37 protein-coding genes (2 of these 37 running past the window's edge) are annotated in these 57,671 nt (G+C 43.1%); 17 read left to right on the forward strand and 20 right to left on the reverse strand.

What is annotated here, in order from left to right; translation table 11 throughout:
• The 11 genes from nqrE to EAG18_RS03095 all read right to left on the reverse strand — a co-directional run.
• A protein-coding gene (nqrE, locus tag EAG18_RS03045; RefSeq protein WP_088529916.1) for an NADH:ubiquinone reductase (Na(+)-transporting) subunit E crosses the window boundary here: on the reverse strand, positions 1–155 show its start. It extends 454 nt beyond the left edge of the window; the window shows 155 of its 609 coding nt (coding positions 1–155); the start codon lies at positions 153–155; its stop codon lies off the left edge, out of view.
• Between the two features lie 10 nt (positions 156–165).
• Positions 166–798 carry an NADH:ubiquinone reductase (Na(+)-transporting) subunit D gene (locus tag EAG18_RS03050; RefSeq protein ID WP_125250928.1) on the reverse strand — a complete coding sequence of 211 codons (633 nt, stop codon included), beginning with the start codon at positions 796–798 and terminating at the stop codon, positions 166–168.
• Positions 798–1,547 (reverse strand): Na(+)-translocating NADH-quinone reductase subunit C, encoded by a 750-nt coding sequence (locus EAG18_RS03055; protein ID WP_125250929.1) that lies wholly within the window; start codon positions 1,545–1,547, stop codon positions 798–800. Before EAG18_RS03055 ends, EAG18_RS03050 begins: the two co-directional genes overlap by 1 nt.
• Positions 1,537–2,739, reverse strand: a complete 1,203-nt coding sequence (locus tag EAG18_RS03060) for an NADH:ubiquinone reductase (Na(+)-transporting) subunit B (RefSeq protein WP_125250930.1) — start codon at positions 2,737–2,739, stop codon at positions 1,537–1,539. The genes EAG18_RS03055 and EAG18_RS03060 overlap by 11 nt, the downstream gene beginning before the upstream one ends.
• A 3-nt stretch (positions 2,740–2,742) precedes the next feature.
• Positions 2,743–4,086: a Na(+)-translocating NADH-quinone reductase subunit A gene (locus EAG18_RS03065; protein WP_125250931.1), complete on the reverse strand. Its 1,344-nt coding sequence runs from the start codon at positions 4,084–4,086 to the stop codon at positions 2,743–2,745.
• A 494-nt stretch (positions 4,087–4,580) separates the two neighbouring features.
• Entirely contained in the window at positions 4,581–5,588 is a 1,008-nt protein-coding gene (locus EAG18_RS03070; RefSeq protein WP_125250932.1) for a fatty acid desaturase, read from the reverse strand.
• 93 nt (positions 5,589–5,681) lie between these two features.
• On the reverse strand, positions 5,682–9,818 hold the full coding sequence (locus EAG18_RS03075) for a non-ribosomal peptide synthetase (protein ID WP_125250933.1): 4,137 nt from the start codon (positions 9,816–9,818) through the stop codon (positions 5,682–5,684).
• A complete protein-coding gene (locus EAG18_RS03080; RefSeq protein WP_275557217.1) occupies positions 9,818–14,122 on the reverse strand; it encodes an SDR family NAD(P)-dependent oxidoreductase in 4,305 nt (1,434 codons plus the stop codon). The genes EAG18_RS03075 and EAG18_RS03080 overlap by 1 nt, the downstream gene beginning before the upstream one ends.
• Before the next feature lie 9 nt (positions 14,123–14,131).
• Complete coding sequence (locus tag EAG18_RS03085; RefSeq protein ID WP_125250935.1) at positions 14,132–19,591, reverse strand: type I polyketide synthase; 5,460 nt, start codon at positions 19,589–19,591, stop codon at positions 14,132–14,134.
• Between the two features lie 2 nt (positions 19,592–19,593).
• Positions 19,594–24,045 (reverse strand): SDR family NAD(P)-dependent oxidoreductase, encoded by a 4,452-nt coding sequence (locus EAG18_RS03090; RefSeq protein WP_125250936.1) that lies wholly within the window; start codon positions 24,043–24,045, stop codon positions 19,594–19,596.
• A gap of 59 nt (positions 24,046–24,104) precedes the next feature.
• Positions 24,105–27,872, reverse strand: coding sequence for an AMP-binding protein (locus EAG18_RS03095; protein WP_125250937.1), 3,768 nt, complete (start codon positions 27,870–27,872; stop codon positions 24,105–24,107).
• 591 nt (positions 27,873–28,463) lie between these two features.
• Between EAG18_RS03095 and EAG18_RS03100 the strand changes: the two genes are divergently transcribed.
• The 6 genes from EAG18_RS03100 (at position 28,464) to leuD (ending at position 35,410) form a co-directional block, all read left to right on the forward strand.
• A complete protein-coding gene (locus EAG18_RS03100; RefSeq protein WP_125250938.1) occupies positions 28,464–30,005 on the forward strand; it encodes a 2-isopropylmalate synthase in 1,542 nt (513 codons plus the stop codon).
• 80 nt (positions 30,006–30,085) lie between these two features.
• Entirely contained in the window at positions 30,086–31,483 is a 1,398-nt protein-coding gene (leuC, locus tag EAG18_RS03105; protein ID WP_275557218.1) for a 3-isopropylmalate dehydratase large subunit, read from the forward strand.
• Positions 31,484–31,511: 28 nt separating this feature from the next.
• A complete protein-coding gene (locus EAG18_RS03110) occupies positions 31,512–32,144 on the forward strand; it encodes a 2OG-Fe dioxygenase family protein (protein ID WP_125250940.1) in 633 nt (210 codons plus the stop codon).
• A 136-nt stretch (positions 32,145–32,280) separates the two neighbouring features.
• Positions 32,281–33,381, forward strand: coding sequence for a 3-isopropylmalate dehydrogenase (gene leuB / locus EAG18_RS03115; protein WP_125250941.1), 1,101 nt, complete (start codon positions 32,281–32,283; stop codon positions 33,379–33,381).
• Between the two features lie 2 nt (positions 33,382–33,383).
• The gene (gene leuC / locus EAG18_RS03120) at positions 33,384–34,787 is read left to right on the forward strand and encodes a 3-isopropylmalate dehydratase large subunit (RefSeq protein WP_125250942.1); all 1,404 of its coding nucleotides are present in this window, start codon (positions 33,384–33,386) and stop codon (positions 34,785–34,787) included.
• Between the two features lie 2 nt (positions 34,788–34,789).
• Complete coding sequence (leuD, locus tag EAG18_RS03125; protein WP_125250943.1) at positions 34,790–35,410, forward strand: 3-isopropylmalate dehydratase small subunit; 621 nt, start codon at positions 34,790–34,792, stop codon at positions 35,408–35,410.
• Between the two features lie 66 nt (positions 35,411–35,476).
• Here the strand turns inward: leuD and fabV are convergent, their stop codons facing one another.
• The 3 genes from fabV to EAG18_RS03140 all read right to left on the reverse strand — a co-directional run bounded on the left by fabV (position 35,477) and on the right by EAG18_RS03140 (position 37,728).
• Entirely contained in the window at positions 35,477–36,667 is a 1,191-nt protein-coding gene (gene fabV, locus EAG18_RS03130) for an enoyl-ACP reductase FabV (RefSeq protein WP_125250944.1), read from the reverse strand.
• Between the two features lie 107 nt (positions 36,668–36,774).
• The gene (locus tag EAG18_RS03135) at positions 36,775–37,089 is read right to left on the reverse strand and encodes a BolA family protein (RefSeq protein WP_125250945.1); all 315 of its coding nucleotides are present in this window, start codon (positions 37,087–37,089) and stop codon (positions 36,775–36,777) included.
• A 45-nt stretch (positions 37,090–37,134) separates the two neighbouring features.
• Positions 37,135–37,728 carry an alpha-ketoglutarate-dependent dioxygenase AlkB gene (locus tag EAG18_RS03140; protein WP_125250946.1) on the reverse strand — a complete coding sequence of 198 codons (594 nt, stop codon included), beginning with the start codon at positions 37,726–37,728 and terminating at the stop codon, positions 37,135–37,137.
• Positions 37,729–37,766: 38 nt separating this feature from the next.
• On the opposite strand from EAG18_RS03140, the gene EAG18_RS03145 reads away from it, so the two are divergent.
• The 4 genes from EAG18_RS03145 to EAG18_RS03160 are packed head-to-tail and all read left to right on the forward strand — an operon-like array spanning position 37,767 to position 41,471.
• Positions 37,767–38,897 (forward strand): methyltransferase, encoded by a 1,131-nt coding sequence (locus tag EAG18_RS03145; RefSeq protein WP_125250947.1) that lies wholly within the window; start codon positions 37,767–37,769, stop codon positions 38,895–38,897.
• A 4-nt stretch (positions 38,898–38,901) separates the two neighbouring features.
• Positions 38,902–39,459: a YajG family lipoprotein gene (locus EAG18_RS03150; protein ID WP_125250948.1), complete on the forward strand. Its 558-nt coding sequence runs from the start codon at positions 38,902–38,904 to the stop codon at positions 39,457–39,459.
• Positions 39,459–40,076 (forward strand): peptidylprolyl isomerase, encoded by a 618-nt coding sequence (locus EAG18_RS03155; RefSeq protein WP_125250949.1) that lies wholly within the window; start codon positions 39,459–39,461, stop codon positions 40,074–40,076. The genes EAG18_RS03150 and EAG18_RS03155 overlap by 1 nt, the downstream gene beginning before the upstream one ends.
• 9 nt (positions 40,077–40,085) lie before the next feature.
• Complete coding sequence (locus EAG18_RS03160; protein WP_125250950.1) at positions 40,086–41,471, forward strand: MFS transporter; 1,386 nt, start codon at positions 40,086–40,088, stop codon at positions 41,469–41,471.
• A 42-nt stretch (positions 41,472–41,513) separates the two neighbouring features.
• Here EAG18_RS03160 and EAG18_RS03165 read toward each other — a convergent pair whose 3' ends face one another.
• Entirely contained in the window at positions 41,514–41,756 is a 243-nt protein-coding gene (locus EAG18_RS03165) for a helix-turn-helix transcriptional regulator (protein ID WP_125250951.1), read from the reverse strand.
• 732 nt (positions 41,757–42,488) lie between these two features.
• A complete protein-coding gene (gene erpA, locus EAG18_RS03170; protein WP_088529908.1) occupies positions 42,489–42,827 on the reverse strand; it encodes an iron-sulfur cluster insertion protein ErpA in 339 nt (112 codons plus the stop codon).
• A 190-nt stretch (positions 42,828–43,017) separates the two neighbouring features.
• Between erpA and EAG18_RS03175 the strand changes: the two genes are divergently transcribed.
• From EAG18_RS03175 to EAG18_RS03195, 5 genes are all read left to right on the forward strand, one after another.
• Positions 43,018–44,700 carry a chloride channel protein gene (locus EAG18_RS03175; protein WP_125250952.1) on the forward strand — a complete coding sequence of 561 codons (1,683 nt, stop codon included), beginning with the start codon at positions 43,018–43,020 and terminating at the stop codon, positions 44,698–44,700.
• 36 nt (positions 44,701–44,736) lie between these two features.
• Positions 44,737–45,171 (forward strand): CopD family protein, encoded by a 435-nt coding sequence (locus EAG18_RS03180; RefSeq protein ID WP_125250953.1) that lies wholly within the window; start codon positions 44,737–44,739, stop codon positions 45,169–45,171.
• A gap of 123 nt (positions 45,172–45,294) precedes the next feature.
• Positions 45,295–46,311 (forward strand): aspartate carbamoyltransferase, encoded by a 1,017-nt coding sequence (locus EAG18_RS03185; RefSeq protein WP_125250954.1) that lies wholly within the window; start codon positions 45,295–45,297, stop codon positions 46,309–46,311.
• Between the two features lie 12 nt (positions 46,312–46,323).
• Positions 46,324–47,604 carry a glutamate-1-semialdehyde 2,1-aminomutase gene (gene hemL / locus EAG18_RS03190; RefSeq protein WP_125250955.1) on the forward strand — a complete coding sequence of 427 codons (1,281 nt, stop codon included), beginning with the start codon at positions 46,324–46,326 and terminating at the stop codon, positions 47,602–47,604.
• Positions 47,605–47,736: 132 nt separating this feature from the next.
• Entirely contained in the window at positions 47,737–49,578 is a 1,842-nt protein-coding gene (locus EAG18_RS03195; RefSeq protein WP_125250956.1) for a methyl-accepting chemotaxis protein, read from the forward strand.
• A 127-nt stretch (positions 49,579–49,705) separates the two neighbouring features.
• On the opposite strand, the gene mrcB is transcribed toward EAG18_RS03195, so the two are convergent.
• From mrcB to EAG18_RS03215, 4 genes are all read right to left on the reverse strand, one after another.
• Positions 49,706–52,027: a penicillin-binding protein 1B gene (gene mrcB / locus EAG18_RS03200; RefSeq protein ID WP_125250957.1), complete on the reverse strand. Its 2,322-nt coding sequence runs from the start codon at positions 52,025–52,027 to the stop codon at positions 49,706–49,708.
• 233 nt (positions 52,028–52,260) lie between these two features.
• Complete coding sequence (locus tag EAG18_RS03205; RefSeq protein ID WP_125250958.1) at positions 52,261–53,490, reverse strand: ammonium transporter; 1,230 nt, start codon at positions 53,488–53,490, stop codon at positions 52,261–52,263.
• A 13-nt stretch (positions 53,491–53,503) separates the two neighbouring features.
• A complete protein-coding gene (locus EAG18_RS03210; protein ID WP_125250959.1) occupies positions 53,504–53,842 on the reverse strand; it encodes a P-II family nitrogen regulator in 339 nt (112 codons plus the stop codon).
• A gap of 188 nt (positions 53,843–54,030) precedes the next feature.
• Positions 54,031–55,260 carry a diguanylate cyclase gene (locus tag EAG18_RS03215; RefSeq protein WP_125250960.1) on the reverse strand — a complete coding sequence of 410 codons (1,230 nt, stop codon included), beginning with the start codon at positions 55,258–55,260 and terminating at the stop codon, positions 54,031–54,033.
• A gap of 274 nt (positions 55,261–55,534) precedes the next feature.
• On the opposite strand from EAG18_RS03215, the gene EAG18_RS03220 reads away from it, so the two are divergent.
• Together EAG18_RS03220 and EAG18_RS03225 are read left to right on the forward strand one after the other, a co-directional pair.
• The gene (locus EAG18_RS03220; protein ID WP_125250961.1) at positions 55,535–57,046 is read left to right on the forward strand and encodes a carboxypeptidase; all 1,512 of its coding nucleotides are present in this window, start codon (positions 55,535–55,537) and stop codon (positions 57,044–57,046) included.
• A gap of 193 nt (positions 57,047–57,239) precedes the next feature.
• A protein-coding gene (locus tag EAG18_RS03225; RefSeq protein ID WP_125250962.1) for a hypothetical protein crosses the window boundary here: on the forward strand, positions 57,240–57,671 show its 5' portion. Its footprint extends 102 nt past the window's final position; 432 of the gene's 534 nt are visible here — the first part of the coding sequence; its start codon is at positions 57,240–57,242; the stop codon falls past the right edge of the window.

Genomic DNA, 57,671 nt, shown 5'->3' on the forward strand with positions numbered 1-57,671 from the left:
GAAATACCAAGTACAACGATTACCGCGATGCCTAAGCCTAGTGACGTCGTTACTTTCTTAGATACCGCCAAGAAAGTACACATACCTAAGAAGAAAGATAAAGCTAAGTTTTCAATGAAAACCGCTTTTATGAATAAGTTGATATATTGTTCCATCTCTCTCCCCTTATGCCTTTGCTTCTACTTGCTCTTTCTTCCAAGTACGTAGTGCCCAAATGAAAGCACCTACGATGAAGAATGAGCTGAATGGCATAACTAGTAGACCCATAGGCTGGTACCAACCACCTTCAGAGATAAGTGGTAGGATTTCTACACCGAATAACGTACCAGAACCGAATAGTTCACGAATGAAGCCTACAGTTAATAGTACAACAGAGTAGCCTAAACCATTACCGATGCCGTCAAGGAATGACATAGCCGGAGGTGACTTCATTGCATAAGCTTCTGCACGACCCATTACGATACAGTTAGTAATGATAAGGCCGATGAAGGTCGATAGCTCTTTTGCTGTGGTATACACAACCGCTTGTAGTACTTGGTCTACTACAATTACTAGCGATGCAATGATCGTCATTTGTACAATGATACGCACACTCGAAGGAATGTGATTACGGATCATCGAGATGAATAAACTTGAGAATGCACAAACTAATGTCAATGCAATTGACATGATAAGCGCATTTTTGAGGCTTGATGTAACTGCTAGTGCAGAACAAATACCCAAAACTTGCAGAGCAATCGGGTTGTTTGCAAAAACAGGACCAAACAAGACTTCCTTCATTTCTTTTGCATTAGCCATTAGTTCAATGCTCCATTACGTACTTTCGCAAGGAATGGACCAAACGCTTTGTCGCTCGTCCAAAAATCAACAGTATTATCAACACCGTTCGACGTTAGTGTCGCACCAGATAAACCATCTATCTTGTGCTCATTACCGCCAGCACTACCTTTCACTACATCGATAGGAAGCTCTTTATCATCCCAAAGTGCTGTCCACTTAGGATTTTGGATTTCCGCACCTAGGCCTGGAGTTTCCATATGCTTGTAGAAGTTAATAGACTTGATTGTCTCGCCATTCGGTTCTAAAGCTAAGAAACCATACATAATCCCCCACAGACCGTAGCCTTGGATTGGAAGAATAATAGTAGATAGCTGACCTTGGTCGTCTTTTGCAAAGTAAACTGGTGAGTTATAAGTAATACGTTGAATACCTGCAACGTCTTCTTCTTTAGACAGCTTGTAGCTGCGCTTAGCGTCAAACTTGGTCGCTTCAAAGTCGAAAGACTCAGGTTGTACGTCTTCAACAAACTCACCGCTTTCAAGGTTAACAACACGTGCTTCGATGTTCTGATTAAATACTTCAGAAACATCTTTCACTTTGTCAAAACCTGCAACAGCAAGTATGTTACGCTGAATATCTTCGTTTTTGTTAGCTTGCTGCATAGGGCGAAGCTGCACAGAAGCAAAAGATACGACGATTGCACACACTAGACATAAGCCAACAACTACGCCGAGCGTTTTGCCCATTGATTCATTATTAGTTGACACGTGCCAATCTCCTCTTCACATTAGATTGAACTACGAAGTGGTCGAACAGAGGCGCAAATAAGTTAGCGAATAGAATAGCTAACATCATGCCTTCTGGGTATGCAGGGTTAACAACACGGATAAGTACAACCATTACACCAATAAGTGCACCGTATAACCACTTACCTTTGTCTGTAAATGACGCAGATACTGGGTCTGTTGCCATAAAGAACATACCAAATGCAAAACCACCAAGTACAAGGTGCCAATGCCAAGGCATTGCAAATGCAGCGTTAGTTTCAGAACCAATTGCATTAAGAAGGAATGACATCACAACCATACCGATGAATGTGCCCAGAACGATACGCCATGACGCGATACGAACATAGATCAAGAACAAACCACCGATCATAATTGCAAGTGTAGATGTCTCACCCATTGAACCTTGAATGAAGCCATAAAACGCGTTCCACCAAAGTTCCATGTTACTGTAATCTAGCGAACCAGCTACTGCTTGGCCTAAGTATGTTGCGCCAGAGAACGAGTCAACTGCTGTCCATACAGTGTCACCTGAAATGTCTGCTGGATATGCAAAGAACAAGAAAGCACGACCTGCAAGCGCTGGGTTTAAGAAGTTACGACCCGTGCCACCAAAGATTTCTTTTGCAACTACAACACCAAATGTAATACCTAGTGCAGCTTGCCACAACGGAATCGTAGCTGGCAGGATAAGTGCAAATAAAACAGATGTAACGAAGAAACCTTCGTTAACTTCGTGCTTACGAACCGATGCAAATAGGATCTCCCAAAAAGCACCGACAGCAAAGACAGTACCATATATAGGTAGGAAGAAACATGCACCATAAAACATCTTGGCACCCCAACCTGCATCAGCAGTGAGTACACCGCCAAGTGATTGGAAAATAGTAACTTGCCATGTATTTGCAAGTTCAAAACCGTTACCTAGCGCTACTGCTGCTTGATGACCGATGTTAAACATACCAAAGAACATCGCTGGGAATGTCGCCATCCACACTAAAATCATAATACGTTTTAGGTCGATGTTATCACGGACGTGAGTTCCGCCTTTGTTTACGTAACCTGGCGTATAGAAAATTGTTGCCACCGCTTCATACAGGGCATACCACTTTTCGTGTTTACCACCAGGTTCAAAGTGAGGTTCAATGTCTTCTAAAAATTTCTTTAAGGCCATTTTTTAACCTTCCTTCTCGATAGTAGTAAGGCAATCACGCAGGATTGAACCGTACTCATATTTGCCCGGACATACAAATGTACATAGCGCTAAATCTTCTTCATCTAGCTCTAATGCACCTAATGCAATCGCGCCATCTAAATCACGTGCAACCAAGTCACGTAGCAATAGTGTTGGCAAAATATCGAGTGGCATAATACGCTCATAGTTACCGATTGGTACCATCGCACGCTTAGAGCCACCTGTAGACGTTGTCATTTTAAACAAACGGCTAGGCGCCAAATGCGCGATGAAAGTACGTGTTACAGAGAACTTGTTACTGCCTGGAGCAATCCAGCCAAATAGTTCCTTTTCACGACCTTCAAGTAGTACCGATACTTGGTTATGATAGCGGCCAAGGTAAGCATGAGGGCCGGTTGCTGTTTTACCAGCTAACACAGAGCCAGAAATGACTCGGTTATCACCGTCTTCAAGCTCGCCTGCAACTAAATCTGTTAGCGACGCACCAATTTGAGTTTTTACTAAGCGAGGATTTTTAACACGAGGTCCTGCCAGCGCAACCACTCTATCTGTATAGATTTCACCTGTCAGGAACAACTTACCAAACGCGATGACGTCTTGGTAACCAAGATGCCAAACTTGCTTGTTTGCGCCTACAGAATCTAAGAAGTGAATGTGAGTACCCACGTTACCTGCTGGGTGAGCACCTGAAAACTCGTGAACTTCTACTTGTGAGATAGAAGAGCTTGGCACGTTGGCACCGGCTTTCTTACACACAAATACTTTGCCTTCAGTCAGACGAGACACTACCGCTAGACCGGCTTCAAACGCTTCCACGTTTTCAGCGATAATAACAGCAGGATCTGCTGCTAACGGGTTAGTATCTGTCGCTGTCACAAAGATCGAGCTAGGTGTTGCACTCGGCACAGCGACACGGCTGAATGGACGCGCTCTAAGTGCTGGCCATTGACCAGACTCGATTAGCACTTCCTTCACTTTTTCAGAGTCTAAGTTGCTTAATTCAGCAGCTGAAAACTTCTCAAAAGTGATTTGCTCGTCGCCTTGAACTTCAATAACAACTGATTGAAGAACACGCTTAGCACCACGGTTGATTTCTTTAACTACACCAGAAGCTGGCGCAGTAAACTTGACGCCTGGGTTCTTTTTGTCTTCAAAAAGAACTTGGCCTTTTTTGACTTGGTCATCCACACGAATTTGCATGGTAGGACGCATACCAATGAACTCTTCACCTAGCACAGCCACTCGTTTGACGGCAGAGCCATCATGAATAACTTGCTGAGGTGCGCCCTCTATTGGTAAATCCAGACCTTTTTTTATGTTGATCATACGCACTTGCATTACATTAACGGAAAGAAACTGAAAATATCTTTAGTCATCACTGCGCCACCTCGTTTGTACTAAGTTTTGGGTATATAAAGAGCAGAAAGTTATGAGTCCGGTTAGGGTTCTCAAAAGCCCCTTAAAACACCGCTCAACGCGAACAAAAAAGCAGCGTCGTGATAAAAGTCCTCACATATTTCTCTGATTTTAACATTAATCGTACTGAGTATGCGAGTGGAATTATGAAATTAATACGACTTTAACGTGGATTTAGATTAGTTGAAAAGCGTCAAACTTCAAGTCACGGAGCTAGGCGATTTGGCAATTATTCTTTAGTCGAAGAATAAGCTAACTAACCTGAACGCTGGATAAGAAGTTAGTTAATCAAAGGACGAGGTGAAGATTAAACAAACTCATTGGGTCAAACTTAATCACTTATCACAACATAGCGCATGACCTGTACCATGCGCTACGATATCAGTGAACTCTGTTACTTTTACCTACCTTGCATCTTCCTCTTTAAAAGGAGGGAGCGTATCGATAAATGTCCTGGCTGGGTGCTTTTTCCTGAGTTTAGCCATAAACCCAAGCATAGGTACATCCACATACTCAGAATCGTCCTCTTGTAAAATACGCTGTCTCACTTTTGATAACCGATAAAATGGCACAGATGGGTATAAGTGATGCTCGACATGTAAATTAAAATTGAACATCGAATACAAAGATAACCAACCGGGTTTCATCGAACTTGAGCGAGAAACAGAATCCTGTTCATATACACGTAGCGGCTTAGTTCGCGTCGCCATACTATGCACATATAAACCGGAATGTGGTGGTGCAGTTACAGCTTCATAAAAGAAAAAGTGGATTAGCGCCGCAATCGTAATGAAAGTAAAATAAGTCTGAACACCAACATACATGCACACCAATACGTGAGGTGTTAGCATCACGATGACTGAAAACAGTGCCTTCAGTGCCAGTTTGTAATTTTTGTTCATAAATTCTACCAATGGATTAAGCCACAGAACCGCAAAGAAGAACTGAATAGTAGGAAACGGCAACCATAGACGCCACACCACATTAAACATCTGTAATGTAACGGCTGAAACACTCTTAATTTTTCGCAACTGAGTTGACGATGGATCTTTATCCGCAAACCCAGTCCAACGATGATGGCCCTGATGAATATGCACCCACGACGTATATGGGATTAAGGCCAATGGACTGACAGCAAAACCAAAAAAGTCATTTACACGTTTGTTTGTAAACACGGTGCGATGTCCAAACTCATGAATAAGCACCGAAGATCTAAACATTAGCCAACCGAGTAATAGCTGCAGCACAAAAAAGCCAAACGAAAACGCTTCAACCTCTGTCAGTCCCCACAGCACGGCGGCAATAAAAACCGCTTCGACAAGGACAGTGATCAAACCAACTTTGTTGGATATTTTAAATGCCCCTTCATCATTCAGCCGCTTTTTTATTATCTTATAACTTTCCACTTTCATTGTTTTTTCCTTAAATACTGGATACAGATGATATGCCTTATCTTGTTTTTCTAACAAATAAGGTATCGATTGCTTGCCACCAAAAGGGTCTTATTAAGACCCATGGCTCAATAACTCCTTAAGCTTTTTCACTAATACCACGATATTAGGTGGCTGTATTAAAGAGAAATGATTGCCAGGAATATGTGCGCATTGAACCTTGGATACACACTCTTTCCAATGAGCCTCAAGCGGTACCGTTAGGCTCAACACACTTCCCTCTTCAGCCATAAGTAGGTCGACGTTACCGTGGTAGCGTGACGGCTTATGAGTGGCAAAAAGCTGTAGATTTTTTGCAAAAATATCAAAGCGCTCTTGCACTATTGACTCAGGAATATGCTGAAACATATGCCCCTTATCTTTTGCTAGTTGTAATAGGCTACTGGGCAAATCCTCAAACTTAGCACCGCTGATATACTGAGTTACTTCGTGCTGCTCAATTGCGATGTCCAGCTCGCGAGCAAAAAAGTACAGTAGCCACTCTGGGTCACGATAAATCTCGATATTGTGCTGTTCAAACACAGGGTTGCGACTATCAATTAAAATAGTTTTATCTATTTTCACATCAAACTCATCACCAAGTGCAGCCATTTCGACTGCCACAGTACCACCTAGTGACCAACCAGCTACAACATATTGGTGGGCACCAATATGTTGAGTGAGAAGCGCTAAATACGAGCGAGCTAAGTCGCTGAGTGAGTCTGTCGGATTTTTCTCGTAGTGCTTTAAATCCGAAGCAATGGCGTAGATTGCACGATCTGAGGACAATAGTTGAGCCAGTGGAACATAACTTAAAATACTCCCACCAACAGGGTGGATGAGTACCACTGGCGGTAAGTCTGAGGCGTGCTTATTCAAACACACGAGAGGTGATTCAGCGCCATTTTCTTCATTGGATTGAATAAACTCAGCAATGTCTATGATGGTATCGTAACGTAGCAAGTCCACAACATTAATGGGTTTATTCACCAAAGCGGAAATCATATTGGCAGCTTTCACCGCATTAAGTGAGTTAGCACCTTGATTCCATAAGCTTTCGGCAGCACTCAGCTGAACCTGCCCAAGCACTGTTGTCCAAATATCAAAGATGCTTTGCTCAAGTGTGTTTAATGCTCTGTTTTGCCGAGCTTCCTCTGCTTCCATCGAAACAACAGGCAACCTCTTGGTATCAATTTTACCATTTTTATTTAATGGCATTTCAGGTAGTTGTATTACCTGCTTTGGCAGCATGGCCGGAGATAGACGACTTTTAAGTAACACGGCGATGTCTTGTCGCAACTGATAATCCGTTGTTAGTGCATTATCACTTGTACAGTAAGCTACTAGGCGTTTATCGCCGTTGTCTGTAGTGTGCACATGAACGAATACCTCTCTCACCCCTGGACACTGATGTATCGCCGCTGTCACTTCACCCAACTCAATTGTGAAGCCATTAATTTTGACCATGTCATCGCGACGACCGATAAACTCTATTTCACCAACATTGTTGTATCGAACAAAGTCTCCCGTTGCATATAAAGTTTGACCATCGGCCAAATGAGGTAATACACGGAACTTAGCCTCTGACAGTGCTTTGTTGTTTATATAGCCTTGCGATAGCCCTACTCCACCTAGGAAGAGTTCACCACCAACACCTATACCAGACATCTCTCCGTGCTTATCAACAACATACATTTGCGTGCCACTAACCGCTTTGCCGATTGGGATCGTTGTTGCACTCAAGTCTTTTTCAGACACGATATGATAAGTTGCAACCGTGGTGCACTCTGTCGGACCATAGCCATGGATCAGTTTGCCACTAAAGCGGCTTTCTAAAGCCCTTGCTACAGCTGCCATATTGACTTTTTCGCCACCAAATATAATTTGCTTTACAGATGCCAGAGGGAAATGCTGCGTATCTGCCAAACGATTAAGTAAAGCGGTCGTCACCAGAATGATCGTCACTTCATGATAATCAATGGTTGATGCCAGTAACTCAGGGTTTAGCAGAACATTTTTACTGATGCACACCACTGCCGCACCATTGAGCAGTCCGCCCCACAGCTCAAACGAAGAAGGGTCAAAGCTGAGGCTAGAGACATGAGCCACTCTATCTTTTGGCTTAATATCGATGTAGTTTGCATCCACAACACGGCTGATGATTGCCTGATGAGAGACTGGCACTCCTTTTGGATTTCCGGTTGACCCTGAGGTATAAAAGATACATGCAGTATCAGCAGCAAAAGTATGAATTGGCATATTTGACTTGCTGTAGTCTTTTGTCACCTCAGCCAAGTGGCTTAGTGCTATCACCTTAGCCTCAACATCTAATTGTTCGGCCAAAGTGTCTGCCGCGACCAGCAAACTTAACTGTGCGCCCTCAACAATAGTTTTTACTCGTTCAATCGCATCTTCAGCACTAATCGGTACGTAAACACCACTACATTTTGCAATTGCCAATATAACCGTGATCACTTGTACACTTGATGGCGCGTAAAAACCAACCCTGACTCCAGGTGCGACTCCTTGAGATTTTAGATAGTGTGCAATTTGGTTTGCTGACTCATTTAACTCGGCAAAGCTAAGGCTTTCGTCTTGTGCAATAAGTGCTGCGCTTTGTGGTGTTTTAGCAGCTTGAGCCTCAAAAAGTAGTGCCAAGTTTGACATTTCATGTGGCAATGAAACGGGATCAGGGCTTTGTCCCCAAGCGACTATTTTTGCGCGTTCAGCGTCATCCAGCATGTTGAGTTTAGAGATTTGCGTTGTGCTGTTGCTAAGCACCGACTCAATCATATTTTGTAGATGGCTCAGCATATACTCAATCGTCGCTTGTTCAAATAGCGCCGTATCAAAGTGCATACTCAACTTATATTGTTCATTTGTGCCAAAGACAGCCAAGCCTAAATCGTCAAACGAGCCTCTTTGCCCTGATAGCGGATGAATTTCTTCAAAAATCCCCGTACCATTTTTTCTCATCAGCTCGCCGACCTTCGTTAAGGTCATCGAGGTTTGGAACACCGGTGAGCGGCTCACTTCCCGAGATTTATACAGCTCATTCACTATCTGAGTGAATGGGAATGTTTTGTGCTCAAAGGCGTTGATTAGGGCATGTTTACAAATCTCTGCCAGTTCATCAAAACTAATCTCATCTGAAGCTTGAACGCGGGTTGCCAGTGGATTAACAAAATTGCCGACCGCAAAGTCATTGTCTACTAATTCTCTGCCCGCATTTGAAATACCTATCACAATGTCATCTTGACCGGTATACCTATTCAATAGTGCAAAGTACACACTCTGGAAAAAGACAAATGACGTGATCCCTTTGCGCTTGCTGAATTCATCAATCCTACTTGATAGACCAGCTGGCAAAGCAACATTGACTCTCCCCCCTTTATACTGCTTAACTGCTGGCCTAACTTTATTTGGTGTCAGTTCCAACACTGGCAAACTATCAGTTACTAATGTTTGCCAGTACTGTTTGTCTTTTTCCGCTTGAGGGCTTGCTAAGTAGGCCTTTTCATTTAGCACATAATCGGCAATATCATAGGGCTTCGCAAGCGTCAGTTCACGCCCCTCAGCCGCATTTAGATATAGTGCTTCAAGCTGCTCCATCAAAATTGCGATTGAGTAAATCTCAGTAACAATATGATGGGTGAGAAGTACAAACCATGATTGCTGGCTTTGACCGTCATTTAGCGACACGATATAAGCACGAAAAGGGCGTTCCAAGGATAAGTTAAAAGGTTGATCGGCAATCCACTCAAGTTTGTGGTTGAGCTCATCCGAGCCACCCTGTAGCTGAATGTGTTCTATCTCGTAGTCTTCATTCGGATTGCGTAATTGGTAAAACCCTTCCTCACATTCATGGAATGTTGAAGACATTACATCTTGGTGCTTCAACACGGCATTAAATGCGTGTTGTAACTTTGTATGGCAAGTGCTGTGACTTAATTTATACGCAGTGATCAGATTGTACGCTGAGCTATGCGGATGCAATTTAAAATCAGCCCAATAGCCCAGTTGATTGGCCGACATTCCAGACACACGTTTGCCTGTACTTAAAAAGTCAACCAACTCTGCCTTTTGCGCTTTTAGCTCAGCCAGCTCCTGTTCGCTCAATGCCCCACTGGCACTGCGATATTTAAGCTTGTCTCCATCAAGCCAAAGTTTTACACCACTTTTTTCAAATCTTAAAATTGTTTCGATAGCCATTAAATTTCTCCTTCAACCAGCGATGACTGCTCAACGTCAGCGGTATGCTCTTGACGATCCGATGACTGGTGCTTCATGTCTTCCAGAATTAATACAGCAAGTTCCTGAATAGACGCTCCTTTTAAGATTTCTGAAATAGGCAATTCACGATTGAGCTGCTTTTTGATACCGGTATTGACCTCAAATGCCGTAAGTGAGTCCAAGCCCAAGTTCATCAATGGCGTGTCGGTTTGTATTTTTTCAATGCCAGTGCCAAGTGACTCAGAGACAAACTGTCGTAATAACTCCATCAACATCTGCTTTTTGTCATCCTCACTCACTGTGGGCTGTAGTAATGCTGCGATTAAATCCGATTTACCATCATCACTTGTGGTTTGCTTAGTAGCGGCTCGAAGCTTCTCAAAAATGGCTAATGGACGACGAAACTCCATGACGTCCAAGAATTTAGAAATATTAATATTTGCAATCACTGGGTTGAGCATTCGATTTTCAATGACACTGCCCATTGCTTGTAGCGCCTCATTATGTGACATCAATTGGAGCCCTACTTTTTCAGCTAACTGGGCATTGTCTCCGGCGACTGCCATACCAGAGTCAGCCCATGGTCCCCAGTTTATCGACGTAGCCGGTAACGCTAACGCATTACGGTAATAAGCAAGACTATCTAAGAAACTGTTACCCGCGGCATAAGCCGCCATGCCCCCAGATCCCCATACCGACGCCACCGAAGAAAACAGCACAAAATACCGAGCTTGAGAAGCTAGTTGGTGTAAGTGCCAAGCACCTTGTACTTTTGCAGCTAGCACATTTAACATCTCAGACTCTGACAACGACTCGAATGCTGTCACTTGGTTAACACCTGCGGTATGGAAAACACCATCAATGGCGCCATATCGGTTTGAAACATCAGACAAGACTGACTCAAGCTCAGTGTAGTTAGTAACATCGACAGAGATGTAGTCCGCCACGGTAACATGCGTGCGAAGACGCTGTAGTGCTGCGGCAATATTTCCACTCTCATCTCGCGCAATAGCCTGCTGCTCAGTGCTTCTGCCAAGTAATATAATATGTTGCGCACCTTGCTCTGCTAGCCACTTGGCAGTACTCAAGCCAAGTGCTCCAAGACCACCGGTGACAACATACGCTTTGTCTTTTGCGACGCGTAAGTGTGAAAGCGTTGGCGCATTCAACTCAGACACTCTAGGGGCATAAGATACACAGCCACGAACCGCAAGCTGGGTCTCATTATTTGCGGCAAACAGTGCAGATGATAAGCCAGCCAACGCTGCGCTATCAGATAATTCATCACAATCTACCTGCCTTTGCCATACTTCGGGTGCTTCAAGAGCGATGGATTTACACAACCCAGCAATTGCTCCTTGTAAAGGATCGTAACGATATTGCGTACCAGAAATAGATGCAGCAAACTGGGTAATAACTGCCAGTGATACTCCAGCTTTGAGTGTGCAAATATCACGTAATTGACCAAATAAAGACGTTAACCGAGTTAATACGTCTGATGTTGGCTGTTCGCCACACAGATCCAGCCCCCAGCCAAATACGATGCGTGTTACCGCACTATTACGATGAATAAGTGACTCATCCAGTGCAGCCACGTCACTAATAACCTGGTAACTTTGCGCACTCAAATCACCGTAGCCTGTTGGTATCGTCTTATCGAATATTAAGGTATAGGTGTAACCTTGACTGCTTAGCCATTTTGTCCAAGGTGCAAGCTTGCCGTGTTGATCAGCAAAAATGAGTATATTACCGACGGCTCCGGGTTCAACCAAGGTATCGGTTGGGCGTGTTTGCCATTGTAGCTGATAAAATTTATCTGGATTATTTAGCGCCACATCCGGGTGAAGATGCGGTTGTACTTTAGGCAAAGGGTAATGCTTTGGCTCCATTGGATAAGCCGGTGTGTCAAGGCGCACATGGCGACTATCTTGATAATATCTCTGCCAGTCTATGTCAGCGCCCGATTGATAGGCACTGTGTAGCGCTTTTGCCAGAGCATGATGCAATGTTTGTGCATCTGACACTTCAATACTCCACGCGCCAAATTCATTAGCACTGGACAACATCATTGTGCGGTACTTCAGCGCACCTTCCCCAGCTTCAAACGTGGCATTGGCATACTCCATTAGTTGCCTTGCTAACTCGGTATTCGCCAATTTGAATATACTCGGTAACACACCAAGCACTTTGCCTCCTGCGCTAGATTGCAAGCAATTGACTATGGCTGACTGCGCTTGGGCTTGTTCTATCTGACCACAGCTCAAGCGCGCAGATACATACATCAGGTCAAGGGACGCTTTAAACGGTAACCGCTGAGTCGCCAAACTCAGCATTGGTAGATCACCCGCCTCTGCGTTAATTTCGCTGAGCATAACGCCAAGCGAAGCCACATGCGATAACCACAGCCCTGATAGCAATGAGTTTGCCAACAGACATTGCAGCGGATCTGTCCATTCTATTTTTTCCGGCCAGTGGGCAAATGTATGCTGCTCCTGAACGCGATAGTATTCACTCGCCTTACTCAACATTTGTTTGGCTTTGTTATTGTTGAGCGCCCATGTGTGTAAGACAGGTAAAAAGTGATGGTCGCGATCGGTGAGCGTGCAGCTAATCACAGGCTCTGCTGTCCCCTGTGCCACACGGTTATTCAAAGCAGGTGTAAATTCTGTGAGTTGCGCTAGTAAGTCGGCAGTGCTGCTAGCCATAAAGCACGCTCGCATAGGCCAATGCTCACTGCTAGTATTGGCAGAGAAGCACACCGAATGAAGGTCAAGCGCGCCTTGCGTAATATAGTCTTGAAATTGCTTAATCCGAGCTGCTAGCTGGACTTCAGATTTAGCCGATAACGCCAATATCGCGCTACCCTTTTGCTCAGGTTCAGTCGCAGGCTGTTGTGATGAATTAAACTCATCTGACACAATCAGGTGCGCGTTCGAGCCACAAAATCCAAATGCGCTCAATCCCACATATTTAACTGGGTCATCATCCCATGCCGCGAGTGTTTTCGGTAAGGTGATTGACGTTTTTTCTAATTCTAGCTTCGGATTGGGTGTATCTAAATTAACGTTAGCTGGAATTTGTTGGTGCTTAAACATCAGCAACACTTTTATCATAGAAGCGATGCCTGCGGCACTTTCTAGATGACCAATATTTGGTTTTACCGAGCCAACCAGTAACTTTTTGCCACTTGGCGTATCACGTTTGTAGGCTTTAGAAATCGCCTCAATTTCTATGGGATCGCCCAGTGGCGTTCCGGTTCCATGAGATTCTACATAGCAGACTTGCTCTGGAGTTAATGCACTTTTTTGTAACGCTGCCTGAATCACCTCAACCTGCGCTTTACCGTTAGGTACTGGTAATGCGCTACTTCGGCCATCATGATTAATCGCTGAAGCCTGAATGACACCAATAATATTGTCGTTATTTTCAAGCGCATCACTTAGGCGTTTTAGCACTACAATTCCAGCACCTTCACCGCGTACATAGCCATCTGCCTTTTCATCAAAAGTACTACACACTCCAGAAGGAGACAGCGCTTTTGCTTTACACATAATCATGGTCATGGCAGGGGTAAGCATCATATTGACACCACCAGCTAGTGCCAAATTACACTCACCATTAAGCAGCCCTTGCGCTGCCATATGAATACTAGTAAGTGAGGATGAACAGTTTGTATCCACTGATAATGAAGGCCCATGTAATCCTAAGGCGTGAGATAAACGCCCAGAGGCAATTCCAATCCCATTGCCAGCTGCGGTATACATATCTATGGAAGCAGGATTTTCGACACTAAATTGGCCATTATCCTGATTCATAATACCTATATATACCCCACTAGCGCTGCCTTTGAGCTTACTGGCCGGAATACCCGCATTACCAAGCGCTTGCCAACAGACTTCCAATAACAGGCGATGTTGTGGATCCATATACTGCGCTTCTCGAGGCACAATACCAAAAAAGTCATTATCAAATTGGTCGATGTCAGTTAAAAACCCACCGGCATTGGTATACACCTTTCCATCGGCATCCTGATCCGCATCAAAGTATTGCTCAGCATCCCAGCGCTCACTTGGCACATCAGTAATATGGCATTCGCCATTTTTAAGTAGCTGCCAAAATGCCTGAGGATCATTCGCACCTGGGAAGCGGCAGCCCATACCTATTACCGCTATTTTTTCTTCATTTTTCGCTTGTAGCGTACTAATTTGTGCCTTCTGCTTTTGAATGGTATTCAGGGCATTGGCCATTAACTTCTGGTAATTATTTGGCTTTGTTTTATCCATCATCGTCCCTTAATTCAGTTCCAGTTCTTGCTCAAGCAGTGCCGCTAAGTCATCCAGTTCCATATCTTGCAACTCGTCTGTTGGTGACTCGATTGCGATCTCACTTGAATACTCAACTTCAGCCACCCCGGTGTCCAATTGCAGAACATCGTTGACAATATGGTCAACCAGCAAGTTAAGGTTTGAGTAATTGAAAATCACCGTTGAAGGCAATGAGATCCCAAGCTCAGCATCAATGTCCTTTTTGAGATCCATCGCGGCTATTGAGTCGGTTCCCATTTCAAAGAAACCTTTCTCTGGGTCTATCGTAGCTGGCGAGTCAATTTTTAATACTTTAGCCAGTGTCTCTCTCACAAACTCAAAGATTTTTTCGTACCTGAGCTCTGGCGACATATCACAAATTTCTTCAATGAAGCGGATCTGACCGGCTCTTGAACTAGTCGGTGCCAACTCATCATATAAGTGGTCATGCTGTGCACCTGGGAAATTCTCTCTAAATACACGCCAATCTGCTTTTAGAGCCACGACTGAGTGTAACTCTGAACGTGCAATCTGCTCGAATAAAGCCATTCCCTGATTAAGGGTAAATGGCTTCATACCAACGGCCTCAAACAAATCAGATTGACTATGGCTTTCAGCCGCCATACCCACCGAGCCCCACGGTCCCCATTGGACGGCAAGCGCAGGCAACCCTGAATGCTTTCTATGCTCAACGATATAATCAATAAAGCTGTTCGCGGCGGCATAAATGGCTTGCCCTGGTGTACCCAATACAGCTGATGCCGATGAAAAACAGTAAAAATGATCTAAATCGATGTCTTTGGTCAATTGATGTAGATTCCAAGTACCTTCAACTTTCGAGCGGCTGACCTGCGTCACGGATCCCATATCAAACTTGTGTAATGGTGAGTCTTGAACAACCCCCGCGGCATGTATAACACTACCAAGGGATGGTAAATCATCACCAAAACGTTGGAATAACTGCTCCATACTGGATTGATCGGCAATATCTACCGCAACCACCTCGACACCAACCTGTTGTGCTCGTATCGCTTGTAAGGTGTGCTCCACCTCATCTGACCAAGTAGTTCTTCGCGACAACAACGTTAGATGCTTGGCTCCTTTACCAACCAGCCATTGACTGAGCTGAAGTCCCAATCCGCCTAAACCTCCAGTGATGAGTGTGGTCTTCTCACCAGCCACAGTATACTTATCAAGCTCAGACGTTGGCCGTGTTTTAGTCAGCCTCATGACCTTACGCATACCATTGTCAAGCTGTACTCTCGGTTCGTTGTCTTGATAGCGGCTATGCTCAATCACACCTGCAACAAGGTCTGATAGGTTTTCAGCATTGAGATCAAGAGTTTGACAACTGAACTCAGGATGCTCGGTTCTGACGACTTCAGCAATTCCCCAATGTGGTTTAGGTGCCCCAAGTAATGCCACGTCACTTGTGCCATAGTTAACAAACAGCAAGCGGCTATAAAGCTCCTGACCAATTAGGTTTTTGACCAGTGTGATAATGCTATTCACACTGTCGTAGTAGTTTGTTACGCAAACGCCTTGCTCTGCATTTTTTAAAGCGAAGATTATCTGATCTGGTTTCGTCGTTAACTGAGTCAGTGCTTCACTTAATTCATGCTGATCCAATAAATTGAGTCGACGTACTCCCGCTACCACTCCTTTGTCTTTGTTTGCATGCTTGAAAACCTGACATTCACCGAGGGTGTGAGATGCAAATGTTTGATGTGAGATAATATCTTGGTCATCGTCCAGTATAAGCCACAAGCGCGCTAAGTCCTGCTCTGTATATGCCGTATCGTCGCTTTGGGCCTGTGTACTTTCTATCCACTCTCGCTGGAACAAAAAGCTTCCTTCTTCAGACTTTGACAAGAAAGTACTGGCATTGGTTTTATGTACCGAGAAAGAATCGATGGTAGCAACTGGCTCGCCTGAATCTGAAAATAGTGCAATATCTCCTTTGAGTATCGCCTTATCCTCAGCAATATCATCATCTAACTTGGCAAAACACCAAAGGGTTTGTGGCGCGCTTAATTGCTCACTGTGTGTATGAAGTTTATTAAAGCCAAATGGTACCGCGGTGATTTCTTTATTGTCGCCCATCTGGTTGACTGCCAATGCACCAAATACCTGGAAACATGAGTCAACTAGCCCTGGGTGCATACAATATCGCTCAGGTGCAATTATCGCTTTTGGTGTGTTTAATTTGGCAATGATATAGCCATCACCAAACCAACAGCTTTCCACCCACCTAAATGTGTCTCCATGGGCAATTTTTGTCATCTGCTCGATGCGCTCGTAAAACTCAGGCATTTCCCACTGTTTTGTCGCGGCTGTAACCAAAGCGTTGGGGTCTATAGCTGCATTGGAGACAGACTCTGATGAAGTGAAGTAGCGCCCATGGGCATGAGTTAACGCCCCCTGTTCAGACTGCGTTGAATTGACGGCAAAATCAGCATGGTTTAACGTTGTTGTTAACTGTGTACTCTCATTACCATCCGCAAGTAAAATTGGTGCACCAAAAAAGACATTTTCAAGTACCAGCTGTGACTCAGTGCTGTGATTTGCCAACGCATTGAGTACCAGAGAAACGTGGTAACCGCCAGGTACCACCACTTCGTCATAGACTAAATGGTCTTTAAGCAGTGGCTGACTTTGTACGTTACACTGGGTTTTAAATGATGATGAGTGCGATCCCTTTTGAACATCCACAAAAAATGGGTCTTGCACTGACGCGTGACGCGCATGTACTCGTTTTTCACCTAACCAAAAAGACTCTCTCGTAAATGGATAACTAGGTATTGCTGTTGCTGCGACCACTTGGTGATTAAAAACGCTCTGCCAGTTTATATCATGTCCCGTGCGATATAACGTGGCTAGCGTATTAGTGATACAGGTGGCTTGAGGTTGCTCTTTATCTTGTGAGCACAGCCATTGATAGTGCACAAAGTCGAAAGTAGACTGGAGTGCTAATTTCGTCAGTACCGGATGCGGGCCGACTTCTATAACATCTACTTTTTTATTCGCCGCTAACGTGCGCAGACCCTCAACAAAATTAACGGGTAACTCAGCATGCTGTACCCAGTATTCTGGATCTGTTAGCTTTTGATATTCTTGCTTTCCTGTACAAGTAGAAATGAAATCGAGCTTTGGTGTGCTGTAGTTAACTTGCTGTGCTATGACTCTAAATTCTGCCAACATTGGTCGCATTAAAGGCGAATGGAAGGCGTGTGAGACATCGAGCATCACACATGTGATGCCTTTTTCCTCTCCTCGCTCAGCCACAACTTTAATGAGGGATTTATCTCCTGATAACACCGTTTGCCTTACTGAATTGTAAGAGGCAACTGCAATCTTCTCTGCTGGTAAGTCCGCCATCAATTCCTTGACGACATTTCCATTTGCAACAACAGCCAGCATGGCACCATCACTGGGTAGCTTTTGCATTAAACGGCCACGCGCAAGCACCATTTTCAGCGCATCTTGCAATGAAAATACCCCAGCGATACATGCCGCTGCATATTCACCAATGCTGTGCCCCATCACGATTGAAGGCTGTACGCCCCAAGATTGCCACATTTTTGCTAGTGCATATTCGAGCACAAATAAACTCGGTTGCGTAAATTCAGTTTGTGACAAGCGTTTGGAATCTGCTCCCCACATTACCGCTTTGATAGAAAAGCCTGCTGCTTTTTCGATGAATGCTTCACATTCGTCCACAGTACTTTTAAATACGCGGTTTATGCCATAAAGGGCTTGTCCCATACCTTTGTACTGTGACCCTTGCCCTGTAAACATAAAGGCAATCTGCTCACCTTTTACTGGTAATTTTGATGCTGCTAATGGCTTGGCTATCTGCGCTTGAAGCGCATCACAGAGCGCTTGTTTATTCGCTCCGGTAACCGCTAACCTATAAGGATAATGAGCCCGTCTCATCGCTGCATTTGCAACAACCTGTTCAAGGTTATCACTGCGTTCTAGCAGCGATAAATAGCGCTGTGCTAATATCGCGAGTTGTTGCTCAGACTTTGCTGAAATAGGTAACAATAAGGCATCATTATTGATCTCAGTGTTGCTTTGCTCAGACGGCGTATGAGAGGCCAAGATCAGGTGTACATTCGTACCAGAAAACCCAAAAGCACTGACCGCGGTATGTATTTGAGTCTGCTCAGATAAATCGACAGTTTGTTTCGTGACCTGTATTTGCTGCTCATCGATTTCGATGAACTGATTTAGCGTATCGTAATGTACTTGTGGCGGCAGTTGTTTGTTTGCGGCGATCAACGCAGCTTTAATCACAGAAGCGACACCAGATGCTGCTTCTGTATGTCCTAAATTTGCTTTCACTGATCCCACATAAAGAGGATTATCCGCATCACGAGCAGGTGTATATACCGCTTTAAGGGCGTGCATTTCAATCGGATCACCAAGAGGTGTCCCAGTTCCATGAGCTTCTACATAATGTAATGCCTGCGGCGTCACTTTGGCATTTTTCAATGCTTGCTTGATCACCTGTTGCTGCGAATTGCCATTTGGTGCGGTAAGGCTTGAGCTGTGGCCATCATGGTTCATAGCACCACCTTTGATCACAGCCAAGATCGTATCTTGATCTCTAATGGCGTCACGTAAACGCTTCAACGCAATAATACCGCAGCCTTCACTGCGTACATAACCATCCGCACGATTATCAAATGCCTGACATAACCCTGAAGGCGATAACATTTGTGCTTTTTGTAACGGTACGAAAGTATCGGTTGTCAGCATTAGGTTTACACCACCTGCAAGCGCCACATCGACCTCATGATTTTGCAAAGTTCGCATGGCTTGATATATCGCTGTCGCCGCTGAAGAACATGCTGTATCAAATGTCATCGCAGGCCCATGCAGCCCTAAACAGTATGCAACTCGCCCTGCGATCGTATTAACTGCATTTCCCGTAGCCCAATATGCTGAATCTGCTATATCACCGTACTGATAACACAGATCAGCGTATTCATTAGCCGCTGAGCCAATAAACACACCAATAGCAGCTGTATTTTTTGTTTCGCCAGCATAGCCTGACTGCTCCAGCGCTTGATACGCAGTTTCAAGTACCAGTCGCTGCTGCGGATCCATGGATTCTGCTTCTCGTTTTGAGATATTAAAAAACGCGGCATCGAATAAGTCGACATCACTAATAAGTCCGCCATGTAATTTGGCATGGCTTTGGCCTTTTAATGTTTCGTGAATTGTTTCAAGCGATCCTTCAATATCTTGCTCTACGACAGATTTACCAGCCATCAAAGCTTGCCAGTAATCATCTAGCGAATTGATGTTACCAGGGAACTTACAACCCGCACCGATAATCGCAATCTGATCTGCGCCTTGCTCTAATTCTTCGACGCGAGATTGCAGCTTTTCTATGGCTTTGTATGCAAGCTTTAATGTTGAATTTGTTTTACTTTCCATTTTTACAACTCTACTTCTAAAGTTTCTAACTTGTTCCGTAATAGCGACTCTAACTCTGCTTCATTAAGGTCATCCCACTCAGGCTCTTCTTCACCTTCTGACACCGAATGTGCCGACGCTTCAATATCAGCTAGAGTGACATGCTCAATATCGAATAACTCGTCATATAAGAAATTGCTTAATAGGTTGGCAGTGGGGTAGTCAAAGGATGCCGACACTGGAATGTTGATATGAAATATTGCCTCTAACCCTTCTTTGAACTCGATTGCTTTTAAGCTATTCATGCCCAAATCGGTAAAACCATCATCAGCTGAAATAGTCGCGCTGGCGACATTCAGTGTTGCAGCAAGCTGCTCCATTACTCGTTCTACAATCTCTTTGCGACGTGAGGTCTCGGGAAGCGCTAATAACGTCTCTTTAAGCGGCGAACTTGAACATGAATTTGCTTGTTGGTGTGACCCAAAAACAGACTCTGAAATGGTAGCAAATAGGCGATTTTCACCATGTAGCTCAATCAGCGGCAGAAACTTCGACCAGTCCATACAAGTAATCGTGAATTGTGTTTGTTCACTCGCCATAGCCTGCTGCATTTGTGCAAACATCTGCTCAGCTGGTGCTGGCAAAATACCACTTTGCAATAGCGTCTCTTGTTCATGAGCAGACGCTGCCATACCGGTGTTTAGCCAAGGGCCCCAGTTTAAGCATTGGGCATTGATCTTTACTGTATTTAAGTAATGACAGTAAGATTCCAAGAACCCATTGGCAAGTGCGTAACTTGCTTGATATGACGCCCCCCAAGTTGCAGCGATTGAGGAGAAGGCAACGAATTGAGGAATGTTGTAAGCTTGAACCTGCTCACCAACATATAACGTCCCTTGTATTTTTACATTCAAGGTCGCCAGCACAGCATCATCGTGACACTCAGAGAAGTGTTGGATCTCACCTTTTACCCCAGCTAAGTGATAAACACCATCAACACGGCCTTCACGGTAGGTTTCAGCAAAAAGTTGCTGAACACTGTTTTTATCTGTGAAATCACATTGCTGTATGAGAACCTTGCAGCCTAGTGCTCTGAGTGACTCTACAACATTGCTGTCTTGCTCACTAAAGCGTGTATCTCTGCAAGCTAATATCAACTGGCTTGCACCTTGCTGAGCCAAAAAGCTTGCCAGTTTGAGCGCAATACTGCCCCGGCCTCCAGTGATAAGATACTTACCCCTCAACACCGGTGGATTTACCGCAACAGCCTCTTCAACCTGTACCAAGCGCGGAACGCGAAGAGTATTATCACGCGTTGCGACCCAGCGCTCCTGACCATAACCATGCAAAACGAAATCCGTCATTGTTTGCAATTCACGGTCGTTGACATCAACCGAGTTTATATCCAGCAAGCTACAGTGTAGTGATGGACATTCCATATCTATGGACTTAAGTAGCGACCACATTCCACCTTGACTGAGATTGACAGTGTCATCTGAATCCACGCAAAGTGCACCTGTCGTAATCGCCTTTAAGCGCATGTGCGAGTTAGCACTCAGCACTTTGATACATGCCTTTAAAATCAGTGCTTGCTGTGATATGGCGGAAAATACCGACACTTCTTCAAGACCTTGTGGTGCTATGAATATGACCTGACCTTTATCAGCAACTTGCTCTACCCAACACTGGAGCGCTTGCTCTAATGCAGCACTGTTCATCTCTGGGTGAACGAAGGAGCTAAGGTCAATATGGGTTACCCTTATTGTATTGTGAGTTTCATTCAGCTTGGTACTCAACAAGTGTGGTAGTAAAGTATCAAAGCCGAGCAACAATACATCATCAATCACTGTGGTAGCGTTTTGCTCTTCGGTCTCTATATACTGCTCCCAAGCGTAATTAAGCAGCTCCACCACCGACTCAGAATCATTCGCCGAATTACCTTCAAGGAAGCTAAAAATTTCAGGTAAACTGGCTTTTGCAGCATCAGATAAGTCAGCATCATTGAGCAAGTTTTTAAGTACATCAGCAGAGCTCTGCGCCTTTGTTAAAGGCGATACTTGCTCACGTAATGGGTTATGGCGCTCAAAATGTGTTCTTTGGAACGGATAGAGAGGAAGCCTTACTTTATTGGTTGGAATTGAATGTAAAACGGCGTCAAAGTGAATCGACTCCCCAACTTCATACAATGACGCTAGACACGTATACAGGGTGTTGATCTGCTCATTAATCGCGATGTAGTGCGTCTCTGTTTGCTCACTGCGAGGTAGCGATAACATCGCGTTTTGCATCCCAACAACCAACACAGTGGCATCTTGTAATTCCTGTAGCATAGCCGTTTGTGGTCGCGCTACAGTCGCATCAACGGAAGTTAATGACTCTTCGCTTAGCAACACAAACTCAACTTGTGCTTTGTCAAAGCTAAATACGTTGTTAAGTATTTCGTTACTGGCAGCGAGACTTGCGGGCTCATCTAATAATGATCTTATCACTTCTTGAATTGTCAAAAGGCCGACAAAATGCGCAGCGAGCACATGTGCCAAATCAGAGTCTCCGCCTACCCCTTTTAGGGTCACCCCATAATCATCTAGACATCTGACTAAAGCATAAAAGTGACACGCAGTGAGGACTTGATGTACTTGCGGTGATAATTCACTTTGCGCAACATACCATGCTAGCGGCTGTGCTAAATCCGATGCAATCAAAGCTGAAACTTGATTAAAGTGAGTAGCATAAACAGGAAGCTGTGCCTGCATTGCTGTGATAACGTCTTGTAGGTCAGCTAAAGCATGAAATTCAGTTAGCTGTATATAAATTTCTCGCTTTCCCAACGTACTTGGTGCTGTCGAGGCTTTCTCTTTTAAGCGCGCAAGTAGACTTTCTCGACTATGAGCAAAGGTCGCAAAACGATATTTATAATGATTATTTGCCCGTACCGTGGATGCGCAAATATCAGCAAAGCTATCAGAGTCCCTCGAAATAACATCAATATAATCTGCTCGAAGTTGCTGTAATGCGCCCTCACACTTGGCGGATAAAATAAATGGATGTACAGCCCCGTCAGTATTGTCAGGTTGCGCTGCTACCTCTGATGATTGATACTCTGAAAGAATACAATGTACGTTGGTGCCGCTCATCCCAAAGCCGCTTACTCCGGCAGATTTGTTAGTGCATGCTGGCCATGCCATACCTTCACTCACCACAGATAGCGGGTAACGTTGCCAATTAATATACGGGTTTGCAGACTCAAAGTGTAAACTTGGTGGCAGATAATGGTGATGGATCGCAAGTGCGGTTTTAAAAAATGAAGAAATACCCGCTGCGGCCTCTAAATGCCCCATGTTTGTTTTTACAGCGCCGATGTAAAGTGGATTTTCTGCTGATTTGGCTGACTTAAAAATAGTACCTAGCGCATTTACTTCAATTGGATCACCCAATGAAGTGCCTGTACCATGTGCTTCAATGTATTGAATATCTTCAGCTGTTTTATTTGCGTTGTGTAGCGCACTTTTAATCAAAGCCGCTTGTGCTGAACCGTTGGGCGCTGTTAAACCGTTACTTCTACCATCATGATTGACAGCGGAACCTGAAATCACGCAGATGATGTTATCCTTGTCTTTGATTGCATCACTCAAGCGTTTAAGCACCGCAACACCACCGCCTTCCCCTCTAACATAGCCATCAGCAGACTGATCGAAAGTATGGCACTTGCCACTGGTTGAAAGCGCACCAATCTGGCTAAATCCGATGTAGCCATTAGGTGCTAGCATGAGGTTGACCCCAGCGGCTAAGCCAATATCACACTCTCGACTGCGTAGACTTTGACATGCTAGGTGGATGGCAAGCAAAGAAGAAGAGCAGGAAGTGTCGAGTTGCATCACAGGGCCGTGCACATTGAGAAAGTGCGCCAGCCTACCTGCTGCAATCGCACGGTTTGTGCCTAAGCCAATTTGCGAATCTATTGTATCAGCAGCGGAAAGGTGCAATAACTCATAATCCGCCGAACCTATACCGACAAAAATACCCGCCGCGGCACCTGATATTTGTTTAAATGAAATGCCAGCATGTTCAAGGGCATGAACACTTAGCTCCAGTAACAAGCGCTGTTGTGGGTCAAGATTTTCAGCTTCAGCTGCTGACATGCCAAAAAAGCGCTCATCAAACCCGAAAACATCATCAACAAAGCCACCATAATCAGTATTATAGTGGCCAGTTTTAAACGGTGTTGAATCATAAAAACGCTCAGTATTCCAACGGTTTCGAGGCACTTTTGAGATGACATCTTTGCCATCTTTGAGTAATGTCCAAAACTCATCTAAGCTGCTTACACCACCTGGTAATCGGCAACTGCCACCAATCAAGGCTATCGGCTCATGTTTGGCTGCCCGCTCAAGTGCTAATTCCTGCTTTAGGCTCGATATTTTCTCTAACGACTTTTTTAAGACGCCATTTATTTTTTCGTCATTGATATTCGACATCAAACAATATCCTTGCTGTCAGCTAAAACTTGTATTAATCCTTCTGTTAGAAAGCGTGCTTAAAGCTCGCTTTCTAACATAGCTAGTAGTTCTTCATTAGATAATTCTGAAGTACTTGCCGGTTGCTCCTGAACTTGTTTTGCAAAGCCCTGCGGCGCGCTGCCAGCTCCCGTGCTCGCCACAGGTTCCGGAGGCGTCGTTATGTATTGTTTGATGTAATTTGCTAAAGTTTGAATGGTTGGATAAGACCACGCAGCAGTGGCATCTATATCTAATTGATACTGGTTCTCAATCGCTTCAATTAGTTCAACAGCATCAACCGAGTCCAACCCATATGCCGCAAACTGCTCATGCTCATCTATCTCACTCAGTGGCTTTTTCGCTTTATTCGCAATCCACTTTTTCAAGAAACTCGCAATCTCAGCGCTGTTGCTTTGAGTACTAAGTTGCTCATCAATAGTATTTTGCTGCGTTTGCTCAATGTGAGACACGTTGGCATCTGACAATATTTGTTTAGCGCTTGGCGTATCCGACGATCTTAACAACACATCCAAGGTATAATCGCCACCCGGTGCGCTTTGCTCTGAGTCTAAGGTTTGACTTTGCGCTTTTTTGAGTAGCTGAGTGACAACAGCCATCTCGCTCTTTTCATACACAGTCGCTATATTTTTCTGTAGCGCAAAAATCTCTTTTTCTATCTGCATATCGAGCCAATTGGCCACAAGCGCTTTGGCACTGTCATCGACTTGAGTCGACACGCTCAGCGCCGCTTTTGCACAGTACAACCCTGCCAACCACCCTATAGTGTGATTCAATAACAGCTCTTTTTTCTTAGCGGGAACACTGGTGTTTTGTAGTGCACGTTCGACTTCTAAAATGTGAGCCTTAAAAGCAGACTGTAATTTATCGGAGCCATCAGCATCAGCAATAAAGACACTTAAGTTATCAGGGTTTGCAAGGTAACTTGCACCAACAAACACTTGTAATGTTTCTGTGGGGCCTTCAAAGACTCTTAATAGTCGAGTATCACGGTATACTTGAGCAAAACCATTACTCTCGATATATCCTCGACCACCTAGCATCTGCATCGCATCGTCGACACAATGCCAAGCAAACTCAGTGACAATGTATTTAACAATAGCGAACATCTCATCAGGTACATTTTGCTGCAAATCTGTCAGCATTGAGACTCTTTCTAACAGTGCTTCTGATGCCGATAATGCAAAAGCATGAGCGGTTATCTTTTTCTGAGTTTCAGGGTTATCTGACAAGCGACCTGTAGAAATAATACGTTTGCTAGCATACCGCTGCATCACCGCAAGACTTCGACGCATAGTACCTATTGCCATCGCAGYGATACCTGCACGGCCAAGCATCATCGCGTCTTTTGCGACATCAAACCCTTTGCCTAATGTGCCAAGCATGCGTTCATCAGGTACAAACACATCATTGAAGTAAATTTTATTTTGTACCATGCCACGGAAACCCATGGTTAATGCTTCTGGGCCTTGCTGTATACCGACAGAGTTACTATCAACAACAAACCCTGTCATCCCCAGAGCTTGCTCATTATCAAAAGCAAGGGCGAACACATTAATTAGGTTTGACCAAGCTGCATTTCCTGACCAAATTTTCTCACCTGATAAGCGCCAACCGCCGTCTACTTTTTTCGCAGTAAGCTTAATCTGGCGAGGATCAGAACCTGCACTGGGCTCGGTGAGGGCAAAAGCGGCAAGCATGCGGCCTTGCGCCAACTCTGAGACGAATTGTGAGCGGATAGCTGGTTTTGCAGACATTAATATTGGACGGATCCCCAATACTTGGTGTAGTCCTACAAATAATGCCAAGGTAAGGTCTACTGATGCTAATGCAGAGACCACTTTAAATGTATCTGTGGTACTTAGACCAACCCCGCCTTGCTCTGGTGGCACAAGCAATCCTAGTATTCCTTGAGTGCTGAAATCCATGACAACATAAGGCGGAATACAGCGACGCTCATCAATCAATTGCGAGTTAATACGGCGGCTTGAATAATCTTGCAACCATTCAATTAATTCATTTGCTTTGTGCTGACTTTGCTGTAAATTGATGGCTGTTGCCGGGCGCTGTTGCACCTCAGCAGTCGCGGCTTCATTTACAAGACAAATAATATCAAGCTCATTTGCTTCATACATTTGTCTAATTTTTGTGCGTTGGATTTTACCACTGGTGGTTTTCGGGATGCGTTTAACAATCACAAGTTCAGCCACTTGAAGACCATGGTGCACAGATAGCGCCACCGATATTTTTTTCAACAAGGCATGTGCTTCAGCTTCACTCACTTTAACTGTATTTAATTTTTGAACGACAACCACTTTTTCTTCATCTTGATGAGATGAACTAAACACGGCACATTCATTCACTTTACAAAGCGCATCAACTTTAGTGACCGACGCTTCAATATCGTGAGGATAGAAGTTTTTGCCTCGTATAATAATGGTTTCTTTGATCCTGCCGGTGATATAAAGCTTAGCTTCGGACTTAAATCCAAGATCACCGGTTCTAAAAAACTGGTTACTATTGCCCGCTACTGTGTTATTAAAAACGGCGTTTATTGTCTCTGACTTTTTATAGTATCCAGAGCAAACCGAAGGACCTGCAATCCAAATTTCGCCGATATTACCATCGCCACATACTTCGTGTGTTTCAGGGTCAACAATAAGAATTTCATGCTGGTCTTGAGAAATACCACAACTCACCCTGCCAATCCCTTGATATGGTACCGATTGACCAGTGTATCGCTCAGCTGATGTAAATAACACACACTCTGCCATACCATAGCTGGCATAAAACACATCACTTCTCAGCCCTAATGGCTTAAATACCTCAATAAATCGATTTAGTGTTTCTGCTTTAACAGGCTCTGCACCGTTAATCATTTTGTCTAACGTCGACAGATTGATATGGCTGAGATCTTTTCCGGCAGCTTTACGAACACAATAATCAAAAGAGAAGTTTGGACCGGCCAGATAAGTGCCTTTAAATTTTGAAATAGCCTCTAACCACATCAACGGGCGTTTTAAGAAGTTAGTACTAGAAAATACCACTGACTTCCCGCCATTATAAGTTGGGGTTAAATAACACCCTACGAGTCCCATATCATGGAAAGGTGGTAACCAAGAAACGCAAACAAGCGAGCTATCAAACCCATATGCCGATTTGATACTCTCCAAATTCGCGATCAGATTTTCATGCTTAATGATCACGCCCTTCGGTGATCCAGTTGAGCCTGATGTGTACTGAAGATAGGCGATGTCTTGTGGATGAATGATGGGAAGATCAAAGTTCTCACCAGATAGCCCTTCAAAGCTCAACTCATCAATAATCAATATTGAAAGTGCACCTGTAATAAGCTGCTGCTCAAATTGGGATTTAAGCTTATCTTCATGTTGACGCAGGCAAATAATAGTCGTCGCACCTGCATCTTCCACTACTTTTTCAAGATTCGTCAAATTAGCGGCTGAATCTGGTAACACTTGAGGAATGGCAATACGCTTGGAAATAAAACATCCCAGTAAACTCGTAATAAAGAATTTTCCGGTCGGCACAGCGATAACCACCGCACCTAGCTTTGGCTGCTTGAGCAGTACTGAACTTATCTGTTTGGAATACCGGAGTAATTGCAAGAAGCTCAATGACTCAACATCATCGATATCTTTAGATCGGATAAATTCAAAGGCAGTGTCGTGTGGTTTGTTTTTGGCATGCTCTTGTATAAGAGAGACGTAAGTTAAGGCTTTACTATCGCCTGCAAATTCATTCTCGTTACTACGATTATTATAATTCATAACTTATACTACTTTATAATTCCTTGCCTAATTAGCAATAATACATATAGAGCCGAAATACTTAATACATAAAAATGTAAAAATGATAATTACGACCATCCCTCCTTCTCCAACACTTTAATCAGAAAAAACTAAGAAAATATAGCTAATTCATCACCCTTTTTAGTGTCTCGAGAATTATGAAAAATTAAGCTAACCGATAGGTAAAAAAGTGTCAACAAAAACAAAACAAACCAAACACAAAAAAAATAAACCGTTGACTTAAAAAAAACCGAGTGCAATCATAAAACCATATAAAACACCAAGTAAACAAACAAACTGTTGCAAATAGCAAAATAAAACAAAACAAATTAAAACGAAATTGATCAAAAATTTAAAATAAAAAAGAAGTGTAAAAAGGCTCACTCATAAAGCTAATTAACGGGTTCCATATATAAGTATTGGAAACAACAAGGAAGAATGTGGTTTGTGGGAAGGAAGTTATTTAGTTGCGGCTTCATCAACAGTAACTACCACCCCTTATAAATCAATCAACCTCCCCTTGCTGTGGCGAATTATCATAAATAATACAATCACATATGAGGTTTAAGTTTGAAATCAAATAATAGAGTTCGTATTTTTGATACAACATTGCGAGACGGTGAACAGGCACTGCGAAGAAGCTTATCAAAAGATGAAAAATTACAACTTGCAAAGGCAATTGCGAAGCTAAATGTTGATGTAATGGAGGTTGGGTTTCCCGCTTCTTCTCCTGGGGACTTTGCCTCTGTAGAGTTAATTGCAAAAGAGATTCAAGGACCGACAATCTGTGCACTGGCCAGAGCCGTGCCTGAAGATGTTATCGCATGTGGTGAAGCATTAAAGCCCGCGCAACATAAACGTATTCATATTTTTATTGCCACTTCACCTATACATCTTGAGAAAAAGTTAAATATCAATTTACAAGCGGCCACGGATAAAGCTGTAGAGGCGATTTCCATCGCTAAAGAATATACTGATGATATTGAATTTGGGTGTGAAGATGCCACTCGCACCCCACCTGAAGACCTTTGCTATATCATCGAAAAAGCCATTGCAGCTGGGGCTACAACCGTTAACTTAGCTGATACAGTAGGTTATACCACTCCGAAAGAATTTCATCAGCTCCTCAGCCACATCAAAGCCAATGTTTCTAATATTGATCAAGCTATTTTATCGGTTCACTGCCACAATGATTTAGGCCTAGCAGTAGCAAATAGTGCTGAATCATTGTTAGCCGGAGTAAGGCAAATTGAGTGCACGGTCAATGGTATTGGAGAGCGTGCCGGAAACTGCGCATTAGAAGAAATCACCATGCTACTCAGTGCTCGCAAAGACCTGTTCGGCCTTTACACCAATATTAAAACTGAGCTTATCAAACCAACTTCAGAGCTTGTCAGCTCTGTAGCTAGAATGCCTGTACAGTTGAATAAAGCGGTTGTAGGAGGTAACGCATTTGCACATTCATCAGGAATACATCAAGACGGCGTTATCAAATCCAGTATTACTTATGAAATATTTCACCCAGAACAAGTTGGCATAAGTAAAAACGAACTTTACTTCACAGCTCGTTCTGGTCGAAAAGCTATTGCACATTTTTTAACACAAACAGGCTGCCCATGCGAAGATCAAGAAATTAACAATATTTACAATCAATTCCTACAACTTGCTGACAAAAAAGGGCAGGTTTATTGGTACGATTTAACATCTTTGTATTACAAGAATAAAGTAAATCTCTGTGACAAAAGATATAGCTTAGTGAGTGCTATCACCAAGTGCGCTTCTGAACGCGCTATTTCGGTTAATTTAGTCCTGCAAAACAATCAAAAATTACAGAGTTTTGAATCAGATAGCACAAATCTAATTGAAGCATTACAGAATCTAAAAATAACGAATGAGGCCATCATTATTCGAGATCTATCTTTAGAATTCGCTCCTGAAAACTTTATTTATAATGCAAAACTTAGCATCACCTTAAATAACAAGCCTATTTATGGAGAAGGCTATGATGAAGATCCAAATATAGCAATAATAAAATCATATATTTCTATATTGAACATCATTAATATGCTTAACCAGATAAGGGAACATCAGCATTCTTTGCAATCAGCCTAAATAAAATAAAAATGCAAAATAATAAACAACAAACAAAATCTTAATGAAATTGAAGAAATGCAATACAAATGGGAAAGATTGTGAAAGCAAAAACACTTTACGATAAAATTTGGGAAAGCCACCTAGTGAAGGAAATGCCCAACGGATTTTCTTTATTATATGTTGACCGACATCTCATTCATGAAGTGACATCTGCACAGGCATTTTCTGGTTTGTCAGAAAAGCAGCACAGTGTTCGGCAACCGCTGCTTGCCATAGGCACCATGGATCACGTAGTGCCAACGGCAAAAGATCTTATCGACGTCATGTCCGCTGAGCAACGTAATCTTCTAGCATTAATGCACAGTAATTGTGAAACCCATGGTATTCCTCTGTTTGATTTAGGTCACACTCGTCAAGGGATAGTGCATGTCATCGGCCCAGAACTTGGTTTTATTCTTCCTGGAACAATTGTAGTGTGTGGAGATTCGCACGCTTCTACACATGGCGCATTTGGCGCACTTGCATTTGGTATTGGCGCTTCTGAAATCGAACATGTACTTGTCACTCAGACGCTTGTACAAAAGAAACAAAAAACATTTCGGATCACCGTTGAAGGTCGACCTAATGATGCTATTTCCGCAAAAGATATTATTTTGAAAACCATCCAAACTCTTGGTGTAAGTTCAGGCAACGGCTATGTAGTCGAGTTTTGTGGGTCGGTAATTGAAAACTTATCCATGGAACAAAGAATGACGCTTTGTAATATGTCAGTTGAACTAGGCGCAAAAGCAGGGCTAATAGCCCCGGATCAGAAAACCATTGATTACATTAAAGGTCGGCAATTAGCTCCAAAAGGCGATGCTTGGCTAGAAGCTTTGGCAGATTGGACAGCATTACGTAGCGATAATGATGCAATCTTTGACAAAGAAGCAAGTATCAATGTCGACGATACTCACTCTTTTGTAACGTGGGGAACCAGTCCAGAACATGCGATTGACGTTACTAGTCTCTTACCTTTCCCAGAGCAAGAACAAGACGAGAACAGAGCACAAGGAATGAGCAGAGCCTACTCGTATATGCAGTTAACGCCGGGTATGCGCTTAGATGAAGTAAAAATAGATGTAGCTTTTGTTGGCTCATGCACAAATAGCAGAATCGAAGACTTACGAGCAGCGGCTACGCAAATAAACAAACGTCGTGTTAGCCCAACAGTTAAAGCGATCATTGTTCCAGGCTCAATGGAAGTCAAAAAGCAGGCTGAAGCTGAAGGACTTCATACGGTTTTCGAACAAGCCGGATTTGAGTGGCGTCTCCCGGGTTGTTCTTTATGCGTTGCAATCAACAACGACACTTTATCCGCAGGCACTAGGTGTATTTCTACTAGCAACAGGAACTTTGAAAATCGTCAAGGTAAAGGCGTACTTACCCACCTTGCTAGCCCTAGAACCGTGGTGGAATCAGCAATCAAAGGACATATTGCTAACCCAGCATTATGAAATAATCAAATTAATTAGGAGTTTAATCATGTCTTTCAGCTTAGTATGTAATGCTGACAAAATTAATAATGACTTATTAAAAAGCTATGATGCGTTGCCAGCCGATCCTTACATCAAAGATGGCATGAAACGTTTTAGAACTTTTTCTTATGGTGAAGTAAAAAATGGTAAAGTCGATTGGAATGCGACTAAGCCTTTTTTTCAATCTAATGAAGCTAACTCATACGCTGGTGGAATTAAAAGATCGTTCCAACATACAGGTGAGGAGGCCAAAAAATTTGCGCAAGCGATTGTTACTGACGCATTAGAAAAAGAGTGGGTCAATGCCGATCACTTTTTTATTGGTTGCCATCAAATACGCGTTACCGCAGATGCTAAGATTGTCGGCTACCCTGCCCCTGAAGGTTTTCACCATGATGAAACCGACTTTATCGCTATTAACCTAATCAATGAGCATAATGTGAACGGTGCTATCTCTTTTATTAGCGACTTCAACGACACCAGCAACATTTTATTTGAGAAAAAGCTAGAGCCTGGACAAAGCCTTTATGTTGAAGATCTCAAGCACAAGCATTATGTATCTCCGTTCACGCCTAAATTACCCAATATTGAAACGTATCGAGATATTATTGGCATCGCCTTTTATATGAACGATAGATAACTTAACCAAGCGCGGGAAAATAGGTTATACCGCACCGGCGTGAGCTTTGAGTTGCAGTTAGGTAGCAAAAAATACGATACATTTGCTAGTAATGCTATCTGGCTGCACATTGTATGTAGGGATATTGAATAAACCAATGAACAAAATTTATAAAGTAGCTGTATTGCCTGGAGACGGAATAGGTCCAGAGGTCATGGCTGAAGCACTGAAAGTACTAGATATAATTGCAGATAAATTTGAATTAACATTCGACTTTCAACATTACGATGTTGGCGGTATCGCCATTGATAAACATAATCATGCGTTACCACAAGAGACACTTGCAGGTTGTGAGTGCGCCGATGCCATCTTATTTGGCTCTATTGGTGGACCGAAATGGGATAGTTTACCACTTGATCAGCGTCCAGAACGAGCCGCATTGCTAAAGCTTAGGTCACACTTCGATCTCTTTTGTAACCTTCGCCCAGCGACAATATATCAAGGGCTGCAACATCTATCACCATTACGCAGCGACATTGCACAGCAGCAGGTTGATATGATGGTTGTTCGAGAGCTCACAAGTGGTATTTATTTTGGCCAACCAAAGGGACGTGAGTTGAATAACGAACAAGAAGTTGCGTTTGATACCATGCGTTATTCAAAGTCAGAGATAACTCGTATTGCTCACCTTGCTTTCTTGGCTGCTCAAAAAAGAAATAAAAAAGTAACCTCTGTCGATAAGGCAAATGTGCTTGAGTGCAGTCGGCTATGGCGTGAAACGGTGGACGAAGTAGCAACAAGCTACCCAGATGTACAACTGGAACACATGTATATTGACAATGCAGCAATGCAGTTAATTCGTAAACCTAGCGATTTTGATGTCATTTTATCCTCTAATTTATTTGGGGATATTTTATCCGACGAATGCGCAATGATCACAGGTTCCATGGGTTTACTCGCATCGGCAAGTATTAACCAATCCGGTTTTGGGTTATTTGAACCAGCTGGAGGCTCAGCTCCAGATATTGCCAACTTAGGCATCGCTAACCCTGTTGCACAGATCCTTTCAGCTGCAATGTTACTGCGCTATAGCCTAGATCAAAATGCTGCTGCGGATGCTATTGAACAAGGTGTCGTGCATGCACTTCAACAAGGGGTATTAACCAAAGAGCTTGTTCCTAGTGATGAGCAACATCTTGCTAAGTCAACTTCAGAAGTAGGCGATTACATCAGAGACTACATTGCAAGGAGCTACTAATAATGCCTAAAACCTTGTATGAAAAAGTGTGGGATGCGCATGTCATTACGCAAGACGGTGATGAAGCATTGCTTTATATTGACAGGCATTTAATACATGAAGTCACCTCTCCTCAAGCGTTTGATGGGTTAAAGCAAAAGCAGCGCAAATTACGCAGCCCAGATAAAACATTTGGCACCATGGATCACAGTATCTCTACTCGCTCATTAGCCATAGATGCGTGTGGCGATAATAACCGCAGACAACTACAAGCCTTGATTGAAAATTGCGAGGAGTTTGGCGTTCAGCTATACCCTGTAGGTAACGTGAAACAAGGGATCATACATGTTATGGCACCAGAGCGTGGACTCATTCTACCGGGTATGACGGTCGTATGTGGAGATTCACACACCGCAACACACGGCGCATTTGGCGCACTGGCATTTGGGATTGGTACCTCTCAAGTCGAGCACGTTATGGCCACCACAAGTCTAAAGCAGCATAAAGCCAAGACGATGAAAGTTGAAGTCAACGGCACTTTACCTTTTGGGGTGACGGCAAAAGATTTGATCCTCGCTATTATAGCCAAAATCGGGCATGCAGGGGCGACCGGACATGTTATCGAGTATTGTGGTAGTGCAATAGCAAGTCTCTCTATGGAGGCTCGAATGACTATCTGCAATATGTCTATCGAAGCTGGAGCCAAAGCCGGAATGATCGCACCAGATGAGGTTACACTTGCCTATTTGAAAGATAAAGAGTTTGCACCAAAGGGCGAACTGTGGGAGCTTGCTTGTCAAGACTGGAGCCAACTCACAGCAGATCCCAACGCACTCTACGACACGGTTGTAACCCTCGATGCCAACGACATTCAACCGCAAGTGACATGGGGCACTAACCCTGGGCATGTCTTGGGTATTAATGACATAGTACCAGATCCAAGTAGCTTCACGGATCCTGCCGATCAAGAAGCTGCCAAAAAAGCATTACACTACATGGATCTCACGCCGGGCTCTAAAATTTCAGACATTGAGATAAATCATGTATTTATTGGCTCATGCACCAATGGTCGCATCGAAGATCTCCGTGCCGCTGCAAGGGTAGTCGAAAATAATAAGATTGCATCTGGTGTGTCAGCAATTGTGGTACCTGGCTCTGGTGAAGTGAAAAAACAAGCCGAAGTGGAAGGGCTTGATAAGATTTTCACTCAGGCTGGATTTGAGTGGCGCTTACCTGGTTGCTCGATGTGCCTAGGTATGAATGATGATTTGTTGCTTCAAGGAGACAGGTGCGCTTCTACCAGCAACCGAAATTTTGAAGGACGACAAGGTCGCGGTTCACGAACCCACTTAGTCAGCCCTGCGATGGCCGCATTGGCAGCCATAAAAGGCAGATTTACCGATATTAGAGAATTTATTAAGGAATAGCTATGAGTTGTGGTATTACAACGGTAACAAGCAAAGCCGCGCCGCTCGATCAGGTTAATGTGGATACAGATCAGATAATCCCCAAACAGTTTTTAACTTCGGTCTCTAAGCAAGGCTTTGGTCGGCACTTATTTCATGACTGGCGTTACTTAGATAGCGCTGGCACGCAGCCTAATCTTGAGTTCGTGTTAAACCAGCCTCAACACCAAGGCGCGGAGATCCTGCTCAGTAGAGAAAATTTTGGGTGTGGTTCTAGTCGAGAACATGCGCCTTGGGCATTAGCAGATTACGGTTTCAAGGTGGTGATCGCCACCAGTTTTGCTGATATTTTCTATGGCAACTGCATCAACAATCAACTGTTACCCGTTTCGTTGTCTAAATCAGAGATGGATGCTTTGTTTGACGCGGTACAAGGCGCTGCCGACACAGCTATCACCGTTGATCTGGTTAATCAAACGGTAAGCTGTAATGGTGATCACTACTCATTTACCATCAGTCCTCTTCACAAAGAGACACTCATTAAAGGACTTGATGCAATTGGACAAACCCTTGAACAAGAAGCGTTTATTCAAGCGTATGAAAAGAAAATCCCACAGTGGCGATGCGCACCACACTACGAATGAAGTCCGGAGTTAGCCGCAACGTAAAATGAGGCTAGGTGTAGCCCTAGCCTCAAATCATATAGCTTGCTAGATTAGATGATTAATCGCTACTGCTGCTTCTACATCAGCATCATAATCAACTGTTTCTAGACCAAACCCAAATAATTTTAAAAACTCATTATGATAGCCAACATAATCTGTTAGCTCATCAATTGTGTCTGTATCTACTGTATCCCAAATTGTTTGCACGCGAGCCTGTACGCCCTCTTCTAGCTCTTTATAGTTTTGGAATAAATGACCGCCTTCGTCAAAGCGCGGAGATTGTCCATATAAGTTTTCGCGGAACAAACCATCTATCTGCTCAATAGTCCCTTCATAGGTACCATCCCCTTTCATGACTTTAAACAGCGCAGAAATATATAAAGGCATAATAGGAATCGCCGAGCTTGCCTGCGTCACAACCGCATTTAACGAAGAAACATAAGCCTCACCACTAATATCAGATGTCGTCTCGCGGATAGCAAGCGTCGCGCGGTCTAAATCTTCTTTCGCTTTACCAATTGTCGCATGTCCATAAATTGGCCAAGTTAGCTCTTTACCGATATACGTATAGGCAGTCGTCTTAAAGCCATCGGCGAGTACATCCGCTTGTTTAAGCGCATCAATCCAAAGCTCCCAATCTTCACCACCCATTACTTTAACTGTATTTGCAATTTCTTCTTCATTTGCTGCCTCAACAGTCACTTCGTCGATAATACGCTTTGATGTATTTAGGTTTTTAGTAGTAATAGCAGAGCCAATTGGCTTAAGCGTCGAAGAGTAAACCTCTTCAGACTTAGGGTCTTTGCGGCGAGGGGAAGCAAGGCTGTAGATGACAAGATCGACTTTTCCAAGCTCAGTCTTAATGGTGTCGATGGTTTTTTGCTTTAACTCATCAGAAAATGCGTCACCGTTAATATTCTTTGACCATAAACCGGCTTCTTCAGCTGCTTGCTGGAATGCAGCGGTGTTGTACCAACCCGCTGAGGCTGTTTTTTTCTCTGTGCCTTCTTTTTCAAAAAAGATACCAAGGGTTTTCGCGCCAGCACCAAATGCCGCGGTAATACGAGAAGCCAAACCATACCCTGTTGACGCACCGATCACTAAAACATTTTTAGGGCCATTTTCAATTTGACCTTGTTGCTTTACGTACTCAATTTGCTCTTTTACATGTTCGGCGCAGCCTACAGGGTGCGCGTTCGTACAAATGAATCCACGAATTTTTGGTTTAATGACCATAAGTGATCCTATCCATTAATTTGATACAAAAAATAAAAGTGAGTCTACGCCCACTTTATTAAAATTACTGCGTAGTGTACTGGTAGAAATGCAAAACACACATCTGATCAGCTATCAAACTTTGAGCCACCTAAACATGTTGGTGATACTGGTGCTTGACCTTCTTTTTCTGAAAACTCTTCCGGCGTGTAGGCATGTATTGCTAAAGCATGGATGTGATTTTGTAATTCATCCTTCAGTACTTCGTTAATTTTTCTGTGACGCTGAAGTAAGCGCTGCCCTATAAACTGCTCACTCACAACGATAACCTTAAAGTGAGAGTCTTCGCCTCGGCTGTGCATGTGACTTTCATTAATAACATTAAGATGTTTGCAAGCAACTGCTTGCGCGATTTTGTCGTAAATTTGTGATTGCATTGACATTAAACTTTGTCTCCCATAGCAATTCGTGGCCTTACTATACGCCTATCACTCAGCATTTCCAACACTTCGAAAAGTCAGATTAATACGCCCTTGCGTGACTTTTGCTTGCTTGGGTAAGGCATGCTGGTAATCTCGCTGGCTGTTGCCTTGCATCATTAACAGGCTCCCGGTTTCAAGGAAAATATCGGTCACCTCCTGAGTGTTTTTGTGACGTATTTTAAATTTCCGTGTTGCCCCAAGTGACAAGGATGCAATCACAGGTGTAGCCCCTAGTTCAGGCTCATCATCACTATGCCAACCCATACTATCTTGACCGTCGCGGTAATAGTTTGCCAATAACGCATTGAATGAGACGCCAAAACGCCGCTCAAGTGTTTTTCTAATACCTTGCAAAATCCCTGGCCAAGGCGCACTGTCGAGTAGTTTTCCTGAATAGCTGTAGCGCACACCAGGATCGGCAATAAATCGCTCAAGTCTGGGGATTTTATGGGTCTTACCAAATAATGTAATGGTATTTTGCTGCCAAGGAATAGTGCTACAAAGCGCATCATATAGGGCTAAACTTTTCTCAAAGCTAATGGCACTTGGCTGATAGCTAAAACCGCTTGGCAAGTTCCGTGCGTTGTCTACTGCTCTCATGTTAAACTATCCGCTGCTTTTATTTACAGAAACGACTCATGACGACTGATGCAACTCTAGCCGGAAAACCATTTACGCTACATAGGTTTCCACTCGATCAAAAAAATCGTAGCTTACAAGCTTGGGATTCAGCCGACGAATACCTGTTAGATTATGTCTTTGAACACCACATTGACGCAAATCGTATCTTAATCATTAATGACGCATTCGGGGCATTATGTTGCGCACTTGCTGACAAACATTGCACCCTAGTGACTGATTCTTTTGTCAGTACCTTAGCTTACCAACATAACCTAGAAGTCAATGAACTGGAGCACGCCCAAGTTGAGGTACTCAGTAGCATGGACACATACCCTGAAGATATTGATTTGGTTGTGCTTAAGCTGCCGAAAAACGCTGGCTTATTACAGTCACAATTGGCGAAGCTGAGTAAACTTGACGCTGATATTCCGGTGATTGCGGCAGGCAAAGCGAAAGAAATCCACACCTCAACACTAAAAAGCTTTACGCACTTTCTAACTGAGCCTACCACAAGCTTAGCAGTTAAAAAGTCACGCCTAATATTCAGCAAGACGTCAGCCAAAGCGATTGATAGTAAATTTCCTGTGTCCTGGCCTTTGGAAAAAACAGACTTCGTACTGTCTAATGAGGCCAATGTATTTTCAAGAGACTCTTTGGATATTGGCGCTCGATTTTTTATCAATTATTTGCCTATGGGGAAAAAGCCTCTCAAGGTTATCGACTTGGGATGTGGTAATGGGGTAATTGGATTAATGACGTTAGCGAAAATGCCTAATGCCACTGTGACTTTTATTGATGAATCCGCAATGGCTGTGCATAGTGCGCAGCAAAATATTAGTCACAATTTGCCGGAACGAGTCAAAGACTGTCGTTTTATACAAAATGATTGCTTGACTGGTTTTGAAAATGAAGGGGCTGATCTGATACTGTGTAATCCGCCATTTCATCAAGCAAATGCAATAACCGACCATATCGCTTGGCAAATGTTTATGCAGGCAAAGACCGCACTTCGTCACGGTGGAGAGTTGAGAATAATTGGCAACCGCCACCTTGAATATGACGATAAACTGAAACGCCTGTTCGGAAATTGTAAAACACTCGGAAACAACAAAAAGTTCACTGTATTAAGTGCAACTAAAAGGAGCTAAATAAATGCGTGTTATATTGTTAATTGCTGTGCTCTCTTTTCTTTTAGCTGGATGTAGTAGTACACCTCGCAGCGTAATTTTGCACCCGCAGTATCAAGGTCCATCTTCGAATGCTTTGAATACCAACATGGCATTACAAGTCAATGACTTGCGCACGACTAAATACACTATTCGCGTGAAAGATCAGGAACCGGCGCTGTACATGCCGGATGCAAACTTGCCAGTCAACCTTAATCATGTGATGACACAAGCGCTAGCAGCGCATGGCGCACAAGTTACACCTATAGCACCAACCAAAGTTGTGGTGAACATCAACCGCTTTAAAGCAATTATCGCAGAAACCCTGTCACAGCACCAAAGTGACGCTCAAACCAATGTAACGATACAAGTTACGCAAGGCACTAGAAGCTTTGAAAAGCAGTATAAGGGGAGCGCGAGCTTGTCGGGGCCGCTAAAGCATGATCAAGCCAAAGTGGAAGAACAGCTTAATAACCTAGCTCAACAAGTCGTTGCCCGCATCGTTCAAGACCCAGAATTTATCCAGTTTGTGAGAGGACGTTAATGAAAAAAATAATCTTAAGTTTAACTATCTTACTATTTAGTGTCTGCGCCTTTGCCGATATGAACGGCAAGTTTGTGCAAAAAAACAATCTATTCCCACGGGTGCAAATCAATACCACCAAAGGCCCCATTATCGTTGAACTAGATCGCTCAAGAGCACCTATCACGGTCAACAACTTCCTCACTTATGTGATTAATAAAGACTACAATGGCTCTGTTTTTCATCGTGTTGAGCGCGATGAAGCCAACGAAAGAGACTTCGTCATTCAAGGTGGAGGCTACGACAAAGAATACGATGGTATGTTTGAGCGAGAAGCCATTTTTAATGAAAGTGGTAATGGTTTGAAAAATGATATGTACACCATAGCAATGGCTTATCAAGATAATAAACCACATTCTGGTACTCGACAGTTTTTCTTTAATATGGCTGACAATGACCATTTAAATCCGGGTCGAGGCTGGGGTTTTGCTGTGTTTGGAAATGTAATGGAAGGCTATGAAACACTGGATGCTATCATGCAAGTGGAAACGGATTACAATGAAAAACTTGGCTATACCTTTATTCCCAAAGAGCCTGTTGTGATCCTGTCCATCGACGTACTAAAGCAACCTGAGTAAATCTTCGTTATGTTGGTATCATCTAGCTTTTCACAGTACCTCAGTTACTACAAGGACAAACGCCTACTTACCATTTTTGCCTTTGGAATAAGTAGTGGTTTTCCTTGGGTACTAATTGGCTCGGTGATGTCAGCTTGGCTCAAAGACGAAGGTTTGAGCCGAAGCACCATAGGTCTTTTTGGTCTGGTTTATGGTGCATACACCATTAATTTTCTTTGGTCTCCACTCGTCGACAGAATCAAAATACCGCTGTTGCACACTTGGTTAGGTCAGAGACGCAGCTGGATAGCTAGCTGCCAAGTTATTGTTATTGTTGCCACCTTTGCACTGGCGAGTGTGTCGATCACGGAACACCTTTCACATGCCGCATTATTGTGCTTCATTATTGCACTTTTCTCAGCAACACAAGATATTGCAATAGATGCTTATCGTATTGATATTTTGCCCGAGAACGAGAGCGAGAAAGCAACCGCTGCCGCCGCGATGGCAACGTCAGGATGGTGGTCGGGTTATGCTTTATTAGGAGCAATTCCATTTTTTATCGCCGACTTGCCCGGATTCAGCTGGCCTATTATTTACCAAATCTTAAGTGCTGTTGTTTGCTGTCTATTTATCATCACACTCTTAGCCAAAGAGCCTGAGTCTCATCGAGAGCAGGTCCAAGCGCAGTTACAGCAAAGCTATGAGCAAAAGCTGACACTCGCCAGCTCACCTTCTGTCTATACCAAGGTGGTAGCGTGGTTAGCTGTCACCTTAGTCGAACCATTTAAGCGCTTTTTCGAGAAAAATGGAGTGAAAACAGCGTGTGCACTGCTTGCTTTTATTTTTATGTTTAAGATTGGTGAAGCGTTTTTGGCTCGAATGTCTATCGTCTTTTACAAAGAAATCGGCTTCACTAACACCCAAATAGGTCAGTACTCTAAGCTCGGAACAGGTGTTATTACTATCATATTTGCTTTTTTAGGCAGCATATTTAATCACAAATATGGCATCGTCAAAGGCCTATTTATCAGTGGTGTTGCCATGGCAGCGTCTAACTTGATGTTCTCTTGGATTGCAGTAGCAGGTCCGCAAGAGCACTTATATTTGATGGCTATTATTATTGATGGATTTACACAAGCTTGGTCGCTCGTGGCCATGGTTGCATTCATTTCGATGCTTTGCGATAGAGCTTTCAGCGCTACTCACTATGCGCTACTCGCGTCTCTTGGGAGTCTAGGACGTACCATGCTGTCGGGTTATAGTGGTTTTGTAATAGATGATTTACTTGGAGGAAATTGGGCGGTCTTTTTCGCGCTAACAGCACTAATGGTACTACCATCCTTGTTGTTCTTATATCTCATTAGACACAAACTTTATGCAATTGAACGTGCATATCACACTAACAAGCGCTAGAGGTGCAGTTCCTTGCACCTTTTCATTTTGCTAGCGTAGCGCTTATTGCTCTTCTTTAATTAGCTGCAATCCCTCGTAAGGGTCAACTTCAAGCGCTTCGCAATAACGTAAAAACTCGATTACATCCAAACGACGCTCTTGGTTTTCAATTTTACCAATGAAAGAATGTGGTGTACCTAGCACTTGAGCAAGGCTACGCATTGTATGACCCTTCTCATGGCGTTTTGATTTAAGCCACTTAGTTAGTTTGCCGTTTTCTTCGGAAGAAACCGTTTTACCCATCATATTAAACATCTCCTACTAGATGAAAGACTAAATTACCTAAATGAAATATGCCCGTCTCATTTAGTGTTTGCTTAAATATCACAGTTGACTCTTTAATGCTAAGCGCGGCACCCTCCGCCAGCTCAACATCAAACCAGTACAACGCTTTGCTCAGTAAATTGTTTTTATTGACTACTAAAACGCTAAGGTTGCAATCACATATCACTGAACCATAAATTGTAACATATCGACAAATTGGCTTTGTCCCCATGTACCCAATTAGGTATAGACTAAAAAACAGTTAACACCTAATTAATTTTTTACTTTTTCTTAATTCATCAAGCACTGTAATATCCAGTAACACTTTAACAAATTTTTTAAAAAATGTACCAGTATTTGAAATAAATTATTTTTCTTTAAAAAATAAAAACTTATAGCTAGTATTCAATAAAAGGTTAAAAAAGAGGCCGATACAAAATGATTCGACTACTGTTTTTGCTGCCAATTTTACTGTGTTTTGGATGGTATTTCTTTTTGCGTTCAAACGGCGTGCCACTGAAACGAGGAAAGAAAGGTTTTGTATACATCCTAGCATTTTCATCATTTGTGCTGGGCTTTTTCGTCCTGATGATGTATCTGACGGGAAGTTTATAAGGTCGATTGCTGGGCTTTTATACACCAAGTCATGAGTCTGTAAAAACAAAAAGAGTCATGTAAACATGACTCTTTGCGTGTCTTCTTTAGGTATTACCGTTATACGCTAAAGCTTGCGCCGCAACCGCAAGTCGTTGTCGCATTTGGGTTATTAACAAAGAAACGAGCGCCTTCTAACCCTTCGGTGTAATCTACAATGCCATCAATTAGGTATTGAATGCTCATCGGATCAACAACCATAGTAACGCCATTTTTTACGATTTCTAAATCACCAGGGTTAACTTTTTCATCAAAGGTAAACCCATATTGAAAGCCAGAACAACCACCGCCTGTAACATATACACGCAATTTAAGGTTAACGTTCTCTTCTTCCTCTATTAGCTCTTTTACACGGCTTGCTGCTGCATCAGAAAACTGAATTGGTAACTGTTCAGACATAGATGTGGACCCCTAATCCTGTAATTTGTAAATTATCTAATACCTGAGTATTTTAATCAAGTATAGCGTCATACCCTTTTAAGTCTTCGAATGCGTACAGAGGATGTGTAACCTGAACTTGGGATAACACAAGGATTTAATGTCAAAAATTTGGTATTCTTAAGATGTTAATTATCGTGGAATTACGTTTATGTCGCTGGATGCACTGAGACGAAGTCTTGCTAAACCGAAAACCTCAGCCCAACTGTGCCTCTTAGGAGCAGCTGCAGGGTTACTCGCAGCCATGCTGATAATCACATTTCGCCTTACTATAGAACTATTCCAGGGCACTTTTCTCGATAAACCCGATGACTTTACAGAGCTGTCAGAGTTACACAGACTATTTTTACCTGTACTAGCAGCCTTACTCATCGCAACTTTCGCAGCGCTTACTGGGTTTAAGCATTATCGCCTCGGGATCCCGTATGTGATCAACCGTATTAAACACCATTACGGCCACATGCCGATTTGGAACTCTGCTAACCAATTTTTTGGTGGTGCAGTGGCCTTGATCAGTGGCTTTTCAGTCGGTCGTGAAGGGCCATCTGTTCATATGGGTGCGACCGCCGCGAGCGTCTTATCTGAACGCTTACATTTACCACTAAATGCAGCAAGAACATTGGCAGGCTGCGGGGTAGCTGCCGGTATTGCGGCATCCTTTAATACGCCACTTGCGGCTGTAATTTTTGTTATGGAAGTGGTGCTAAGGGAGTACAAAATTCACATTTTTGTACCTGTGATGTTGGCCTCAGTGATTGGTGCAATGAGCACACAATATGTGTTTGGAAACAATTCCGAGTTAGCTCTTATTCATATTACGCCTTTGAGTTTTTGGCACTATCCTTACCTGATTATCTGTGGCGCCGCACTAGGGGCTGTCGCTTTTGCCTTTAATCAAAACCTCATGCTTATCATTAAAACCTTTAAACCGATCAGCATGTTTCCTCGATTATTACTAGCGGGTTTAATTGCCGGTTTAATCGGTTATGCGGTTCCAGGTGCCATGGGCTCCGGCATGAGTGCCATCACCCAAGCTGTAGAGTCCCCCCATAATTTACAGCTACTCACCACGATATTAATTGCCAAACTTCTGGCCACTTTATTTGCTATCGGCTTAGGTATTCCCGGAGGGATTATTGGTCCTGTTATTGGACTTGGCGTAATTATGGGCACTCTAATGTCATTTTTTGCCCAATTTATTTCACCGAGTGTGGATGTCGCTGGCACTTATGGCGTACTTGGTATGGCAGGGTTACTTGCCGCAACCTTACACGCTCCCCTTGCCGCGCTGACCGCCGTAATGGAGTTGACTTCAAATCCCAAAATTATTGTGCCTGCAATGTTAGTGATCACCACCGCTTATGTAACCGCGTTACAGGTTTTTGGCAACCGTTCAATATTCATCCAACAGCTAGATTTTCAAGGTCTACCTTATCAAGTTTCACCGGCGAAAGAGGCATTACAGAAAGTAGGGATTGTGGCTGAAATGGATGAAAACTTTAAATTGCTCTATTCAGACGACAAAGAGCAAATAAAAGAAACCCTATCGGCGGTCGACAGCCAAACTCCGCTGATTGTGTACGATGAACAAAGTGGTTATCGTCTTGCTGAATACGATTTGAACCTGATCTCACAAGAAAGCGTATCGGTATCTTACATAGAGTTGCAAGGCTTGAGTACCCAAGCAACACTTGCCGATGCCTTTGATGTATTAAAAGACAAGCGCTCAGGTGCGGTATACATTTATAACCAAAAAGATAATAAACAAATACTTGGGTTATTGCGATGGGATCAAATTCGTCACATACTCACCACTAGAAACAGTCTACTCTAGGGGCTGTTTACCTTAATTTACTACTTGGGACTGACAATGAGCTTATTGTTAACATATAAAGCCTTACATATCTTTTTTATGATCGCTTGGTTTGCAGGCATTTTTTATCTACCACGCTTGTTTGTTTACCATGCCTTAACTGAAGAGAAATCTTGTAGTTCTATGCTCAAGATAATGGAAAGACGGTTGCTCTACTTTGTCACTCCGTTTGCAATCCTTACTGCTGTGTTTGGCGTGTTGACCATTATTGAGTACGGCAGGGAGTGGTTTAAACACAGTATGTGGCTGCACTACAAACTCGCCATAGTCACTGTACTTTACATTTATCATGGCTATTGCTTTAAGTTACTCAACGACTTCAAACAAGACCGCAACCAAAGAAGCGATAAGTTTTATCGTTACTTTAACGAATTTCCTGTACTGCTGCTATTAGCTATCGTCTTTCTTGCCGTCTTAAAACCTGCACTGTAGCCGTGCATTATGAGGGGTACTTGGGTATAATATACGCCCAAGTAACCGCCCACATTCTGCGTGTTATCTGGTTGGGTGAGCGCCCTGCAACCCGGTAGTCAATTTGTCTTTAGGAATCGCCACATGTTCAGTTTCCAAGGTGAAAACATTCTTTCTGTCAATCAACTAGACAGAGATTCTATTGAACACATCTTCTCCATTGCTAAAAAAATGGAACCCTATGCTAAAAAGCAAAAACGCACTCAAGTACTTGATGGCGCGATTTTGGCAAATTTATTCTTTGAACCAAGTACCAGAACACGTGTGAGTTTTGGTACTGCGTTCAACTTGCTAGGTGGTTTGGTTCGCGAAACCACAGGTATGCAAAGCTCAGCATTAGCCAAAGGTGAATCTTTATATGATACTGCCCGCGTGATCTCGGCTTATGCTGATGCTGTCGCGATGCGCCACCCTGATGCCGGCTCAGTCGCTGAATTTGCAACAGGATCGGATGTACCCGTTATCAACGGTGGCGATGGTCCAAATGAACACCCAACACAAGCGCTTTTAGATTTGCTTACCATTGATCGCGAGCTTGGCCGATTTGGTGCAGGAATTGATGGTATGCACATCGCCTTAGTCGGTGACTTAAAATATGGCCGCACCGTGCACTCGTTATCAAAGCTGCTCAGCCATTACAAAGATATCCGTTTTACTATGGTTGCCCCTGACGGCTTACAAATGCCACAATCAATTTTAGATGTGGTTGATAATGCTGGGCATAAGGTTGAACTGGTATCAAAAATGGAAGGCAATCTAGCTGCTGATATTGTTTATCAAACTCGCATTCAAGAAGAACGCTTCCCTTCTCAAGAAGAAGCAAATAAATACCGTGGCGGCTTTAGAATAAGTCAGGCAATTTATGACGCACACTGTAAACCTAGCTCAGTTTTAATGCACCCACTGCCACGAGATAGCCGCAGTGATGCAAATGAACTTGATAATGACCTAAATAATAATGACAACCTAGCTATCTTCCGCCAAGTACAAAATGGTGTATTGATCCGTATGGCACTTTTTGCCTTAACGCTAGGTGTTGAAAACCAAGTGGAAAAATACGAGGTGGATGTACCTTGGTTTAGCCGCAAACGTGAAAGCTAAAAAGGATCGACAATGACAATCAGTCAAGATTTATTCGAACGTGCCCTCGACTCAATTCCAGGTGGCGTAAACTCTCCAGTTCGCGCATTTAATGGCGTTGGTGGCACACCACTATTTATTACCAAAGCACAAGGCGTTCATACCTTTGATGCCGATGGTAAACAATACATTGATTATGTAGGCTCTTGGGGTCCGATGATCTTGGGTCATAATCACCCCGAAATTAAGCAAGCAGTACTTGATGCCGTTGAAAATGGCTTATCTTACGGTGCTCCGACTGAAACTGAAATTTTAATGGCGGAAAAAGTAAAAGCGTTGGTTCCCTCCATTGAAAAAGTGCGTATGGTAAGCTCTGGTACTGAGGCAACAATGAGTGCTATCCGCCTTGCTCGTGGCTACACTGGCCGTGACAAGATTTTGAAGTTTGAAGGTTGTTATCATGGTCATGCCGACTCTCTACTGGTAAAAGCTGGCTCTGGCGCATTGACTATGGGTGTACCTAACTCACCGGGTATTCCGGCTGATTTTGCCAAACACACGTTAACGGTTTCATTCAATAACCTAGACGAAGTAAAAGCTATATTTGATCAGTACAAAGACCAAATCGCTTGTGTGATCATTGAGCCTGTCGCAGGTAACATGAACTGTATTCCTCCTGTTGAAGGCTTTTTAGAGGGGCTACGCGAAATCTGTACTGACAATCAAAGTGTCCTTATTTTTGATGAAGTTATGACCGGTTTTCGGGTTGCACTAGGGGGAGCTCAGCAGTACTACAACATCCAGCCTGATCTTACCTGTTTAGGCAAAGTGATCGGCGGCGGTATGCCTGTCGGTGCGTTTGGTGGTAAAAAAGAAATCATGGACTACATCGCTCCTGTGGGACCGGTTTATCAAGCAGGGACGTTATCTGGCAACCCAATCGCTATGGCGGCCGGCTTAAAAGCACTAGAGCTACTTTCAGAGCAAGGCTTACACGAAGAGCTTGAAGCGAAAAGTAAAGCATTGTGTGAAGGCTTCCAAGCCGCTGCTGATGAGGCTGGTATTGCACTCACCACAAACTATGCTGGTGGCATGTTTGGTTTCTTCTTTACTGAAGCTGAGAAAGTGACAAGTTACCAACAAGCAACAGAATGCGATTTGGCACGTTTCAAAAAATTCTTCCACCTAATGCTTGATGAAGGCGTGTACTTGGCTCCATCAGCATTTGAGGCTGGTTTTGTGAGTACGATGCACTCTGATGAAGAAATTGCAAAAACTATTGGTGCAGCAAAGCGTGCATTTGCCAAACTGTAAATAAAATTAATCATTTAAAAAGCCCGCTCAGGGCTTTTTTTGTTTTTTCAGCTACCCTTTGAATAAACTTTTGAAAAAATTCGGTCTACTTGTACCGTATCTTTGAAATAGACTATTCATACAGAGGAAGTGATGGCTGGATTCAATACCATAGTTAACCCTGCAACTCGCTTGATGGCAAGTTTGCAATATAAAACCAAAATGGCAGTTGTTTTTGGCCTGTTGTTAATACCTTTGAGCCTCAGCTTGTTTTTTCTCAATGGTGTGCTCAATCACTCGATTTCAGTCAGTGATATGCAGCGACAAGGGCTCACATTCTACCCTCAAATGTTAGAAAACATTCTAGATGGTGATAGTGCGAATAACACCAGCCTACTCAAGCAAGCCAAATTACCTTCGTTCAGTGCGCCAAATGCCAGTGCACTTGAGCAGCTTTCAATTGCCTCTCAGCTCGCGATTGACGATGATCTTGGCCGTAATTATCTCAATCGCACATTGGTAGAGTCTACTCCTCAGTTAATCGCACAAATTAATCAAATTGAAGTGCAAGCACGACGCGTGATCAGCAGAGGAAGCTTTACCCCTGACAGTTTTATCGCTCTATCTAACTTACATAAAGGCTTGCCTGCGGTAATGAAGCAGTTTTCAGGAACGCTAAACATCGCGATGAATCATAATAAACAACTAAAAAAGCAATTAAATCAATCTCTGGTAGATCTCAATGCTAGCTTGTCAAACTATCAAAGTGCGGTTAAAACAGGGCTACTTGATCCAGACGAGTTAGCGCTATCACAATCGCAATTCAATCGACATTATCAGCAAGCCAGTCAAACTATTAAGCAGTTTGTTAACATAGCCACTCCCACGTTGGCAGCATTAGTTGCTGAAAAGCAGAGCCAACAACAATGGATCAGAAACACCGTAGCGATTGCATCTATCCTTGCGCTATTGCTGGCTATTTATCTTATGATTGGTTTTTACTTATCCGTCATCAGAACCATTACCACTTTCTCAAAAGCGGCACAAAGTGCAGCAAGTGGAGATTTGAGTGTTAAAGCTAAGACGATAGGCTCTGATGAATTAAGCCAAATTATTGATCAATTTAACGCGGTTTTAGACGCTTTTATATCGCTACTTGGTAACGTCAAGCTCACGAGCAACGAACTACAACAAGCAACGAAAACACTCAATCAAATAAGCCAAGACACCGAAAAAGATGTGGCGCAGCAAGAGAGTAAGATCCAATCGATTCACCACTCACTTGAAAATATGGCACAGTCCGCACGCTCAGTGGAAGATGCTGCATTTAATGCAACTGAATTGGCATCAGTTGCCGCTCAGCACGTCAAGCAAAGTAGTATCAATACCACAACGCTTGCGGGACAAATGACAGAGTTACAGACAGAGTTTCAACAAAGCCGGGCATCATTAGATAAGCTTGCCGAAGATACGCAAAATATCAGTCAAGTAAGTTCTGCGATTAGAGAAATTGCGGAGCAGACTAATTTACTGGCGCTAAATGCTGCAATAGAAGCCGCACGAGCTGGTGAACAAGGTCGCGGGTTTGCGGTAGTTGCAGATGAAGTCCGTACCCTAGCGCAAAGAACTCAGCAGCAGACGGAAGAAATACACAATATAATCCAGTCCTTGCAAGCGGCCTCTAAAGATACCCAAAATAAAATGCGCAGCAGTGAAGAGAATATGGCACAGAGCGTCACCGCTGCCAATGAAACAAATAATGTGTTACAGCATGCAGAGCAAAGTATGCGTGATATTGACGAGCAAGGAAAACTCATTAGTCAACTTGTTCAGCAGCAAACACAGGCGACCGAGCATGCACTCAGTGGCTCTCAAGATATCAACAATTTAGCGCAGCACACATTAGGTTCAGCTAGAGCAACACAAGCTGACGCTAAAAAACTCGGTACCCTATCGCAAACCCTAAATAGGGAAATTGACAAATTTAGAACGTAATAGCATTTTGCCGTAATCATTACTCAATATGTGGGAGTAAAGCAGAAGCGAATGGCTTGTACCAAACCAATCGCTTTGTTGACTTATAGATTATCTATAGGCTAAGTATATTAAGCAAAGGTTAAGATTAGCACCTAGGTCTTGGTTCAAACATACTCGAACGAATAGGCAACTGCACAACAGGGCCACAACTAGGAGGTGATTGTTTACCTGTTTTAGGGTTAATGAATGCCCAACGGATTGAATCAGGGCGTTCATCCACAATAGCTTGAGGGTTAAGTGGTTTGAGGTAACGAATGTAAAGTTCGAGTGCACCTTGACTTCCTGTCAGCCCCGTTGGTTTATTATCATCTCTTCCTATCCAAGTCACTGTCACTGTATTTTGGTCAAACCCTGCAAACCAACTATCGCGTAAATCATTACTCGTCCCTGTTTTACCTGCTAGCTGGATAGAAGGGAAATGTAAGTTTAAACGCTTAGCTGTTCCCTTCTTCGTCACCCTTTTTAGTCCGTACTTCGTCATATACACAGCTTCTGGGTCTAATATTTGCTGTTTTTTCACTCTATGGTCGTAAAGCAATTTACCGATTGAATCCGTGATTGCCATAACACTTGTTAATTCACTATGTTTGCCATCAGCCGCAATCGTTGTATAGGCTTGTGCCACATCTAAGCTAGATAATTCCAATGCCCCTAACAGTAACGATGGATAAAGCGTGATAGACTTATCGACCCCAAGCTCATTTAATGTTTGTGCTACACGGTTTACTCCGACATCCAAGCCTAAGTTCACAGCAGGAATATTAATACTATTACTAAAAGCATCAAACATAGGGACTTTGCCTCTAAATTTGTGGTCAAAGTTTTCTGGCGACCACACTTTACCTGAGCCATCAGTCACTTCCAGCGGGTTATCATCCAATAGCATACCTAAGTGATAATTTGGATTAGCTAATGCACTCAAATAAATAGCAGGTTTTACTAATGAGCCTATGTTTCGCTCTGTATCCAGCACCCGATTAAATCCTGAAAACTTTAATTGCCTACCGGCAACTAGTGCTGACACGCCAGCCTTTTCAACGTTAACAGATAACATTGCGGTCTCTAGATCTTCAGTTTTAAAGCGGCGTTCTAAATATGGTAAGCCCTTTTTAACCGCTTCCTCCATTGCCGTTTGTTTTTGTAAATCTAGATACGTGAATATTCTCAGTCCGGAGTCAATCAGGCTATCATCATGAACTAGCTGTTTCAGCTCGCGGTTAACCAACTCTAGATATCCAGGATACGACTGTAAACGACTGGCTTTTAAAGGCTCAACATCAATCGGTCGCGCCAATGCTACGCGATATTCAGGCGTTGTAATTAAGCCGTTTTCTACCATTAATCGTAACACTAAGTCGCGTCTTTCCATCACCCGTTCAGGGTAACGTCTGGGGTTATAAAAAGAAGGACCTTTGACCATTGCAATGAGCATTGCAATCTGGTCGAACTCTAATTCATCTACAGGCTTTGCAAAATAAAACTCTGCCGCTAACCCCATGCCATGCACGCCTTGGTTATACGCTTGACCCAAAAACACTTCATTTAAATAGGCTTCCAGAATTTCATCTTTACTGTAGCGAAAGTCCAAAATTAATGCGATAAATGCCTCATTCACTTTACGAATCAGTGTACGCTCACGAGTAAGATAAAAGTTTTTTGCCAACTGCTGAGTTAACGTACTTCCACCTTGCACCGTGCGGCCTGCTTTTATATTGGTATAGAGCGCACGCAAAATCGACAGCACAGAAACGCCGTGATGGTCATAAAAGTTTCTATCTTCCACCACTAACAATGTTTCTTTGAGAATATTGGGAAACTTATCAAAAGGTACAAACTCTCTATCTTGGCGAGTTTCGTTACCAATACGTGCTATTTGCACAGGCTCAAGGCGAGCAGCGGATAAACGTCGCCCCTGATTATCAACAATACTTGCAAGCTTTTTACTAGCAAAATTTAGGGTAAAAATACGCGCATTTTCAGGCCCATCATAAAATTCAAATGCTCGGCGGTGAATGGTGATAGTGCGACCTTGTACCGTATATTGACCGGTACGGCTAATACGATTCACACGGGAGTAGTTAAGCCGTTTTAACTCCCATAATACCTCTTTTTCATTCAAGTATTGATCAGGAAAAAACTGCATTGCTCTGGCATACACTTGAACCGGCAGTTCCCATTTATTTCCTTCAAATTGCCTGCTTATTTTTGCATCTAGATAGATAACATACATTGCCACGACAAATATCATCGCTACAGTGCCTTTCCAAACAAAAGACCATGTCGCGCTTAATATTTTACGCTTAACTTTTTGCATCTTAGTGCTAGCAGGTTGGGTCTTTTTTTTACGTGAAGTGCTCGCTTTGACGTTTGATTTTTTGGTAGGTGTTGTTTTCTTTTTGTCCGTCATGACCCAAATAAAACTGAAAAGTGAATTGCAAGATAGTAGAGTAACCTAAATTAACAACTGCTGAAAGCACAATCATGGTGAATAAGAAAAGTGAGCCCACTGGACTCACTTTATTTAGACAACGAGAACTCTAAGAGCGGCTTATCTGTTCACTGACTTTGTCTTATATCAAGCAAACCATTGTAAACATAAAATAAACCACTCCTCACATATTGACCTAGAGCCAATAAGTATTACTGTCCGCGAACTGTCACGAACTCTGGGTAGGCATCTACGCCGCAGTCATGTTGATCCATTCCGCTCAGCTCTTCTTCTTCGCCAACTCGGATCCCCATACTTGCCTTAAGTACACTCCACACAATGTAGGATGTGATAAACACAAAGCCAAGAATCGTCACAAGCCCAACCGCTTGACCTTGAAATGTGGCGTCTGAGTTTGAAAATGGCACCATCATCACTCCTAATGCACCACAAACACCGTGCACTGAAATTGCCCCAACTGGGTCATCAATTTTAGCCTTATCTAGCGCAATAATACTAAATACCACAAGTGCTCCACCAAGCGCACCAAGGATAAGAGCCAGTATCGGTGTAGGTGAAGCAGGCTCTGCGGTAATCGTTACTAAGCCAGCTAATGCACCGTTTAGCACCATTGTTAAATCTGCTTTACCCCACATCATTTTACATACTAATAAAGCCGCCACCGCACCCGCAGCGGCTGCGGCATTGGTATTGAGCATAATTTGACTTACTGCGATGGCATTTTCCTTATCTGCCAAAAATAATTGTGAGCCGCCATTAAAGCCAAACCACCCCATCCACAAAATAAACGTACCAAGTGTGGCTAGTGGCATATTTGAGCCAGGAATAGGATAAATCTCGCCATTTTTACCATACTTGCCTTTGCGTGCACCGAGTAATAATACTCCGGCTAAGGCAGCAGCGGCACCAGCGCCATGCACAATCGCAGAGCCTGCAAAATCCACAAACCCAAGCTCAGATAAAAATCCTCCGCCCCAAGTCCAATACCCTTCAAGAGGATAAATAAAACCGGTAAGCACAACACAAAACGCTAAAAATGCCCACAATTTCATTCGCTCAGCTACCGCACCAGAAACAATAGACATCGCAGTAGCCACAAAGACAACTTGAAAGAAAAAGTCAGACTGCAACGCATGATCCGCATCAGCAGCGGCGCTTCCGATTAGCGCGCCAATACTTGGTAGGACACCACCCTCAGCGTTATCAACATACATAATGTTATAACCAATAAGCAGATACATAGTACAAGCTATCGCGTAAAGCGCGACGTTTTTGGTAAGTATCTCAGTGGTGTTTTTGGAACGAACAAGTCCAGCTTCTAGCATGGCAAAACCTGCTGCCATCCACATCACCAGCACACCCGAAATCAAAAAATAAAAAGTATTTAATGAGAATTTGAGTTCTATGATTGTATTTTCCATCGTTAGGATCCCCTTAAATCGCTTCTTCATCAAGTTCGCCGGTACGGATCCGAACGATTTGGTCTAAGTCATATACAAAGATTTTTCCATCACCAATTTTGCCAGTGAAAGCTGCCTTTGTTACTGTCTCTACTACACGTTCTGCATTTTCAGCTAAGGTCGCAATTTCTATTTTTATTTTCGGTATAAAATCGACCTGATACTCAGCACCACGATATAACTCGGTGTGACCACGTTGACGTCCAAAGCCTTTGACATCAACAACCGTCATCCCTTCAATCCCCAAGTCGGCCAACGCTTCGCGCACTTCGTCGAGTTTAAATGGTTTTATTATTGCACTTATCATTTTCATACTAAGTCCCCTTAGGACAGTTGATCCTGTTACATGCTGTAATCCAACCTTTATGCCAAATTTTTTATTCCTTAATTAACAATGAATTAATACTGAACCGCACTTTTTACGCATAAAAAATGCACCATCTAGGTGCATTGTTATTAAGTCTGAACTGGGTTGGTGCAAAACCCTATACTAAAGCAATATTAATGCGCAATAACACAATTTCGCTGCTTATCTTTAGCTTGATATAGCGCTTTATCGGCTTTACGCATCACCTCACTCAGCGTATTTGATTGACACGCCGCCATACCAATACTGATAGTGCATCGATATTTCCCCTGCACAATCGTAAACGCTTGTTTAGCTAAACGCTCTCGGAAATCTTCTAACATTTGCTTTGCTCGATTAAGATCTGAGCTTGGGATCAATAGCGCAAACTCTTCACCGCCAATGCGAGCGACTATGTAATGCCCAAAAGCACTGCGTAATAAGTCAGCGACCTGTTTAAGTACTTCATCGCCACTTTCATGGCCATATTGGTCATTAATCGACTTAAAGTGATCGAGGTCGAGTAAAGCAAGAATATGCTGGTTGGGTTTATTTTTTATTAGGCGCTCAGCGTGTTGGCAAAAGTATCGGCGATTGTACAACCCGGTCAGATAGTCTCTGTGCGCATACTCTTTGATTTCCGCAATCAAATTAAGCTGCTCCATTGTTTGCATAATTCGACAATGGAACTCCTCACTCATAAATGGTTTCGCCAAAAAGTCATTTGCACCGTATTTGATAAACTTTGCCGACAGCCCATGACTGCCTGCCCCAGATAAACCAATAATGGCAAGTTCATCTCGACCGCGACTATTTCGCACCGACTTTACCAACTCAAAGCCGTCCATTGTTGGCATCGCAAAGTCAGTAAGCAGTAACTTAATATCGTGATCTCCGAGCAGCATTTCCAATGCTTCCGCACCATCTTGTGCTTCTAGTACAGTAAAAAGCTGCTTTTCTAACATCTGCTTCATAACTACACGACTAATCACTGAATCATCGGCGATTAGTGCTTTGCACCCTTGGTTTCTTAACAGGCGAGATGCAAGCTTGACTGCGTATAGATAAGAATCGCGGTTGTCTTTGATGACATAATCCACTACCCCCATCTCAAGCATTTGCTGGCGGCTATATTCATCAATTTTCGATGTTAACACCACCGTTGGGATCTGATGACTGAGCGTGAGCTGCACAACTTCTGCGTCCATCGCATCGGGCAGCGTTAAATCTACCAGCGCCAATGTATATTCATGCTGGCTCAAAAAGGCCTTACTTTCCTTGAGTGACCAAGCAAAATCAATTGCGACATCAAGATATTGAGCGGCAAGGTGTCGTAATACCTGCTGTACGACCTTACTGTCTTCAACAATTAGAATTCTTTGCATGGATTGAGATCTCTTAAGTACAACGAGAAGCGCAGTGAAACAAGAATTTAACGAGGCTAAATACTTTATTACTACATAATTAAGTATTAAATATACGCGAATCTAGGACTAAAAAAAACCAGCAGCAGACAAATTTGTTACATAATAATAAATGAGTTGAGAACAGTTATCTTCAAACTAGCTGTTTTTTTACTCTGTTTGTCTCAATGACTTTGAATTTCACCTAAAATACTTTTTTAATGCCGCAATACCTTACCGTTTTATTGAGGAAGCCATGAACAAAATACTGTCATTTGTGTTTTTAAGTTGTGCTTTGTTTTCATTGCCTAGCATAGCTGAACAACACAACCGCACCATTGAGATAGATCATAAAATCACAACAGAACACCGCGTTGAAATTAAAGGCAAGCGTATAAACTATACGGCAACAACGGGGACGCAGCCGGTGTGGAATGAAAAAGGTGAAGCAATCGCCACGCTACATTACACCTACTACCAGCGTAAAAATATAAAAGAAGTAAGCGAACGCCCACTATTAATTTCCTTCAACGGTGGTCCGGGCTCTGCGTCTGTATGGATGCACATCGCTTATACTGGACCAAGAGTATTAAAAATAGATGACGAAGGTTATCCGCAACAACCGTACGGTTTAAAAGACAATCCGTATTCTGTTTTAGATGTCGCAGACATTGTATATGTCAATCCAGTCAATACTGGCTATTCCCGGGTTCTTAAAAATGCTGAAGGTAAATACCCAAGTAAACCAGAACAAACAAAAATGTTTTTTGGAATCAACGCCGATATAAAATATTTAGCGGAGTGGCTAAATACCTTCATTCATCGTAATGAGCGCATGTTGTCACCTAAGTATTTAATTGGTGAAAGCTATGGTACCACGCGTGTTGCAGGACTCGCACACGCTATGCAAAACAAGCAGTGGTTATATTTAAACGGCGTTATTCTGGTATCTCCAACCGATATTGGGATCAAGCGTCAAGGTCCAGTAAAAGTTGCTAACCGTTTACCCTATTACGCAGCTGCTGCGTGGTATCATAAGGCCCTGCCAACCGAGCTTCAAAGTAAAGACCTACCTGAGGTGCTAGCAGAAGTAGAAGCATATACTATCGACAAATACCTCCCAGCACTCGCCAAAGGAGCATTTATCAGCGAACAGGAAAAACAAAGTGTTATCAAAACTGTTGCTAAATATAGCGGCTTAAATGAGCGTTTCGTTGCTCAAAATAATCTCGACATTCCTACTGCTGCATTTTGGAAAGAGCTATTACGCGACCGCGGTCGCACTATAGGTAGACTAGACTCTCGCTATCTCGGTATTGATAAAAGAGATGCAGGATCCCGCCCTGACTATTGGCCTGAGCTTACATCTTGGCTGCACTCATTTACACCGGCAATTAATCACTATTTTGCGACTGAACTCAATTATAAAACAGATGTAAAGTACAATATGTTTGGTGCGGTTCATCCTTGGGATAATAGCGATAATAATGTCGGTGAGCAGCTCAGATTAGCCATGGCACAAAACCCTTACCTCCATGTACTTACTCAGTCTGGCTACTACGATGGTGCGACTAATTACTTTGATGCTAAATATAATATGTGGCAACTAGATCCTAGCGGGAAGATGCGAGACAGGTTAACCTTCAAAGGTTACCGCTCTGGACATATGATGTACCTACGTCACGAAGACTTAGAAGCATCCAATGAAGATCTCCGCCGCTTCATTCATAACACCATACCAAAAGTGGGACAGTCAGCACTTTACTAATCTTCATTAAGTAGTGGCTGCAAATGTGGCCACTATTTTAGGCTCTGCCTTGTATAAATACCTATCAAACTGCTACAAAAACAAACTTGAAAGATCAACAGGCCCTAATAATAAAAATTTCCTTTTATCTTTCTACAGTTACCTATAATCTAGATATACTTAATACTATCTATTTACAACTTAGGCACGCACCATGAACGAGCAGTTTAAAGTCGTCTTCGTTGGCATGGCCGACGGTAAAGATCAGCAAAGTGCTGCGGCGACCCTCGCTGAAAGGTTAAAAACCTCGCCATCGAAAATTCAGCAGTTTTATGCTGGAAAAGCTTTATTTGCCCCCAGTGATAAGACCAAAGCACTCAAACAGATCAAACTATTAGCCAGTGTCGGGATCACTGCCAAGCTGCACGCTCATTCCTCTGCTGCCGTATCAAATCCAGATCAGGAGAGAGTTTTTGAAGCGCTTGACTACATTACAAGTAGCCTAATCAGAATTGAAGAGCGCTTAGAAGACATAGAGCAGCGTCTCGCTCCTACTCAACAACATGAAGCCACAGATAAAGAAGAAGATGACTGGGAGTCTACTGATCTGTTCGACGAGCTCGAGTACGAGCCTGCACCACCAGCG

Source organism: Pseudoalteromonas sp. J010 (assembly GCF_003934235.1).
GTDB lineage: Bacteria > Pseudomonadota > Gammaproteobacteria > Enterobacterales > Alteromonadaceae > Pseudoalteromonas > Pseudoalteromonas peptidolytica.

Coding starts and splice junctions, on each gene's coding strand:
- EAG18_RS03050 (WP_125250928.1), bottom strand. CDS start 798: ATGGCTAATGCAAAAGAAATGAAGGAAGTCTTGTTTGGTCCTGTTTTT.
- EAG18_RS03060 (WP_125250930.1), bottom strand. CDS start 2,739: ATGGCCTTAAAGAAATTTTTAGAAGACATTGAACCTCACTTTGAACCT.
- EAG18_RS03065 (WP_125250931.1), bottom strand. CDS start 4,086: ATGATCAACATAAAAAAAGGTCTGGATTTACCAATAGAGGGCGCACCT.
- EAG18_RS03070 (WP_125250932.1), bottom strand. CDS start 5,588: ATGAAAGTGGAAAGTTATAAGATAATAAAAAAGCGGCTGAATGATGAA.
- EAG18_RS03075 (WP_125250933.1), bottom strand. CDS start 9,818: ATGGCTATCGAAACAATTTTAAGATTTGAAAAAAGTGGTGTAAAACTT.
- EAG18_RS03080 (WP_275557217.1), bottom strand. CDS start 14,122: ATGGATAAAACAAAGCCAAATAATTACCAGAAGTTAATGGCCAATGCC.
- EAG18_RS03085 (WP_125250935.1), bottom strand. CDS start 19,591: ATGGAAAGTAAAACAAATTCAACATTAAAGCTTGCATACAAAGCCATA.
- EAG18_RS03090 (WP_125250936.1), bottom strand. CDS start 24,045: ATGTCGAATATCAATGACGAAAAAATAAATGGCGTCTTAAAAAAGTCG.
- EAG18_RS03110 (WP_125250940.1), top strand. CDS start 31,512: ATGTCTTTCAGCTTAGTATGTAATGCTGACAAAATTAATAATGACTTA.
- leuB (WP_125250941.1), top strand. CDS start 32,281: ATGAACAAAATTTATAAAGTAGCTGTATTGCCTGGAGACGGAATAGGT.
- leuC (WP_125250942.1), top strand. CDS start 33,384: ATGCCTAAAACCTTGTATGAAAAAGTGTGGGATGCGCATGTCATTACG.
- leuD (WP_125250943.1), top strand. CDS start 34,790: ATGAGTTGTGGTATTACAACGGTAACAAGCAAAGCCGCGCCGCTCGAT.
- fabV (WP_125250944.1), bottom strand. CDS start 36,667: ATGGTCATTAAACCAAAAATTCGTGGATTCATTTGTACGAACGCGCAC.
- EAG18_RS03135 (WP_125250945.1), bottom strand. CDS start 37,089: ATGTCAATGCAATCACAAATTTACGACAAAATCGCGCAAGCAGTTGCT.
- EAG18_RS03140 (WP_125250946.1), bottom strand. CDS start 37,728: ATGAGAGCAGTAGACAACGCACGGAACTTGCCAAGCGGTTTTAGCTAT.
- EAG18_RS03145 (WP_125250947.1), top strand. CDS start 37,767: ATGACGACTGATGCAACTCTAGCCGGAAAACCATTTACGCTACATAGG.
- EAG18_RS03150 (WP_125250948.1), top strand. CDS start 38,902: ATGCGTGTTATATTGTTAATTGCTGTGCTCTCTTTTCTTTTAGCTGGA.
- EAG18_RS03155 (WP_125250949.1), top strand. CDS start 39,459: ATGAAAAAAATAATCTTAAGTTTAACTATCTTACTATTTAGTGTCTGC.
- EAG18_RS03160 (WP_125250950.1), top strand. CDS start 40,086: ATGTTGGTATCATCTAGCTTTTCACAGTACCTCAGTTACTACAAGGAC.
- EAG18_RS03165 (WP_125250951.1), bottom strand. CDS start 41,756: ATGATGGGTAAAACGGTTTCTTCCGAAGAAAACGGCAAACTAACTAAG.
- erpA (WP_088529908.1), bottom strand. CDS start 42,827: ATGTCTGAACAGTTACCAATTCAGTTTTCTGATGCAGCAGCAAGCCGT.
- EAG18_RS03175 (WP_125250952.1), top strand. CDS start 43,018: ATGTCGCTGGATGCACTGAGACGAAGTCTTGCTAAACCGAAAACCTCA.
- EAG18_RS03180 (WP_125250953.1), top strand. CDS start 44,737: ATGAGCTTATTGTTAACATATAAAGCCTTACATATCTTTTTTATGATC.
- EAG18_RS03185 (WP_125250954.1), top strand. CDS start 45,295: ATGTTCAGTTTCCAAGGTGAAAACATTCTTTCTGTCAATCAACTAGAC.
- hemL (WP_125250955.1), top strand. CDS start 46,324: ATGACAATCAGTCAAGATTTATTCGAACGTGCCCTCGACTCAATTCCA.
- EAG18_RS03195 (WP_125250956.1), top strand. CDS start 47,737: ATGGCTGGATTCAATACCATAGTTAACCCTGCAACTCGCTTGATGGCA.
- mrcB (WP_125250957.1), bottom strand. CDS start 52,027: ATGACGGACAAAAAGAAAACAACACCTACCAAAAAATCAAACGTCAAA.
- EAG18_RS03205 (WP_125250958.1), bottom strand. CDS start 53,490: ATGGAAAATACAATCATAGAACTCAAATTCTCATTAAATACTTTTTAT.
- EAG18_RS03210 (WP_125250959.1), bottom strand. CDS start 53,842: ATGAAAATGATAAGTGCAATAATAAAACCATTTAAACTCGACGAAGTG.
- EAG18_RS03215 (WP_125250960.1), bottom strand. CDS start 55,260: ATGCAAAGAATTCTAATTGTTGAAGACAGTAAGGTCGTACAGCAGGTA.
- EAG18_RS03220 (WP_125250961.1), top strand. CDS start 55,535: ATGAACAAAATACTGTCATTTGTGTTTTTAAGTTGTGCTTTGTTTTCA.